The following is a 57,671-nucleotide window of genomic DNA, read 5'->3' on the forward strand; positions in this document are numbered from 1 at the left end:
ACGCCGTAGATGTCGGAGTCGGGGCGGGCGAAGTAGATGAACTCCATCGAGCAGATCGCCAGCTGCGTCTTGTTGGTGTACTGGACGATCTTGTAGCCGTGGTCGGAAACGACGATGATCTCGCCGGGGCGGATGTTGCGCACGAGCTCCGCGCCGACCACGTCGAGCGCGCAGGTCTCGGAGGCGAGCACGTACGCGCCGTTCTTCATGCGGCCGAGCGACAGCGGGCGGAAGCCGTTCGGGTCGAGCGCGCCGATCATCGCGTCCTCGGTCATGAGCAGGTACGCGAAGCCGCCGTGCACGGTGTTGAGCGCCTCCTTGAGCTTGTCCATGAAGGTCGGCTTGGAGGAGCGGCGGATGAGGTGCATGAGCACTTCGGTGTCGGAGTTCGAGTGGAAGATCGCGCCTTCGTCCTCGAGGCCGCGGCGCAGCGACGGGCAGTTGGTGAGGTTGCCGTTGTGGCACAGCGCCATGTCGCCGTCGTGGAAGCGGAAGATGAAGGGCTGGATGTTGTCGGTGGTGCCGGATCCGGCGGTGGCGTAGCGCACATGGCCGATGGCCTTGTCGCCCTTGAGCCGTTCGATCTCGCGCTCGTCGCCGAAGACCTGGGTTAAGAGACCCAGTCCGCGGTGGCCGATGAGGTGGCCGTTGTCGTTCGAGACGATGCCGGCGCCCTCCTGACCGCGGTGCTGGAGGGCGTGAAGCCCGAAATAGGTGAGACGGGCGGCGTCGGGATGACCCCACACGCCGAAAATGCCGCATTCTTCGTGGATATCTTCGAGTTCAGCCGACAAGCCAAAGCTCCTTCCGAACCAAGGGAGATGGGGATTTCACTAGCAATCCAGCTTATCAATTGCCGGCTACATCGCCGGTGTGCCGGTCGGGCGGCCTCTGCGCGCAAACCAACGCGAAAGCGGGTCCGGGCGTTGGTTCGCGCACGGCAGGAGCGTGATGAGGCTACTTGGCCGGGGCCACCGAGCCGCGCTCGACGAATTCGGGCGCGATCATCACGCGTCTCACCGGCCGTTCGGGTTGCATGTAGCGGGAGATGAGCAGGTCGACGCTGACCCGTCCGAGTTCCTTGTGCGCCGAGCGCAATGCGGTCAACGGCCGCGAGTTCGGCGTGATGTAGCCGTCCACCGAGATGATCGACATGTCGTCGGGTATGCGCACGCCGTGCCGTTCGAGCGTCTGCGCGAGCGACATGGCCAGCCAGTCGGAATGCACGAGCATCGCCGTCGTGCCGTCCTCGATGGCCTGTTCGGCGACCGCTTCGACCCCGACCGAATCGTACGGCGCGACGTTGGTGCGCACGAACGAACGCTCCACCGCGTCGAGGCGTCCGGTCACGGCGCGCCAGTTGTCCTCGATGTAATCGGACACCGGAGTGTGCGTGAGCGCCAGCCCGAGCCGGCGGTGTCCGAGCGCGACGAATCTGCTGACCACCTGGCGCACCCCGGTGCGGTAGTCGGTCGTCACCATGTCGAGTCCGTCCACGCCGAACGGCGGCTCGCGCTCGGCCAGCACCACCGGCACGGGGGAGTCGGCCAGCCACTGCCAGATCTCCGAGCCCTGCATGCGCACGCTCGGCGCGAGGATCAGGCCGATCACCGACGAATCGCCGAGCAGGTCCTCCACGATCGAGATCTCGTCGCCGTTGTCGTACGTGGTCGAACGCGTTTCGACGGACAGGTCGTGCGCGCCCGCCTCGCGTTCGATCGCCTGGATGGTGGACGGCCAGTTGAAGCTCGGCTCGGGGAACATCACGCCGATCGTCCCGGACATGGTGGGCGTCATGCCGTGCGATTCGTCCGCGAACCGTGCGTCGCGCGTGGCCTGCTGCTGCATGGGCGAGGCCGCGGCGATCGGGGACGGGGACAGTATCGGTGACGGAATGCTGCGCGTGCCGTTGATACCGATCTGCTGACGACGCTGGCCGACCGTCTGCTGGGACGATGCCAGCGCGGCGGGGGTCGCCTGCGGGCCGGGGGAGTAGGCGGCCTGCGCCGACTCGTCGCCGAGCGCGGTCGCGCCTCCGCGCACGCGGCGGATCAGCCCGGCGTCGGCCAGCGTGTTCAGGTCGCGGCGCACGGTGATCGGCGTGGTGTCGAGCGTGCGGGCGAGTTCGTCGACGCGCACGACGATGCCGCGCGACAACATGCCGAGGATGATGTCCTGCCGTTCTGCCGGCAGATACTTCCTGTCGCCCGGGGCCGCCGCGGTCCCGGCGGCGCCTGTGGCGGTTTCGGTGAGAACTGTCATCGCTTCTTCGCTTTCCTGCTGCACTGCGCATGACGCATGCCTTCGTCGGCATGCGGCCATGAATTACGGCACACCATAGCACAGTCATGTTCGTTTATGATCGTTGTTGCATTTTTTTGCATTAGACTTGAGAACACATATGATCGCAATGAAGCAAGGAGGATTCGTCATGGCACAAGGGCGTGTGACGATCAGCGACGTTGCGCTCGCGGCGGGCGTGTCCGTATCCACCGTGTCGCGAGCATTGTCCCGGCCCGGCAGGGTGAACGCCGAAACGGCCAAGCGCATCCGTCTGATCGCCGACGAGCTGGGCTACCGCAACGAGACGGTCGAACCGTTCTCGCGCGACCAGCCGAGCGGCCTGATCGCCGCGTTCGTGGCCGACCTGAGAAACCCCTTGTTCTCCGACATCGCGCACAGCATCCAACACGAATGCCTGCGCAACGGCTACGGGCTCATGATCGTGGACACCGAGGAGGGCAACGTCCTGGAACGCAAGCTCGCCAGCCTGACCCTGCCGCACGCCGACGGGTTCGCGTTCCTGTCCTCGCGAGTCTCCGACGCGACGATCCGCAAGGTGGCGCAGGCCAAGCCGGTGCTCATGGTCAACCGTACCGTCCGCGGCCTGCAATCCGTGATCGCCGACGGCACCAAGGGCATAGGCGAGGCGGTCGACCTGCTGGAGGGGCTGGGCCACCGCGAGATCACGTATCTGGCCGGCCCCGAGGCTTCGTGGAGCGAAAGCACGCGCTGGCAGGCGCTGTACGCCAAATGCTCGTCCTCGCGCATCAGGCTGCGGCGCATCGACGGTTCGGCGCCGACCGGCAAGGGCGGCGCGAACGCGGTCGACGCGTTCCTCGGCAATCCGACCACCGCCGTGTTCGCCTACAACGATCTCATGGCGATCGGTTTCATCAACGAACTGCGCGAACGGGGCGTGGACGTGCCCGGATCGGTGTCGGTGATCGGATTCGACGGCATCGAACTCGGCTCGCTGATCTCCCCGGCGCTCACCTCGGTGGCCACGCCGTGGCGCGAGATGGGCCGGCAGTCGGCCAAGCTGCTCATCGATCAGGTGCGGCACCGCAGCGTCGGCATCTCCCGTCCGGTCGTGCTGCCGACGCGTCTGCTGGTGCGTGAGACATGCGCTCCGGCGAAATGACGCGGCGGCCTTGCGGGCGCCGTGCGGACGGTTACGCGGACGGTCAAGTGACCGGTCACACGGCGGAAACGATCATCGCGACGGCTGGGATCGTAGCCGTTTTTGTATCGCTATAAGTAAAGATCCGCGGCGATGTGAACGATCACTACGTACCTGCGACCGTGTGATTGCGGTGATCGCATGGATGGAAAATTTTGGCAAAGGAATATCAGGAACGATCATTCGGTGAATAATCAAAACCAAGCGCACGGTGCAGCAGTGATCACTACGAGGTGATCACAACGAACGCTCGCCAACGCAGGTTTCGGCAAGGATGTCGAAATGGAAGGAAAGGAACACATACCATGAAGAAAGTCTCTTCGCTCTTCAAGGCAGCCGCCTTCGCGGGCGCCGCGGTAATGATGCTCGCGGGCTGCGGATCCAGCAACAACGCCGGCGGCAAGACCGAGACGCTCGACGAGAACGCCAAGACCGAGATCACCTTCGCCGGCTGGTCGCTCGACACCACCCCGGAGTTCAAGACCCTGGCCGACGGCTTCATGAAGGATCACCCGAACATCACCGTCAACATCAAGCAGTACTCCGCCGACGACTACGACACGCAGCTGACCTCCGACATCTCCGGCAAGAGCCAGCCCGACGTCTTCCCGATCAAGAACCTGCAGAAGTACTACGCGTACGCGGCCGAATCCGGCGGCCTCGCCGACCTGTCCGACATCGCGTCCGAGTACGAGGGTGACAAGAACATCGACGTCTCCCAGTACAAGCTCGAGGACGGCAAGTACTACGCGATGCCGTACCGCCAGGATTCCTGGGTGCTCTTCTACAACAAGGACATGTTCGAGAAGGCCGGCGTGGACGCCCCCGACGGCACCTGGACGTGGGACGACTACACCAAGGCCGCCGAGGAGCTCAAGGAGAAGCTGCCGGCCGCCGGCTACGACGCCAGCTCCGTCTACCCGATGTACCAGCACGGCTGGCAGTCCGTGGTCCAGGGTTTCGCGCTCGCGCAGACCGACGGCGCCTACGACGACTACTTCAAGGGCGACTACAGCTACCTCAAGCCCTACTACGAGCGCGCTCTCAAGTGGCAGAAGGAAGGCCTGACCATCGACTGGAACACCGTCAACTCCACCAAGGTCCAGTACCAGGCCCAGTTCGGCACCCAGAAGGCCGCCATGCTGCCGATGGGCACCTGGTACGCCGCCACGCTGGTGAGCCAGCAGAAGTCCGGCGACGCCGACACCTTCAACTGGGGCATGGCTCCGATCCCGCAGAACCCGGACGAGAAGACCGACGAAACCGTCACCTTCGCCGATCCGACCGGCCTGGCCGTCTCCTCCAACATCTCCGGCCAGAAGCTCGCCGCCGCCAAGGAATTCGTCAAGTGGTGCTCCGGTGAGAAGGGCTCCGAGGCCCTCGCCAAGATCGCCACGACCCCGGCCTACTTCTCCGACTCCGTCGCCGACACCTACTTCGGCACCGACGGCATGGCCAACGACGACCTGTCCAAGAAGGCCTGGACCGAGCACAAGACCAACCCGGAGAACCCGGTCGGCGCCGGCACCAACACCATCCAGGACGTGCTCAACACCGTGGTCCACTCGGGCATCATGTCCGGCACCAGCTCCGTGGACGACGCGATCGCCAAGGGCACCCAGGACATCAAGGACCAGGGAGTCCTCCAGCAGTGAGCCTTCGCTGAAGGTTCCCGCCCGAATCCCCATCCGCCGCTCGGCATGAAACGGGGACGGGCCGTGCCCCTTCGGGAAAACGGTCCCCGTCCCCGTTTCCTATGCCCGCACCAATCACCACATACCTTATATATATAAAGGAGAGTTGCAGCTATGACACAGGCTACTTCGGCTGCATCGTCGGTCCGCGTCGCACCGCCGGACCACAGCAAGGCCAACAAGGCCATCGGCCGCCGCAATCTGCGCAACGGTCTCATCTTCATCGCCCCGAACTTCATCGGCTTCTTCGTCCTCATCCTCATTCCGGTCGTCCAGCTGTTCTACATCGGCTTCTCCAAGTGGAGCGCCTTCGGCGATCCGAAGTTCAACGGACTGACCAACTGGGTGCGACTGACCCACGACTCGAACTTCAAGGCTGCATTCGTCAACACCATCGTCTACTCGGTCGTCCACATCTCGCTCACCCTCGCCATCGCCTTCGCGCTGGCCGTGCTGCTCAACACCAAGCTCAAGGGCCGCGCGTTCTTCCGCACCGTCGCCTTCTTCCCGTACATCACCTCGATCGTCGCCGCCGCGCAGGTGTGGAACATGCTGTTCGACGTCAAGTCCGGCGTGATCAACCAGATCATCAAGTTCTTCACCGGCGGCTGGGCCCCCGGCTGGATGGGCTCCACCAAGTGGGCCATGGTCGCGGTCATCATCGTCGCCACCTGGCGTGAGGTCGGCTACTACATGATCCTCATCCTCGCCGGCCTGCAGACCATTCCGGGCGAACTGTACGAGGCCGCGTCCATCGACGGCGCGAACAAGTGGCAGCAGTTCTGGAAGATCACCGTGCCGTGCATGCGTCCGACCCTGTTCTTCGTGCTCGTCACCCTGACCATCGGCTCGTTCAAGATCCTCGACCTGACGCTCGTCATGACCAACGGCGGCCCGGGCACCTCCACCCTCGTGCTCGCCCAGTACATCTACATGGTCGCGTTCAACCGTCAGGACTTCGGCTACTCCGGCACCGTCTCGCTCGTGCTGTTCGCGCTGTGCATGGTCGTGACCCTGGTCCAGTTCTGGTACAACAACAAGAAGGAGAAGTAAGATGACTGCCGCAAGCATCACCCCCGCCGCAGGAGTCAAGTCTTCCTCCGCGGACATCCCGTTCAACAAGAAGCCGGTCAGCCCGGCCAAGATCGTCGGCACCGTCATCGGCTACGCGGCCATGCTCGCCGTCTCCGCGTTCACGCTGCTGCCGTTCGTCTGGATGCTCCTCGCCTCGGTCAAGCCGAACAACGAAGTGTTCATGGTGCCGTTCAAGTGGCTGCCGAGCGTGTGGCACTTCGAGAACTATATCAACATCTGGACCAAGTCCGACATGCTGCTGTGGGTCGGCAACACCGTGTTCTTCGCGATCTGCGTGACCTTCCTGCAGGTGTTCACCGGCTCGTTCGCCGCCTACGGCTTCTCCCGCATCAAGTTCGCCGGCCGCAACACGCTGTTCCTTATCTACATCGCCACCATGGCCGTGCCGTGGCAGTCCTACATGATCCCGCAGTTCAAGATGCTCTCCAGCTGGGGTCTGGTCGACACCCGCTGGTCGATCATCCTGCTGCAGGCGTTCGGCGCGTTCGGCGTGTTCATGATGAAGCAGTTCTACGACACGATCCCCGAAGAGCTCGCCGAAGCCGCCCGACTCGACGGCCTGAGCGAATTCGGCATCTATGCGCGCATCGTCCTGCCGCTGTCCGGACCGTCCATCGCCGCGCTCGGCATCATCACGTTCACCAACACGTGGAACGACTACATGGGCCCGCTCATCTACCTGCGCGCCACGAACCTGCAGACCATCCAGCTTGGTCTCAAGACGTTCATCAGCCAGTTCAACGCGGACTACGCGATGATCATGACCGGCTCCGTGCTCTCCATCCTGCCGATCCTGGTCGTGTTCCTCCTCGGCCAGAAGCAGTTCATCGAGGGCATCGCCACCTCCGGCATGAAGGGCTGATCCTCCTTCCGATCGGCCCCTCGGCCCCGGTCGGCCGGGTCCTCCTTTCCCGGCCGGCCGAAACCCACACGGTCTGCATGGTGTGCCTGTAACCATGCAGACCTTTTCTTGTCTTTCCAGTCTTTCCCGTCTTTCTCTTGTTTTCCCGTCCTCGGACGTTCGCAGTAAGGTGGCACCATGAGCAACGAAGACCGCAGCAACAACAACGCCTCGCCCGACGCGACCAACAAATGGTTCCAGGCCGACGCGTTCATGCACATCGTCAATTCGATCACCGTGATGATCCTTGCGGGACTGTGCTGTCTGGTCACCGCGCTGCCGCTTGTGATCGTCATGTTCGCGGTCAACGACCTCGCCTACTGGCCGCTGTACTTCGCGGCCGCCGCGCTGTCGTCGCCGTCCGTCGCCGCGCTGTACGCCATGTTCCGCGACCATCCGGCGCTGCTGGCCCGCGGCTCGCGCGTGCGGGTCAAGCGCATGCTGGAGGCGGCGAGGGGCGGTGCGGATGATGCCGCCGGCGCCGTGTCCGGTATTTCCGGTGCGACCGGTGCGTTTCCTCCCGACTGGATCGCCGGCCTCTACGTGCGCCAGGACGTCTCCGTCGCCATGTTCCGCCCGTACTTCCGTGCGTACGCCCGCCTGTTTCCCCGCGCGCTCGCGGTCGGCGCCACGTTCGCACTCATCGGGTTCGCGTTCGTCTACAACATCCTGCTGTTCTCCCAGTTCCCGTGGGGCATCTGCGTGTCGGCCCCGCTGGCCGTATGTCTGGCGCTGATGTTCGCCGCGTTCTCGATCGCAATGGTGCTCGTCGTCGAATACCCCAAGGCGCGGTACCGGTCGGTGCTGAAGAACTCGGCGATCCTGTGCATCCGCCGGCCGTACATCCTGCTCATCACCGTGGTGGCGATCGTCGCCTACGGATACGGGCTGTTCCACTGGGCGCTGCTCATGATGGTGTTCGGCACCGGCGTGCTGTGGTACCTGATCTGGGGCGCGTCCCGGTGGCAGGCGCAGCGTCTGTTCGCGCAGATGGCCGCCGAATCCGGCGATCCGCGCATCATCGAGATGTATGAGGTCGTACCGGCTGCGGCGGGCTCGACCGGCGTCGGCTCCTTCCTGTCCGGCACCACCGATTGGCGCCAGTGATCGCACTGCTCTGGCGTTCGCCCAGGCGAAAGCGTGCCAGCCGGCGAGTTGTTTCCGGCATTCGCCTTATCGCGCGGTTGGGTTGATAGGGGTTGTCCCCGGTCCTGCCTTGTTGGGGTGCTCTCTGGCGGGGTCATTTGCCGATGCCTCCGGAATCTGCCGCGCGACCACTGCCCGTTGCGGGGTCATTCCCGGAAACACCCCGGTATCGCCGCGCCGAGATGCCCGCTCGCGGGGCCGAATCCGGATGCCGCGGGTGATCCGCCCCTTTAAGGCATCTGCTGGCAGGGCTGTTCCCGGGTGGTATCGGTGGATTGCCACGCTAAGGGCTTTGCCTGCGGGGCGATTCGCCGATGTGCTTTGGAAAATGCTTCGCTGACTAGGCGTGCCTGTAGGAAGTTATCCACAACACGCCCGAAAATCGAGTCTGCGTCCACATGCCCCTGTACGGCTTTACGTCCTGTCTGTTGCTCATATAGGGTCATGGCATGAGACGCCATGCACAAGTCGAGAGGATGCTTGCGGACGCCGAGCGGACGCGCCGTTGCGCCTTCGGCGGCAACAAAGCACTTCGATCCGCTTTCGAGCGCCGCGCCGCCGCCGGCGTCCTCGCCCGCGTATTCCCCAACATGTATGTCGATCCTCAGTACTGGGCTGCGCTCGACCCTCCTGACCGGACGCTTCATATCGTGCGCACGCTGCATGAGCGGCACCCGCAATGGGTGTTCGCCGGTCTGGTCGCCGCGACGGTTCATGGATTCGAGCATCAGTGGTCGTTGCACGACGGTGGCGTATCCATCGTTTCCTCCGACGAGAATACCGCGTCCTCCTTGGCGCGGGTCCGGCGACTGTACGCTCCTGGCTGCCCTGCCGAAATCGTTGACGGTCTGCCGGTCACCGGTAAGCCCCGTACGGTGGTGGATTGCTGTATGCTTTTCGATTTTCGTTTCGCGTTGCCGATTATGGACTCGGCCCTGAGGCAAGGCGTCACGAAGCGGGACATAATCGCCACGTGCGGCCGGTTGCGTGCCGATTGCACGGATGCGTTGCGGGCATTGCATTATGCCGATGTGAACAGCGAAAACGGAGGGGAGTCGCTGATGCGCGGCACCATCATCGAAGCCGGGTTGATGGTGCCGCAGACTCAGGTCGTGTTTGCGGACCCGGTATCCGGGAAGCGGTATCGTGCCGACTTTGCGTGGAGATTGGACGACGGCGAGATCGTCGTCGCCGAATTCGACGGTGCGCGCAAATATGTGGATCCGGCGATGACGGATGGCCGGAGCATCCACGGCGTGGTCCAGGAAGAGCGGGAGCGCGAGGCTGCGTTGATGCGTGCCGGAGTGACGCGGATCGTACGATGCACGTTCGATGATGTGATCCTCGTGGATGCGTTGATATGCAAGCTGCGTTCCGCTGGCGTGCCGATGAGATGACACGGTGTGTCGGGCCGGTCGGGCCGGTGGTCGATTCCCGTATTGTGGGTGACTCGTTGGCGGCACCTTCGCCGCCTCGAATGATCCGTAAAGGAAGAGGCGTTGGCGGGGTGGATGAGGATGCCGGCATCGCCGCTTCGGACATGCATGGCGGGGCTGATCCTGATGATTTCGGTGTTTCGCCTCGGAAGGGCTTGCCTTAACGGGGTGCATCGCCGGAATTGCCGAGAAACCGCCTTGCGAAGGTGGCCTTAGCGGGGCGAATCTCCGGAGGTGCCGGTTCTTGGCCCTGAAATGGGCTATTCTGGCGGGGCAATGCCCCGATGACGCCGGTGTTCTGCCTTGGAGCGACTTGCTGGACCGGGGCTCATTCCCGAAGTTGTCGGGAATGAGCCCTGCCGCATTACAGCGGGTGGGGTTGCGGAAGCTGTGCGGGAACGATCCCGCTTTGATCCCGACTGGGTATCACATGCCCAATGTCGAACATATGTTCGATAATGGTGGTATGGATGAACGAACGGACCGCACATATCTTGCCATCGACCTGAAGTCGTTCTACGCTTCGGCCGAATGCGCGTCGCGCGGCCTCGACCCGTTGACGACGAACCTGGTCGTGGCCGACGTGTCCCGCACCGAGAAGACGATCTGCCTCGCCGTCTCCCCGGCGCTCAAGGCATACGGCATCGGCGGGCGCGCACGCCTGTTCGAGGTCGTGGAGACGATGAAGCGCGTCAACGAGGAACGCCGCATGCGCGCGCCCGGCCGTCGGCTGACCGGCGAGGCGTTCGATTCCGGGGAACTGGCCGCGAATCCGAGCCTCAAGGCCGGCTATTACGCGGCGAAACCGCGCATGGCGTACTATCTCAAGGTCAGCGGCGACATCTATGGGATCTACCTGCGCTACGCCTCGCCCGACGACATCCACGTCTATTCGATCGACGAGGTGTTCATCGACGTGACGCATTACCTCGGCATGTACGGTGTGAACGCGCATGATCTCGCCCGCCGCATCGTACGCGACATTGTCGCCGAAACCGGCATCACCGCGACGGCCGGCATCGGGCCGAACATGTACCTTGCCAAGGTCGCGATGGACATCGTCGCCAAGCACATGCCCGCCGACCGCGACGGTGTGCGCGTGGCCGAACTCGACGAGGCCGGTTACCGCCGCATGCTGTGGGGGCATCGGCCGCTGACCGATTTCTGGCGGGTGGGCCGCGGTTACGCCCGTCGGCTCGAAGAGGTCGGACTGCATACGATGGGCGACATCGCGCGATGTTCGCTGGGCAGGGCGAGCGATTACTACAACGAGGACCTGCTGTACCGCATGTTCGGCGTGAACGCCGAAACGCTCATCGACCATGCGTGGGGCTGGGAGCCGTGCACGATCGCGGACATCAAGGCGTATCGGCCGGCCGAGAATTCACTGAGCTCCGGTCAGGTGCTGCACCGGCCGTACGCGTTCGCGTCCGCGCGGCTCGTCACGCGGGAGATGGCGGATACGATCTCGCTAGAACTCGTGGACAAAGGCATGGCGACCAATCAGATCGGACTGTACGTCGGCTATGAAGGCAGGGAGGGTTTCGAAGGGTCGATGCCCGTATCCACGAACCGGTACGGCAAGAAGGTGCCGCGCCCCGCCAACGGCATGCTGGACCTGGGGGAGTACACGTCGTCCACGACGGTGATCTCGGACGCGATGATGAGGCTGTATGACCGGATCGTCGACCGGACGCTGATGGTGCGGCGCATCAACGTGGTCGTCGGGCGATTGCGTCCGTATGCGGACGTCGTCGCCCGCGGCGATGCGGAGGATGCTGATGCGGCTGCGACGACGACGTCCGCAGGACAAGGAGAGCAGCTTGAACTGTTCGATGACCCCGAACAGGAGGAAATCCGGGAACGGCAGGCCGTCGACCGCAGTCGCGAACACGATGTGCAGCAGGCGCTGCTCGCGGTCAAACACCGATTCGGCAGGAACGCCGTGATCAAGGCCATGAACCTCGAACCCGACGCCACCGGGCGCGACCGCAACAACCAGATAGGAGGACATGCCGCATGACATTGCAGGAAACCCATCGGTACGACGACATCATCGACCTGCCGCACCATGTGTCGCGCACCCATCCGCCGATGTCGCGCCACAACCGTGCCGCACAGTTCATGCCGTTCGCCGCGCTCGCCGGGTACGACCAGGTCCTTGCCGATTCGCGGCGCGAGACGGAATCGCGCATCGCCGAGGAGGAATCCGCCGGCGACCGCGACTGGGGCGCGTGACTGAGATGCTTGATCGGGGCGCGTGACCGGGGCGACCGACTGAGACGGCCGCTCCAGTCGGTCGCTCAGCCCAGCGCGATCCTGTCGATGGCGGCGAGCTCCTCGTCGGAGAACTCGGTGTTCTTCAACGCGCCGATGTTATCGAGGATCTGCTGCGGCTTGGACGCACCGGCGAGCACGCTGGTCACCGTGTCGTCGCGCAGCAGCCACGCGAGGCTCATCTCGGCGAGCGTCTGACCGCGCTGATAGGCGATGTCATTGAGCGCCACGATCTTCGCATGCACGCTCTCGACGCGATCCTCGTGCAGGAAGCGCGGATCATGCGCCACGCGCGAATCGGCCGGAATGCCGTTGAGATAACGGTCGGTGAGCAGGCCCTGTTCGAGCGGGCAGAACGTGATCAGGCCCTTGCCAAGCTTCTTGGCCGTGTCCTTCAAGCCGTTGCGCTCGACGGTGCGGTCGAGGATGTTGTACTTGTTCTGGTTGATGATGAACGGCACATGCAGCTCATCGAGGATCGCGGAGGCCTTTGCCAGGCGCTCGCCGTCGTAGTTCGACAGGCCCACGTACAGCGCCTTGCCGCTCGCCACGATCTGCGCGAGCGCGCCCATCGTCTCCTCGAGCGGGGTGTCGTTATCCGGGCAGTGGTGGTAGAAGATGTCCACGTAGTCGAGGCCGAGCCGTTCGAGGCTCTGGTCGAGCGAGGAGATCAGGTACTTGCGCGAGCCGCCGAAGCCGTAAGGTCCGGACCACATTTCGTAGCCGGCCTTGGTGGAGACGATCAGTTCGTCGCGGTGCTTGGCGAAGTACTGGTGGATCAGACGGCCGGCGCTCTTCTCGGCCGCGCCCGGTTCGGGGCCGTAGTTGTTGGCGAGGTCGAAGTGCGTGATGCCGTGGTCGAACGCGGTGAAGACGAGCGACTTCATCTGCTCGTACGGCGTGATGTCGCCGAAGTTGTGCCAGAAACCGAGTGAGATCGCCGGCAGCTTCAATCCGCTGGTGCCGCAGCGGTTGTAGCGCATCGAATCGTACCGGGTGGCCGCCGGTGTGTAGTCGAAAGTGGGTTCGAACATATCATCCTCCCGTTGATGATGGTCGCGACGGTGATGTCGCGGTTGGTGTACGGTCGTCGGCTGCCGTTCGCATGGTTCGTGTCACGGTTGCGTATTGTCATACGAAACACGTGTCCGACAGCTGTTAGTACTATCATTACGCTTCAAGTGCACTTGAACGCAAGTTGCGGAGCGATGATATGCCGTCGGCGTGTCGCAACGTTGCGAGTAAAGTCATATCGGATGCATGAGGCAGACAGGAGAGGCGACGGAAGATGACCGATTGCGGCAAGGACGAAACGTACACGATCCGCCAGATGGCCGACCGGTTCCACATGGAGCCGTCGACGTTGCGCTATTACGAGGACCAGGGACTGTTGCCGAACGTCGGCCGCACCGCGACCGGCCAGCGCGTCTACCGCCGCGAGCACGTCGACCGGCTCGGCTCGATCTGCTGCTTCAAGGACGCCGGCATGACCATCGACGAGCTCAAACGCTTCTTCGTCTACGAGGCCGACGAGGCCGGACATATCGACGAGATGATGGACCTGCTCGAACATCGCCGGGAGGCCATCGAGGAACAGCGCCGCGCGCTCGATGCCGCCTACGACCATGTGCTGCGCAAACTCGACTTCTACGGCGACGTGCGCACCAGCATCCGCGAGCATGAGCCGCGTCCGGACTGGGGCATCTACGCGCGCCGCCGCTACGTGCAGTGAACGATGCGTGTCGCGCGGTGACGTCAAGGATGGTTCCGCTCGCTGCGTTCGGTCGGCATGACAAGGATCGCAGCGCTCGTCAGGGAGAAGTTTAAGAGGAAATGGGACAGTTCGGAATCGTGGTCGGCCAGCTGGTCGGCTTCTTTATCATGCTGATGGTCGGCTATGCCTGCGTGCGGCTGCGACTGTACGGGCAGACCGCGCTCAACGGCATGTGCTCGCTGCTGTTGAGCGTGCTCATCCCGCTGCTCGTGTTCTCGAACGCGGTCGACGGCACGACGCGCGCGCAGCTCATCGACAACCGCGGCGACATCGTGCTCACGATCATCATGTACGCGCTGCTGATCGCCGTGTTCTTTCTCGTCGCGCACGTATTGCGCTTGCGCGGCAACCGTTCGCACATCTTCCAATGCTCGATGATCTTCGGCAACGCCGGCTTCATCGGCATCCCGATCCTGCTGTCGCTGTTCGGCAAGGAAGCCGCGCTGTTCGTCGCGTTGATGTCATTCGTGGACCAGACGATCCTGTGGACGTACGGTGTATGGCTGTGCGAACCGGTCAGGGACGGTGGCGCGACGGAGACGACATCCGATGGGGGAGCGGCGGCCGGCGCGGCTGAAGGGGGATCTGCTGCCGAACGCGATACGAACGCAGGAGTCGGCGGCGCGAACGATGCCCGTGATGCCGCGTCGTCGGTGCGCCCGTCATTCGGCAGGCGCGTGCTCGCATTGCTGCGACGGTTCGTCAACCCCGCGTTCATCGGCAACATGACCGCGCTCGCGCTGATCCTCGTCGGCGTGCGGATCCCGCAGATCGTGCTCGCGCCGCTGCAGAAGATCGGCGCGATGGCGACCCCGATGTCGCTCATCTATCTCGGCGGCCTGTTCGCGCTCACGCGCTGGTGGACGGTGCTCAAACGGTATGAACTGTATGTGGGCATGCTGGTCAAGATGGTCGCGTTCCCGCTCGGCTTCTATGCTCTGCTGAACGCGATCGCCGGATTCCTGCCCATGCCGATCACCCACGACATGATCCTCATGATCACGCTCGTCTCCGCACTGCCGACCATGACCACGATCGCCATGTTCACCGGGCGCACCAACAACATGCCCGAATACGGCGTCGGCTTCGTGCTCGTGACCACCCTGTGCTCGCTGCTCACGCTGACCCTCGTCTCCGCGATCATTCTGTAGATACGGCACCGCGCCTTGCGCGATACGGTGTTGTTGGCGGTTGCGCTGCGAGTACCCCACCCGACGCTTCGCGCCACCCTCCCCTGAAAGGGGAGGAAAGGACGATTCTCTCCCCTTTCAGGGGAGGGTGGCCGGCGCAGGCCGGGCGGGTGGGGTGCTTGCGGCCGTTAGGTCGCCAACACGTATCGCGCAAAGCGCGATGCCGTTGTCATGGTTTGAGATGACCGGTCAGGATTCGATCGAATCGGAGTCGGTGCCGGAGTAGCTGCTCGAATTATTGGAGCTGCTGCCGGACTGGCCGTTGGAGCTGCCGGAATCGCTGCCGGAACCGGACTGGCCGGATTCGCCGGAGGAGCCGTTCGAATCGCTGCCGGGCATGCTCGGCGGTTCGCCCATCTGCCCGTTGGAGTTGCCGGACTGTCCGCCGTTCGACTGGCCGCCCATGCCGCCGCCGGGCATCTGCATCTGCTGGCTTGAACCGTTGCCGTCATTGCCGCCGCTGACCGCGTTCACGATCGCCGCGCCGGCCGCGCCGCCGATCAGGCCGCACACCAGTGATACGCCGGCCACGATCGCCCAGAACCTGGTCTTCGGATTGCCTTTCTTTGAGGCCGGCACCTGACCCTGCGCCGGCTGGCCGTACTGTTGGCCGTACTGTTGGCCGTACTGTTGGCCGTACTGTTGGCCGTTCGGCGTGAACGGGTTGCCGGAGTTCTGCTGGCCGGGCTGGTACTGGCCGGGCTGCGCGTACGGCTGACCGTAGGCATTGCCGTATGCCTGGCCCTGCGCGCCATGCTGTGCGGACGATCCGGTCTCGGCCTGCGTTCCGGCGGTATTTTCGGCGGTGCTTCCCGCGGTGGCGGTCTGCACTGCCGGCTGCTGGAACTTCGTCTCCTCCTGCTGCCACTTCCAGTCGGTGCGCTTGGCGGATTCGATCGGGGTGGTGGCCTCGGCGTCCGCGGTGGTGTCGGTGATCTTGGTGGTGTTGTCGTTGCTCATGATGGTTCCTTTGTTGGTGAAGCGTTGTGCTGATTGACTGATGTGAATTTGTATGGGAATCACGCCATCGTCCAGCTGGTGCTGGTGCCGAACTGGCTGTCGAAGTCGGAGCGGTCGATCGTCTCGTCCGCGAGTTCCGTATCGGAGCCGGCATCCACGGTCGTGGAATACGAGCCGGTCACGGTCACGGTGATGTCGCTGTCGCCGGACACCACGGTCTTGCCGTTCGCGACGATCGTCACCGTGTCGCCGTTCTCGTCGACGATCTTGCCTCCGGACGCGACGTTCAGCGCGGAGATCGTCGTATCCTCGGTGACCACCCACGTGGACGTGCCGTCGACGTTCACGGTGATCGGCGCGTCACTGGTCGAACCGTTCGCGGCCGACGCGTTTTCGGTGATCGAGGCCGCCCCCGTCCACGTCGAACCTTCCAGCAGATACAGGTCGACCGACGAGATCGTGTCAGCCGTCACGTCGCCCTCCAACGTCTGCGAACGTCCGGTGAACGTGACCGTCGCGCCGTTCGAACCGGCCGAACCCCAGTTGTTGGAGTCGTTGCCGGACGCGTTGATCAGCGTCGCCTTGCTTGTGTCAAAGTCGAGCGTCGTGTTGGAGAGCACCACGTCGGCCGTCGTGTTCGTGAAGTAGAACATCGAGCCGGATTCGATCGCGGACTTCAGCGTGGAATCCTTCGCTTGGAACGTCGCATGCTCGCCGGTGGAGGACTCGGCGTCGCCGGACGTGGACTGGTAAATGATCACGCCGTTGGCGATCGGATCGGAGCCGGTCTTGCCGGTATTCGTGCTTTCCAGCGTGGAGTTGCTGATGAGGATCGTGTTGTAGCCCTCCATGCCGGCGATCTGACTGCCGGACGCGGTGCCGGTCACGTTGTTGACCTGCACGTCGCCGGTCGAATACAGCAGAGGCGAACCGGAACCGGCCGTGGACAGTTCCGAATCGGTGACGGACACGTTGCCGCCGCCGCGATCGGTTGCCACGGTCGCGCTGTGGTCGCCGGCCGTGTCGGCCGTGATCTTGCCGGCCAGGATCGTGCCGGAGTAGGTCGCGTCGAGCGCTCGCGAATTGTCGGACGTGGTGCTGATCGTCGTGTCGTAGACGAGCGCGGTGCCCGAGTCGGTGGCGAACACGCCGTTCGAACCGGAGCTGGACGCGGTGAGCGTGCTGCCGGAGATGACGGTTTTCGAGTCGTCGCCGACGGTCAGCGAGATCGAATTGGTGCCGTAGAAGTTGTTGTTGTCGGCGTTGTCGGAGTTGCCGGATTTGGTGAGCGTGGCGTCGGTGATCGTGAGCGTGCCGCCGTTCTGGGCGAGCGTCGCGTTCTGGTCGGCGTCCGTGGCGGTGGTGTCGTCGGAGGAGGTGACCTCCTTGCCGTCCGCGGTGAGCGCGGCCGTGTAGGAGCCGGAGTAGTCGTAGCTCATGGTGTCGGCGCCGCCGCCCATGCCGCCCATCATCATGGAGGTGTTGGCGTTGGCCGTGGTGCCGGTGCGGCGGGCGACGTAGGCGGTGCCGGCGCCTGCGGCCATGCCGCCGGCGAGCGAGACGGCCGCGGCGATGGCGATGAGCTTGGTCGAGGCGAGCGTCGGTCGTGCGGCAAGTGCGGAACGGGTCGCGGTATGGCCGTTGCGACGGGCTGCCGTGCGCTTGTTCTTGTTCATGATCGCATCCTTTCGCTTGGATGACTCCAGTAAACGGCGCTTCCTGTGGAGGGCGCTGGAGTGTCGCGAAAGGACGGCTGGCCGGTTCGGCAAGGCCTTCTGGAAGTTTTCTGGACGCTTTCTGAATGTGATGGGGTGTGTACGTGGGGTGTGTCGATGTGGTGATGGCGATGGTTGCGGTGGTTAGATATAGACGATATTTCGGCCCGAATGCATGGAGGCAGTCGAATGAAAGAACTGCAGGGATGCGGCTCGATCGCGATCGTGGACAACGATAAGACGGTGCTGTGGGCGTTGGGCAATGCGTTGCGTTCGATTCTCCCGGATTGCCCGGTGATATGGACGGCGGATTCGGGATTCACCGCCATCGCCCGTGCCCGATCGGTCGGAAGTTGCCCCGATCTGCTGCTGTTGGATATGTCATTGGGGGATATCAATGGTCCTATGGTATGTCGTGAGATCCGCAAGCAGGCCGATCGTCCGGCGATACTGGCGATGACGTCGTTCCCGCTTGCCGATTACGCTCAGGATGCTGCGAATGCGGGAGCGCAGGGCATAGTCGCCAAGCAGGGTGATTTCGGCGAATTGGAACGGGCCGTTCGTTCCATTTTGGATGAGCGCAGAGGATGCTACCGCACTGCCGGGGTCAATGTCGATTTTCAGACATCGCATGAGGCATTCATGCGGGTGCGGTCGGAGAAGGAATCGGGCGTTGAGGCGTTGTCCGTGCGGGAAAGCGAAGTCATCCGGCTTTCTACGGAGGGATGTACTTCGGAGCAGATCGCGAAGCGGCTCGATATCGCCAAGGCGACCGTGGATACGTTGTTCCAGCGCGCGTGCAGAAAGACCGGAGCCTCGAATCGTGTGGAACTCGCCATTCTCTGGTATAAGCAGTATGGAAGAAATCGGTGATCACATGTTCCTCCGGTGCAAAGAAGGACTGCATGCATGGGTTTCCCGCTGCGCTCGGGTGATTCCGCATCCATGGATATTGCTGATATCGAGTGTCGTCGGAGCGCTCGATGTAATTTCCAGTTTGGCGACGAATCAATATAACGTCATAAGTGACATTGCATTAATTGCACATCTTGTCGCCCTAATCGGCATAAGTAGATACTGTATTCCCTGTTCTTATGCCGTCGTTATTATATATGTGATTTCACTATTTGTGCCTGATATACCGGCAAACGATCAGATTGTTGGAGTGTGCTTCGCGATTGGCGTATTCTTTGCCATGAATAGAAAGGTTCCAGGTATCGTTTCTGTCGTATCCCTAACCGCGATTACTTTCTATAACGGTTTCTCTTCAGGAATGTCGAATATGCCTTTGCTGTATGCCATGGGCACCTCTCTGTTCTTTGTTATAGCGGCTTCAGGAGGAATAGCTGCCGCCGGCTATTCTCGCGCTAACGAAATGGAGAAAAAGAATGCGTACCTATCACAGCAATTAGAGCATATGAAATATCTGGAACGAGATGTTCGATTATCAAGGGACCTGCATGATTCGTTGACCAATGATCTGTCATTCATTGCGATCATCGCGCAAGCACGGCAACGCAATGCTATTAAATTCGGAGATGCCGAGGCGGCACAAGCTTGGAGACAGGTTGGTCAACGCGTGCAAACCGCTTTTGATCACACACATATGATTCTTGACCAATTGCAAGGAGAAGAGGTCCGGCATGACAAGTCATGCTCCGATTCCCTGCGCGAAGAACTTACCGACGTCAAAAGGACTCTTGCGACCTCCGGATTTCACGGCGAATGCATATTCGCCGGTTCGAACGCTGACTTGCCAAATGATGTATACGAAGAGCTAAGAAGCCTGATTCTCGAATGCTCAACGAATATCATGCGCCATTGCGTTCCGAACAAGGATTCTTTTCTGATGTCCTTGGAGATCAATGGCGGAAGCATTCATCTTGCACAAATGAATACGATACATGACAGCCAGTCCTCCTTTGTACGCTCTCAAAGAGGATTGAACTATCATTGTCATATCATCCAATCGTTGCATGGCGAAATGCATTATGCCATCGATGGCGACACCTGGGTTCTTTCCGCAAGCATTCCCTTGTCGTCAGCAAATTCCCAACCGGCTTGTTCATGATGTTCTCCTTGTTAGTTGGTTGGCGATGGTTTCTTTTATGGTGAGGGCATTGGCGGTGCTCTCAAAGGTGATTCGGTCGGAATCGGACAGTCCGGAACGGAACAATCCGGTATCGGTGGCCATCGCGTTGACGTCGTCGTTGACGAGCTTGAGCATTGCGCTGGGAATCAGTATGCCGTTTTCCTGCAACGCGGTCACGGTCATGGCGTCGAGCGCCATGCGCGACTCGGTGTCATCGGATTGGTGGTAGTCGTAGAAACGGTTGATCGTCCGTCTGGAGATTCGTTGGATATCCGACGCTGGAAGCCGGAGCACGGGCGCCGCTCCAAGCTGCCATACGGTGGACAGCAGGTCAAAACGAGGGGTTCCGGTCGCCCATGTTCTCATGATCACTCTATGGAGTTTCGATTGGTCCCTGAGATCGACTCCGAATTTGTCATACAGTTTCCGTGCCTGCCAGATCTGCCACAAGGGTTCGGCGTTGTTGCCGCTGTCAATGGCGTCTGTCACCAGATTGCGCAGTTGACTGGCGATTGCCTCACGCTGACCGGCCACGATATCAAGCTCGTCGCGGTTCTCGAGCAGGTTGAGATAATCCAGGAACGACGATGATTGCGTATCGAAACGTTCCTGATAATACTGCCGGATGAACTGGTCGATATCGAGATAATCCTTCAGATCCAGCGCGTTGATGAGCTGGTTCGCACTGACGGTATCGGACACCCCGGGATCGTTCTGCGCGAGTATCGCGCCGTAGATCTCGTCGTCGTACAGGTAATGGTCGTTATCGTCGATCACATCCCGCACTCCCGGAATATCGGCACAATCCCGGTCGACCGTGCATAGCGCGTTGTATGTGTAATACATGCGTTCCGTGCTGTACTCCGGGAACAGATCCGCGCGCAATGCACCATGGTCGTCAAGCAGCGCTCGACGTACCAGATCATGGTATGGCGTGGAATCCACCCCGAAACGTTGCATGAGGGTGAGCATGTCATATGCCATCACGCCGATCAGCATGGACTCGTCGTCCTGAATCCGTCCGGCCACCTTCTGCAATTGCGCGACATATGTGTCGAATACGGGGCGGAACTGGTCATATGTGGGATGCATGCCGAGCTGATCCATAAGCGTGTACAGGAGCATGTACGCATGGGGGTCGTTGGGATCGGGATTCGCCAGCATCGAATGGGCGTATGCGCTCAGCCATGCATCGATCGGCTGATATGGCAGGTCCAGCAGGGTGCTGGCCTCGACGATCGTATAGGTGGCAAGCAGATCCGGAGCCTGCATGTCGGCATCGTCATCCGCCTGATCGGCATCGTCGTCCGCGGTGTTTTCGGACTCGGCGACGGTGGTGAAATTCGCGCTGCGCATGTATGCGCCGGATTGCCGGTCGTATTGGGAATCGAAGTATTTCCTGAGCCGTGATACCGTATCCTCTCCCAGCGTGCTTCGGGGATCCGGTATAAGCCGCAGCGTATAGAACACCCTGCTGGCCGGCTGATCGGGAAGCACTGTGATCAGCGGCGTCGGATCGACGAGATCGACCGTATCGATCAGTCCGAGCATGCGTTTGGTGATACGCATGAAATATGTCGTGGCGCCGTTCACTTCATTCGGCCGTTCCGGATTCGCATAGCGGTATCCGGGACCGGGGTACGCGCTGCGCCGCAGCTGTTCCTCGATCTTGGCACCGTCCATTGCGGGAATCTGCAAGGCGATGGGGCCGGTGTCGTAGTCATACCGTTTGAATACGTCGCATCCCGAAAGGCATGACAGGCACAGGCATACTATGGCGAGGATCGCCGCGGATTGCATCAGCGCGGTGGACCGATACTTGTGATGCCGATACGTCATGGCTACCGCTTCCGTTCTGGTCTCTTCTCGAAGGAGGACGTTCCCGACTGCAATGTCGGAATACTTTGACGATAACGGATTGCGGAATATCGGTAGTCGTGGAAGTCTGACAATTCGGTATGGCGTACTGATTTATCAGTACGCCATACCAGACAGACGCCGACACGGTGTTCGTGACGATTGCGTCTCGCCGGAGACATGAAGGAAGAACGGCGATTGAACGACAACGCGTCGGTTCGATGGGCGCGGCGGACGAGCACGTTGGGTCATCAGACCGAGTCGTTTTCCGTCAGAGCCCATCGTGCCTGAGGATTGTCTACTGAGCCACGTCGATCGCCTATTCGTCCAGTTTTTTGCAAAAATCGTCTTTCTTTCGTCGTGTTTTTTGCAAAAATCCGCGTTTGGTCGTCATGTTTTTTGCACGAGGCGTGTATTTGCCGGGGTCAGCGGTCGAGCGAGGAGTGGATGCGGGCGGTGACGTTGGCGACGGTCAGGCCGTAGCGGTCGTTGAGTTCGGCGAGCGGGACGCGGTCGGTGAACTCCTTGGCGGCGCCGAAATTGAGCACGCGCATGGGGGCGGTATCGGGGGAGCTGGCGCGGTTTGCGTACCATGCGGTGATCTTCTCGCCCCATCCGCCTTCGAGCTGACCGTCCTCAAGCGTGACGGCGAGACGGTGATTCGCAGCCAGCGCGGCGAGCGTCTCGTCATCGATCACGGAGAACTGCTGCGGGTCGATCAGCGTCGCGTCGATCGGGGCATCGTGATCGGCGGCCAACGCCGCGACGATGCGCTCGCCCAGCGGATACTCGTTGCCGAGCGCGAGGATCGCCACATCGGAGCCGGCATGCGTGATGTGGTACCGGTTCCACGGATTGGGGGAGACGGTACCGTCAACGGACGTGTTGCCGGTTGCGATGACGCCGGTCGCGGTGCCGGTGACGGCAACGACCGTCTTCTCGTCATCCTGCCGGTACCGCGGGAATCCGCCGGCGCGTTCGGCGTTGAGGATCGTATCGCCGGGCACGCGGATGACGACCGGGCCGTCGTTGCCCGCGCCGGTCGACCATGCGAGCATGTCGAGGAACGCGTGCTCCGACGTCGGTGCCAGACAGGTCAGTCCCGGAACGTTGCCGAACATCGCAATATCGAACGCGCCCGAATGCGTGTTGTCCGCGCCGGACAGGCCTCCGCCGAAGTCGAGCAGCGTCGCCGGCGTATGGTTGAGCGACAGTTCCTGCTGCAGTTGGTCGAACGTGCGCTGGAAGAACGTGGCCGATGTGGCCAGCACCGGACGTCCTCCCGCACGGGCGATGCCGGACGCGAACGCGACCGCATGCTCCTCGGTGATGCCGGTATCCACGTAATGCTTGCCGGCGCGGGCACGGAACGCCCGCGTGATGCCGTTCGATCCGGGAGTCGCGGGGGAGATGACCACCAGTCCCGGCTCCGTTTCGAACCGGGATTCAAGCGCGGCCATCGCCAACTGCCCGTAATGTTTGCGCGCGCCGAGCGGGCGGCCGGCGGCGCTGTCGGGATTCTGCCAGTGGTTCGCCTCGCAGCGGCCTTCCGTGATCGCCAGATCCTCGGCGGCCACGACGGCATCGCCATCGGCAAGGTCGCCGGTACGGTCGTCGGGAAGATCGTCATTGTCGACGTCAATCGACGCCGACGTATCCGTCGCGTCTGCTGCGTCGTCGGCGACCGGCAATCCCAGTCCCTTGCGCGTATGGATATGCACGACGACCGGATGATCGAGATCGCGCACCTCGGCGAACGCGTCGACCAGCGCGGCAACGTCGTTGCCGTCCTCGACGTACCGGTAATCCAGTCCGAACGCCTTGAAGATATTCGGTTCCGCGATGCCGCCGGACTCGCGCAGACGGGCGAGCGGACCGTACATGCCGCCCTGATCCTCCGCGATCGACATCTCATTGTCGTTGAACACGATGATGAGATTGCCGCCCTGCGCGGCCGCATTGTTCAGCCCTTCGAACGCGATGGCCGAGCTGAGCGAACCGTCGCCGATCACCGCGATCACATGCTCGTTGCCGCCGTTCATGTCACGGGTCTTCGCCAGGCCGCATGCCAGCGAAATCGACGTGCCCGTATGGCCCAGCACGAACTGGTCGTGCTCCGACTCGTCCGGATTCGTGAACCCGGTCACCTCGTCATTGCGGTCCGGATCAAGATACGCGTCCGCGCGGCCGGTCAGCATCTTGTGCACGTAGCTCTGGTGCGACACGTCGAACACGATCCTGTCGCGCGGCGAATCGAACACGCGATGCAGAGCCACCGTGGCCTCCACCATTCCCAGATTCGAACCGATGTGGCCGCCATGATGATGGCCGTAGGCGATCAGCGCGCGGCGGATTTCGGCGCACAGCTCAGGCAGACGTGCGGCGTCGAGGGCATGCAGGTCGGCGGGTCCGTGAATCGTATGCAAAATCCCTCCGCTCATGCGCTGCCGCCGTCCTTTCCTCGCTGTTCCAAAAGCGACATCCTAACGCATACCCCCTCACCAGACACGGATTTCGCGGCAATGCCCTCAACATCTCCGTATATGAGGCGTGCGTGAGACGCATGCGGTGCGGGATGCGTCGCGCGCAATCCCCGCGATCCCCGGTCCCGGCCACTAAAATGAGCCGTGAGCAACATGTCGAACAAGCATGAAGGAGTGCCGATGAAGGCCGTATACGCCGCAGGAATCAACGCCGAACACCCGCTGGACGTACTCAAAGTGGGCGAACGCCCCGCACCCGAACCGCGCCCGTTCTGGTCGACCATCTCCGTCAAAGCCGCCACCGTCAACCATCATGACATCTGGAGCCTCAAAGGCGTGGGACTCGCCGCCGAATCGACCCCGATGATCCTCGGCACCGACGCGGCCGGCATCCTCGACGAGGACATCCCCGTACGCAAAGGCCTCAAAGCCGGCAGCGAAGTCGTGCTGTACACGTTCGTTGGCACCGACAACGCCGGTGTCATGCCCGGCGAACGCCGCACCATCCTGTCCGAACACTATCAGGGAACGATGGCCGAACGCACGCAGGTCCCCAGCGCCAACGTGTTCGCCAAACCCGCCAACCTCAGCCTTGACGAGGCCGCCGCGCTCGGCACCAGCTGGCTGACCGCCTATTCGCTCGTGTTCACGAGCGCGAACGTCAAACCCGGCGATACGATTCTCATCCAGGGCGCGGGCGGCGGCGTATCCACTGCGGCCATCCAGCTTGCGCACGCGGCCGGGCTCGAAGTGTTCGTCACCTCGCGCGACGCCGGCAAACGCGAACGTGCGCTCGCCATCGGCGCGGACGCCGCGTTCGAGGCCGGCGCAAGACTGCCCCGCAAGGTCGACGCGGTCATCGAATCGGTCGGTGCGGCCACCTGGGGCCACTCGGTCAAATCGGTGCGCCCCGGCGGCACGATCGCGATCTGCGGCGCCACCACCGGCGACCAGCCCGGCGCCGAACTCACCCGCATCTTCTTCCAGGACATCCGCGTGCAGGGCAACACCATGGGATCGCGCGAGGACTTCGCCCGTCTGCTGCGATTCGTCGAACACGCCGACCTGCATCCGGTCATCGACTCGACGTACGCGCTCGCCGACGCTCCGGCCGCGTTCGCCAAGGTGATCGACGGCGACGTGTTCGGCAAGGTCGTGCTGCGCGTGTGAGCGGCGGTCGATGTACGGTCGACGAGCGGCGGTCGATGTGCGACGACCGCCGAGCGGCCGTTCGTCGCGTGCGTATATGACAGGTCCCCCGAACCGATATCCGATTCGGTGGACCTGACGGTATGCGCGGGCTATTGACGCCGTGTGTGATACGTGTACGCGGCGAGGCTAGCGGTCCAGACGGAAGCCCTGCGCGGCGACCGGCTTGGCCATCGCATGTCCGGCCATGTCGGCGGTCGCGTTCTTCGCGATCTGATCGCTGAACGCGTCCACCGGACGGTCCGCGTGGCGCAGATCGTAATATTCGTGCACGGCTTCGTCGAACTCGGCGAGCGGTTCGAGCGTCGCCTCGTCGTCCGACGGGTACGCGTTCTCGAAGAACTGCATCGAACGCGGCATGCGCGGCTTCAACGCCGGCTCCTGATCCGGCTTGCCGATGGCCAGACCCAGCACCGGATACGTGTATTCGGGCAGATTCAGCGAATCGATCAGGCCGTCCACGTCGTTGAGCAGCGAGCCGAGGATCACGCAGCCCAGACCGAGCGAGAACGCGGCCGTCTCCATCGCGTGCAGGGCGAGCACGGCGTCGTTCTGCGCCTGCGCGAACCGGTAGCTGGTCTTGAGCGTGAACTCGTCGGAATCCGTGTCGATGCCCTTCGCCTTGGCGATGGCGGCGTTGGGGTGCTCGTCGAGCACGAACACGTACAGCAGGGGAGCGGTGGCGATGTACGGCTGATGACCGTATTCGGCCATCTTCTGCTTGAGCGCGGGGTCGGTGATGCGGATCGCGGACCAGTCGTTGAGGAACTGGCTGGACGCGGCGTGCTGCGCGACGGTCTCGAGCGTGGCGACGGTCCGCTCGTCGATCGGCTCCGGCTTGAACGCGCGGATCGAACGACGGTTGAGCAGGGTGTCGATGGTGTCGTTGTGAATCAGATCTGTGGATGCTGTAGTCATGACTGTATTGTCACGCCGGAGCTGGGCGACACGCCATAGGTATGCTGTGAGTGATCTTCCTGCCGAGTATTTCGCATCGTTGCGAGTTGGGTTAGACTGATATTTGTTGGGCTTGACGGGATGTTGTGCCGTGCCTTTGCCTATTTTGCCGGATTGCGGAATTGGGCGGGATGAACGGCTGCCGTTGAAGTTCGATCGCGTACTGGTGTCGCGGATGATCGCATGGATGAAGGGGATGCGAGATGACAGAGACGTCTGATGATAATGGGATGAGGGGTGCCGGTGCCGACGCTGGGGTGAAGCGTGGCGATTGGTTGTTGCCCGATCCGTTCAAGGGTCCGGGCGGCGAGCGGATTCGCGCGCGGGAGCAGTGGCCGGCGCAACGCGAGTATCTGGTCGGCTTGGTATTGCGCGGATTGTATGGCACCATGCCGCCCGCGCCGAAGACCGGTCAGGTTGCGGTCGAGTTCCTGGACCGTTCGCCGGTGCTGGACGGCAAGGCCGTGTTCGAATTGGTGCGGCTGACGATTGCCGACACGCCGGGCGGGGTGTCGATCGCGTTCAACGTGCGCGTGTGCCGACCTGCCAATGACGGTGAGCCGGGTGGCGTGTTGGTGTTGCCGAACTACAGCGCTCCCGATCATTGCTGCGGACTGTGCATCGAGGAGGGCATGCTGCGCGAGGCAGTGCGCCGCGGGTATGCGGTCGCCGGATTCGAGATCGACGAGGCCGCGCCCGACGACGCGGAACGATTCTTCGTGAGTCCGTGCATCCGCGCGTATCCGGGATATACGTGGCATGCGTTCGCCGTGTGGGCGTGGCTGCAAAGCCGTGTGATCGACTGGCTGGCGACACGCGATTGCATCGATGCGAATCGGATCGTCGCCACAGGGCACTCACGGTTCGGCAAAACCGCGTTGTGCTGCGGCCTGACCGACACGCGCGTGGCCGTGACCGCGCCGGCCGGTTCCGGATGCGGCGGCATGGGATCGATGCGCTTGCAAGGCAACCGGTTCGGCGAGGGACATGGCCATTTCGAACGCATCGGGCGCATGGCGAACTGGTTCCCGCACTGGGTCGTGCCCGAAGCGGCTGCGTACGGTTCCGCGGATGGCGAGCGACCGTATCGTGAGTGCGAGATGCCGTTCGATGCGAACACGCTCGCCGCATGCACCGCGCCGCGAGGACTGATCGTGGTGGAGGGGCTGGATGATGGCGCGGCCAACCAGTTCGGCACGCAGACGGCGTGGCTGGCGGCCAGCGAGGTATACCGGTTCCTCGGCGTGCCCGAGCGCTGCGGCATCCATTACCGCGAAGGCGGCCACGCCTACACGCCCGAGGACTGGTCCGTGGTGCTCGACTTCTGCGACGCGGTGCTCGGCGGCAAGCCGGTCCACGCCACCTACAAAACCCGCTCCGACGGCGACACCCCCGTCGGTTACGCCTGGACCGCCCCAACGGTCGAGTAGCCGTTTGGTGGGGCGGTTCGTCGGTTTCTTCCATGACTTGCCCCGCTAGCGAGGTACTCGGCGGGGCAAATCATGGGATTCTTCCGTGTTCCGCCCCGCTATAGGCGTGCTGAGTGAGGCAATTCAAGGATGCCTTCCGTGACATGCTTCACGGGAGAACCGCTCAGCGGGGCGATTTGCGAGACGTTCCGTGTTCCGCCCCGCTGCGGGTATGCAAGGCAATCCGTAAGATTCTCAGTGACTTGCCCCGCTGGGGACGCGTTCAGCGGGGCGGAATGTCGGACTTTTCCATGATTTGCCCCGCTGAAGAGGCTCCAACAGGGCGGAAGGTGAAATTCTTCCGTGTTCCGCCCCGCTGAATAGGTGCTCAGCGGGGCAAATGTGGGATTTTTCCGTGATTCACCCCGATAATGGGGCTGCTTGCGAGGCGCAACGCGGAAATATCAGATAAGTGGCAGCGCAACCAACACGGCGATGTAGATCACGGTAATCGTGGCGAATGCGAGGTCGGCAGGACGAATGCGCAGTTCATGCCAGTGGGTGCGGCGCACGCCCTCCTCATAGCAGCGTGCGTCGAGCGCGAGGCTGAGATTGTCGGCGTGGCGGATCGCGCCGGCGAACATCGGCACGCACAGGGCGGTCATGGCCTTGAGCCGGGCGGTGGGCGAGCCGGTTTCGATGCTGCCGCTGCGGGCCGCCTGCGCATCGGCGATCGCCTTCGCCTCCGCACCGAGCGTGGGCAGGAACCGCAACGCGAGGCTCATCACCAATGCGATCTCCTGCGTGTGCACGCCGAGTTTCGACAATGGGGACAGCAAGGAGCCGAACCCGTCGGTCAGTTCGGTCGGCGTGGTCGTCTCCAGCATGACCGCGCCAAGGATGATCACCAGCGCGAATCGCAGCGCGTACAGGATGGCGATCGTCACGCCGTCGTCGGTGATCGGAATCGGACCGAGCTGCGCGAGCGTGGTGCCGGTGCGCACGAAGAAGATATTGAGCGCGCCCATGACGACGAACATCGTCAGGAACATGTGCACGGAGGCAAGCAATCGCAGCGGATTGATGCGTGAGGCCGTGACGATGCCCGCGACCAGCGCCGCGCCGAGCGCGAGCTGTGCCGGCGTGTTGATGGCGAACGCGGTGAACATCATCGCGAGGAATGCGACCATCTTCACACGCGGATCGAGCTTGGCGATGAACGATGATGCCGCACGCGCGGGATGCGCGGACGTTGAAGTGATATCGCGTTGTACGGAATCGGTAGGGATATCGGGGGATGAAAGATTGCTCCGCTCGCGGCGCTCGGTCGAAATGACGGAGGATGATCGTTCGACCGGGACGATAGAGGGGGACTGAGTGACTGGACCCGCGGAAGGGTATTGTTCCGGTGCCACGCTAGAAGAACCGTGTTCCCGATGACCTCGGTTTTCCTGTGCGGCAAACTTGTTGGAGGTGCTTGCCGCACGGGCGACTGACGGCACGCTTGAACCGCGATCGCTTGCATTCGCGGGCAGCATGACGATGCGATAGGCCACGGCCTGCGCCTCATCGAACGAATGGGTGATGATGAGCACGGTCACGCCTTGCGCGCGCAACGTGCGGATCAGCTCGTGAATACGCGCGGTCGCGGCGGCGTCGAGACTCGCGGTCGGCTCGTCCATGACGAGCACCTTCGGCCGGCAGGCGATCACGCCGGCGATCGCCGCAAGCCGCTGCTGGCCGCCAGACAGGCTGAACGGCGACCGGTCGGCCAGATCTTCGATATGCAGCAGACGCATCGCCTCATCCACCCGTGCGGAAACCTCGGATTCACTCAACCGCTGGTTGCGCGGCCCATAGGCGACATCCTCGGCCACCGTATCCGCGAACAGCTGCCGTTCGGGATGCTGCATCACGAATCCAACCGTACGGCGCAACGTCTCGCGCTGCTTGCGGCCGAGCGTGCGAGGCGAACGACGTGTATGGATATGGTGAGACTGGCTGCCGTCAGGGTTTTCCGCAGTGATTGTTCGTGAATCGGCCGGAACCGACGGATCGGTTGCCACGGGAATCCCGGCGACGCTGATCGACCCGTGTTGCGGCTTCTCGAGCGCGCAGATCAGCCGCGCCAGCGTGGACTTGCCGGCGCCGTTTTCGCCCATGATCGCCACGACCTCACCGGCTTTCACCGTCAGCGACAGGTCATCCAGCGCGAGGATGTCGGCCCCCGGATATTGGTAAGTCACATGACTGACAACGATGGCATCATCGGCCGTCGTATTGTTGCCCGATGCCATATCATCGTCATTTCGAGCGGAGCGCAGCGAAGTCGAGAAATCTTCCGGCGTGGTTGCTTGTGGAAGATTTCTCCGCTCGCTTCGCTCGGTCGAAATGACAGGGGAGCGATGTTCGGTCGAAATGATATGACCGGATTGCTTGGTTGATATTGCGGAGGGGACTTGTCCGGCCGAAACGACAGGGGCGGAAGGCGACGAAGCCGCATCGGCAACAATCCGGCCGTGCTCCAGTCGCACCACGCGGGTCGCGCGCGACACCTCGTCATCGTGATGCGTCACATGCACGATCGTCGTGCCTTGGGCATGCAGATCGTCGAGAATCCGCATCACCTCGGCCCTCGCGGCCGGGTCGAGCATCGCGGTCGGCTCATCCAATACCAGCATGGACGGGTGCATCGCCAGCATGCCGGCAATCGCCACACGCTGCTGTTGCCCGCCGCTCATACGGGTCGGATCATCGAACCGATGCGCGGCCATATCGACCGCGTTCAGCGATTCGTCGATCCGCGAGCCGATCGACGAACGGTCCAATCCCAGGTTTTCCGGGCCGAACGCCACGTCGTCCTCGCTGATCGTGGTAACGAGCTGATCCTCCGGATTCTGGAACACCGCGCCGATGCCGCGCCGGGCCGCCCGGTATTCCGCAGGATTCGCGCCGAAGCCGGACTCGGCCGTCGAGCCGGCTGTGGCATCGTCTGGCGAGTCGTCCTCGTCGGTAGCCGAACCGTTCTTGTCCGCCGAATCGGTCGATGCCACGGAACCGTCAGACGTTCCGAGCGAGAACACATGATGGCCGAGCAACGTGATGTCGCCGGCATCCGGCGCGGCAAGCCCGGCGATCAGACGGGCCAGCGTGGATTTGCCCGAACCGTTCGTGCCGGTCAGACACAGGTATTCGCCGGCCTGGACGGTGAGATCCACGCCGTCCAGCGCCCAGCTCACGCCGCCGTCGTAGCTGTAGCGGATGCCGGTGAGATCGGCCGCGTCATTCATGTCTGATATTCCCCACATTCCTTGATGATCGAGGTCGACAATCTCGAAAGTGGGGATTTACCTACCATGAACGGGCCGAAAACAGCCGTTTCGTGGTGGGTAAATCCCCACTTTCGGTTTTCAGTGTCCGGTTATCCCCATGTTTGGTCATAGTCGGGGTCGGACTGGTTCGGTTTATTTGTCGAGCAGGGTGGTGATCGGCTTGTAGATCAGGAACGTGACCACGCCGTGGATCACGAACTTGAGCAGGTTGAACGGCAACAGGGCCGGCACGATGAGCGCGGCCACCTGCGCGACGGTCATATGCGCGTAGATCGGGGTGACGATGAGGTTGCCGACGATCGCGACGGCCAGCGCGCACACGGCGCCGACGATCAGACCGATGATCGCACCGTTACGAGTGCGGTTCCTGCGGTAGATGATCGCGGCCGGGACCGAGAGGAACAGCGCGACAAGCACGGCCATGAGCGTGCCCCACGGATCCATGAACAGGTGCGGCACGAAGCCGAGCACGCTCACGATCGCGGCGGCGGCCGGGCCGAACGCGAAGCCGGCGATCAGCGCCACGATGCCGGACGGGTCGTACTTGAGCCACTGGATGCCCGGAATGATCGGGAATTCCACGAAACTGGTGGCCATCGCAAGCGCGACGAACAGCGCGTACATGGCGATGCGGCGGGTGGACCAGCGGCCGGAATCGGCCACGCCGGTCGAATGAGCGTTGTCCGGGCGCGACGACGTTGCGCTGGTGGTGTTGGTGGTATGCGAAGAGACACTCATGATGAGCTCCGTTTCTTCCATCCGGACTATGACCGTTGGCCCCGGATTCTCACCGGATCAGCCGCTTGCGCGGGTCGCGGGCTTGCGCGTGACGGCCGTTATGAAGTCGGCCGCGCGTTTACCGCCAGTAAGGAATTGCACCTTCCCTGAAACTTACGTCTGACATATATACGCGGGCGGGTGGATTTTGCTTCAGGGCATGTTCGCTATGCGAAATATCGTTTATGGTTTGCTACGGGGGTGGATGGGGGCAGCGTGTCGCGGTTTGGAGGGGTGGAAAGCATTTGCAATCCAGGAAATTGACATATTGTCATATTTTGTAAGGATGTCTTACAATTTCGGCAATACCAATGATTCGACGGGTTGTGTGATGTGATGCCAATTAGGAAAGCGTTTTCCTGACGGTGTGGCCGACGTGACGCTTGTTGGATGATTTTGCCTTCGATGTCTGGTTTCTTGTCTTGGGGGGGGTATCTATTGCCCCGAAATCCGTAATCAAACGGGTTTGATGCAGGGGTATGCGAACCGAAAGGCGCGAAGGATGGACAGGAAGCATCGGAGTGCAAGTCTGCGGGGCGGCGACCGTGGGCATGACGTGCACGGCCTTGCTTCGTCTCGTCTGCATCGCGGCATCGCCGTCGCGATTTCCCTGGCCATGACGCTCGTGTGCGCGATCCCGTCCGCATACGCCCAGAACGGCACGGCCATCGGCGATGCCGACGATGCGAACGTGACCGTCGTTTCGAACGGCCATATCGTGACCGACAACACCATCGTCGCCGCGGCGCAGGATGCGGTGAAGACCGGCACGGATGCGAGCACGACGACCGACGGCAACCAGCAGACCGACGCGGGCGAAACGTTCGGCAACAATACGGTATTCGCGAACGATGCCACCTTCGATGCCGGCAACGGCCTGACTGACAATGACGCGAATGATGCGACGGCCGCACGGAACGACGGTTCCGCCGATGCTTCCTCCGAAGCCCAGAACAACACCGCTGATTCCAAGTCCTCCGACAAGACGACCGCCGACCAGAACGCGGACCCGCAGTTCTCGTTCGAAGCGACCGGTCAGGCTGACCGGACCGACAGCTCCGATGTCGAAGCCCAGGCCGAGACCGCCGATTCCCTCGGCGGCCGCGATTTCGCCGGTCAGGTCACCAAGAAGATCAACGGAAAGACCTACATCCTCATCGGCAACGAACAGCAGCTGCGCGCCATCGGCACGGGCAAGAAGGTCATCAAGCCGATCTGGAAAATCGAGACCGAGGAATACCAGAAGAACGGCTGCAAAACCGCATTGACCGGAATTCCATATGACTGCTGGGTCGACATCCCCGATGTCACCACGCAAACATACGCAGGCGATGCCGATCTCGATGAGACCGCGACATTGCGGGACAAGGACGCTGACGCCAACCACAACATCGACCTGATCCCGTCGATCGGCGAGCGTAAATACCATTACGTCACGATTGACGACGACGGGAAGCAGGTATCCGCCCAAAAGAACGCGGATACGGGCTTGACTTATTCCTCCACGGCCAACTACATCATCTTCCGCGACATCGACCTGTCCAAGAACGCGGCCGACAAGGACAACACCAACTGGACGCCGCTCATGTTCTCCGCGATCATGCTCGGCGCCAAATCCAAGGAACCGCAGACCGCGGCATCCCTGTGGAACGGCATCGACCAGAACGGCGACGCCGTCACCGATCAGGCCGTCCGACCCACGATCTCGAACGTCACCGTCCGTCAGACCGGCGAACTGGACTATTCGAAGACCTCGGGCATCGGCTTCTTCGGCACGATCAGCAACCAGATCACCCTGCTGGACGGCGGTAAGAAACTGACCAGCTTGGGCGAAACCGTCGTCTCCAACATCCGGCTCGAACACGTCGACGTGGCGAACGAATCCACCACGCCCAAGGACAGCACGACCCTCGTGAGCATCGTGTTCGGCGTGCTCAAGGGACTGCTGTCCGGTCTGGGCTGGCTGCTCGACAAGATCACCGGCGTCATCCCCGGTCTTGGTCTGGATCTGGAAGGCGTACTGGGCGGCCTGCTCACGCTCAAGGAACAGGATCCCTCGATCTTCGCCACCGGCGGCTTCGCGGGCCGCCTCGACGGTGAAGTGACGGTCAGCGGTTGCGAAGTCGCCGACGTGGCCGTCTCCAACGTGAAAGGCATGACCGGCGGCTTCGCCGGCTATTCGACCGGTCAGACCGAATACGAACTGCTGTCCACGGTGCTGGGCGGCTTGGTCGATTCCCTGAGTTCCATCCTCAACGCCATCCCCGGTCTCGGTCTGGGCGACCTGATCCACTGGCTGCTCAACGGCAACCTCATCACGGCCGGCAACCTGATCCCGATCGGCTACGTCAACCCGACCCTCACGAACAACGCGGTGACGAATTTCCGAAAGGGCACGGTCATCGGCTCGGATACGCAGGGTTACGCCGGCGGCTTCATCGGCAACCAGATCGGCACGATCATCGAAAACTCGACCGTGACCAGCACGAACCCGTACGCGGTGAAAGCCCGCTATTATGCGGGCGGATTCTCCGGCGTGACCCGCAACGACACGATGGAAGGCGCGCTGAGCAACCTCGGCGTCGACCTGATCAAGGTCGCCCAGCCGCAGAGCCTTATCGAAGGTTCGACGGTAAGTGCGGACGTCACCGTGAACGCGGGCAGCTACGCGGGCGGTTTCGCCGGCGCGATGGCGAACAGCTTCGCCGTCAATGATTCCCTGACCGGCGTCTGCGTCGTGAAGGCCACCGGCGTGACGTCCACGTCCTCCGAAGGTACCGAAGAGCGCAGCCAAGGATTCGCCGGAGGCTTCACCGGCGCCGCGACGCTCGGCTGGGTGACCGATCTCGGCAAGCAGGACGCCGGCTCGACCAACCTGCTCAAAGGTGTGAACAAGATCCTCGTGGAAGCGTTGACCGCCGGCAAGGACTCCACAGCGCTGCTGAGCCTGGTCGGCGTCGAACCGTCCGCGATCCTCGGCGTATCCATGAACGGCACGATCGCCGTATCGTCCGACAACGATTATGCGGGCGGCATCGTGGGCCGTGGCGACGGTCTGATGCTCGCCGCGTCCGACGAACAGCATCTCGACGACTTCCCGTTCTGGAAGTACGGACGCCGAACGGTGCCGTCCGCCCGTAACAACACGGTGACCGGCCTGAAATCCGTGGCAGCGCAGGGCGATTATGCGGGCGGCATCGCCGGCCGGCTCGGCACCGCGTCCATCGGCGGCGTCGTCAACGACACGATCGGTCTCGGCGGCTATCTTCCGTTCGAAGTGAGCGCGCTGAGCGTCACAGGCGCCGCGAATGACGGCCTTACGGTCACGGCGAGCGGCGACTACGCGTCCGCCGGCATCGGCAAGGCCACCGGCGGCCGCATCGGCAAGGCCACGACCGCATACAAGACAAAGGACGCGAACGGCAACGAAATCAACCCCGTTCCCGACACGGCTGCCGTGACGCTCGACAACGTCGCCGCCGTGACCGCGAACAATTACGCAGGCGGTTTCATCGGCGTATCCGGTCCCGGCGATCTCGTCGGATCGGACGGTCTCGACCTGCTCGGCTTGGGCGCCTTGAAGATCAGCGGCCTGCTGTCCGTGGCCCAGGGCGTTATGGTCGAAATCGAAGCGGCGCGCGTCAACGGCATCGCCTCCGGCATGACCGTCACGGCCAAGGGCGCGTATAAAAAGGACGATCCAACCAAGTACTACGCCGGCGGCTTCCTCGCGCAGTCGAACAGCACGCAGGTCACGGACGCGCACGTCGCCAACCTGCATACGGTCACGGCGGACGGTACGGCCGGTGTCGCGGGCGGTTTCGTCGCATTGTCCGAAACCGGCGGTCTGGCCGATGTGGCCGACAAGGATTCGATTCTCGAACTCGTGAAGATCGACGGCGGACTGCTCAAGGCGGTGTCGTACCTGATCCCGAAGTACGACAACGTCGACGTCCGCTATGTCAACGGCGGTTCCGTGACCGCCGACATCGCCGGCGGATTCACCGGCGATTTCCAGAGCGGCACGGTCGACAACACCGCAAAGGGCGAGAAGGACGCGTGGGCCGTCTACAATCTGGACACCGTGACCGGCGGCGCCTATGCCGGCGGCTTCGGCGGCAAGGTGCATTCCGGCGCCCTTGCCAGCTCCGATGGCGGCATCAGCGTGCTCGGCAATATCGGCAACGGCGCGCTGACCATCGGCGCCGAAGACCTGGCCTCCATCGCCAACGCGTATGTGCCCGTCATCACCAACGCGGGCGTGCACACGGACGCCGCCACGCAGGAAAACACGAGCGGCCGAACCATCACCGATCCCGACGATCCGGGCCTGACCGTGACCGCGACGACGATCGCGTCCACCGACTCGAATTCGGGCTCGGCCGGCGGCTTCATCGGCTACGGTTCCGGCGTGCAGGTGTCGAACTGCGACCTGACCCAGCTGCGTCATACGGACGTGAAGGCTCCGCAGAACCTCGAAACGACTGGTTCGATCGATGACACGTACCTGTCCGAAAGCAGCAAGTACGCGGTGACCGGCGCCCGGTATGCGGGCGGTTTCATCGGCAAGATGGACATCGGCTCAGCGGCGTCCGTCGGCGGCGGCCTGAAGATCCTCGGCAAGAGCATCGGCATTCAGAACGTGCTGACCGTCCTGTCGGCCGTCGTCTCCACGATCGAGCACTCCGACGTGACCGGCGGCATCGGCGGCTACTCCGTACTCGCCTCCAACGCGGACAATAAGGACAACGCGCTCGGCATGGCCGGCGGTTTCGCCGGTCAGATCAAAGGCGGCCACATCCAGGATTCCAGTTCGCACGAGTTCGTCTACATCATCGGCCAGATCTCCGCGGGCGGTTACGTCGGCACGATGCAGCCGGGCGCCGTGGCGGACATCCTCGGCAACGCGACCATTCTCGACAACATCGTCGACGTCAGCAACGCCGCCAGTCTCGTGCAGGACTTCGTGCCCACGATCCGCAACTCGTCTACCGACGCGGCGATCTGCGGCGGCGCGGTGCGTGCCCAGGGAACCTCCAACGGCACGACCCGCCGCGGCATGGCCGGCGGCTACGTCGGCCACGACAACGGCGGCCACATCTGGGGTCTGAACGACGCCTCGTGGAAGAACGAGAACTATAAGGACGGCGCGAACAAGGGCAAATACAGCGGACCGCAGAAGGTCGCGTACGCGGCCCGCATCCGCAGCGTCTACGGCCAGGAGATCGCCGGCGGCTACACCGGACTCATGGAACCGGGCAGCACGGCGGAAGCCGGATCCATCGGCCTGCTGAAGGGCCTGATCAGGATCGACAACCTTGCGGGCGTGCTCGCCGTCGTCTATCCGACCGAACAGCACACCAAGGTCACCGGCCCGCTGCGCAACGCGAGCATCGACCAGTGGAATACGTGGGTGAACAACATCGGCAAGTACAGTGCGTACGGCAAGGAATTCACCGACATCGCCAAGAACGTCAAGAACAACACGATCACGACGCAGGAACAGTTGGACGCGTACCTCAACGGTTACGTGTTCGGTTTCAACGTCGTCGCCGGACGCTCCTCGTACGATTCCGGCGCGAACCTGCGCGATTCCGGCGTGGCCGGAGGCCATGTGGGAATCATGATCACCGGCGTGATCACCGACGGACAGTCCGAAGACGTGAAGACCGTGAGCGCCATGCGAGCCGCCGGCGGGTACGCCGGCACGATGGAAGCCGGCCAGGCCGCGAAATTCGGCAGCCTCGACCTGCTGGGTCTTAACGTCGATCTGGGCAAGCTGGTCGGCGTGGCGAAGGTGTTCGTGCCCGTCGTCAAATCGTCCAGCGTGATCGGCTACCGCAAGGGCATGAAGGTCACCGCCACCGGCAGCAGCGTCACGAACGGCACCGGCAACGCCGGCGGCTACGTCGGCATGGGCGTGGGCGCGCAGCTGTGGGGCGACCTCGACTCCAATGGCGCCGATCTGCCGTCCGGCAGCACCGCCGCCGATGCGGCGGGCGTGAACGTGACCAACCTGCGCAAGGTGTCCGGCCGCAACAACGTGGGCGGCTACATCGGTCTGGCCACGAGCGGCGCGACCGCGGACGCGGACCTGAACTCGTCCGGGTTCCTGCAGCAGTTGCTGAGCAAGCTGATCTCGAACCCGACCGAACTGGTGCAGGTCTTGCAGGCCACGATCGTCACGATCCGCGGCGCGCATGTGAGAGCGGACAGCAACGAATGGGGCTACACCGTCGAAGGCGCCTATCAGGACGAGGACGGCGCGACCAAGTACGCGTTGAACGCGGGCGGTTTCGCCGGCAGCCTGCAGGCCGCGATCCTCGGAGACAAGGATTCCGCGAAGTCCAACGACTCCGCGCAGGACGTGGACGTGTCGAAGGATCCCGCCGAGCTTGTCGTCACCGGATTGCGTGCCGTGGAAGGCGGCCAGTACGCGGGCGGCTTCTTCGGACTCGCGGACGTGTCGTCCGTCACCTCCGTCGGCGGCAACAAAGTCGAACCGAATCAGGACACGAATCTCCTGCTCGGTCTGCTCAAGACCAACGAGATCGGCGTGCTCGAAGCGTTCCGCACGTTCGTCTATGACGCACGCGTGACCGGCGTGGCCGACGGCATCCAGGTCAAGGCGCACGATTCGACCACGAGCGGCGTGATGGATTCGACCCGGTTCACCGGTGCGGCCGGCGGCTTCGGCGGCGGACTCATCAACGGTTCGGTCAAGCAGTCCAGCGTCGCGAACCTCAACAGCGTGACGGGCGTCAACTATGTCGGCGGTTTCATCGGCCACTTGGGCAAGTCCGGCACCGTCAGCGCCGAAAAGGTCAACGCGCTCGGCCAGATCCTCAACGTGACCGCCGGCGTGCTCAATATCTGGGGCTCGCACGTCGAGAACTCGAACGTTTCGGGCATCGGCGCCGGATACACGGTCACGGCTACGCACGGCAGCGTCGAATACGGCCGCGGCGAAACCAATGCAACGGGTCGCGAAGTGGCCGGCGGCTTCGTCGGATACGCCGATCTCGCCCGCATCAAGAGCTCGCAGGTGACCGGACTGAAGAAGGTCACGAGCGGGGAACTGGCCGGCGGTTTCGTCGGCGAGACCAAGCGCGCGTACCTGGTCGATCTGGAAGCGAACTCGGTGCTGCTGAACGTCCTGTTCACCATCGTCAACGAACTGGTCAAGGCGCTCTATCTGCCGCAGGCCGAGCGTCTCGGCGTGATCAATCTGAGCGGTTGGTTCCCGGACATCTTCGGCAAGGTGTTCGATCTGAAGGTGCTGTCGGATGGCGATCTGCTGTACGTGAACCTGCTCGGACTGAAGATCAGCGTCGCGCTGTCCAAAGCCGACGCGGAGAACCAGCAGCAGACCGACGTGGCGATCATCACGATCGGCGATTCGACCATCAAACTGCCCTGTTCCAAGGATGGCATCAATGACACCGAGGAGAACCGCGCGAACCTCAAGGTGACGCTCATCAAGGCGAACCGTACGGAGGTCAGCAAATCCAGCGTGCAAGGCATCGCCGACGGCTATGACGTGTTCGGCGGCGGCGCGACCCAAGGCGCGGACGGTTCCGGCGTGACCGGTTACGCAGGTGGTTTCGTCGCGCTGAACGACGAGGGCCTGTTCGAGAACAACGACATGACCTATGCCGACACGATCCGAGGCGCGAGCGGTCTGGTCGGCCCGTTCAGCGGCACGACGCTGCTGAAAAGCGTGTACAGCTTCAACACCGTCCGCGGCATCGAAGGCACCGGCAACACGTACCACATCTACCGCGACGTGGACCCGAGCCTCTCCCACGCGCTGGCCGTCAAAACGGTCGACCAGAACGGCAAGCCGACCGAGTTCAAGGGAGATTTCACCTACGGCTCCCACATGGACGACCAGACCGGCGACAATGGCGAGACCCTTGACGTGACCGGCAAGCTGAAACTGCACCTCAACCGGTACGACGTCGCCCACCTCGCCGAGAACGCGTTCATCGAGAAATACGCGGACCTGCAGTATGCGGTCATCGCGAACAACCTCGGCGGTTCCAATACCGGCGAGAACGCGGCCAAGCCCATGAACGTCTACGTGTCCGCGGCGAAGGCCGTGCTCATGCTGGACAAGGCCGTGACCGACAACAACGGCGGGCTCACGCCCGAGCCGGACGACGGCCAGGACCCGTGCGGTTTGAACGGCTGCCAGACCGTGGACCTCACGCTGCAGAAGGTGTGGATCGACGGCCAGCTGACGCGCCCGGACTCGATCACCGTGCAGGTGACCGCCACATATACGGACGCCGACGGCAACCAGGTCGTGAAGGACCCGCTGCCGTGCTACACGGACGAGTGTACCCCCGAAGACTGGGACAACCCGTTCACGGTGACGCTCACCGCCAAGGCCAACGGCTCCGCATGGAGCGACACCTGGCGCACGAAGATCACCGGACTGCCGGTCGCCTTCGTGGACACGAGCTCCGGCGAGAACGTGGTGCGCTACTACACGTACACCGTCAAGGAACTCACCATGACCTACGGCGAGTCCACGAAGACCCCGTCCGAAGCCGGCTACTCGGTATCCGTGGACTACGGCAAGGACGCGGACGGCAGGTACGTGGCCAAGATCACGAACTCCGCGCCGCTGCCGAACACCGGCGGGTCCGGCACGCAGTGGATCGCGATGCTCGCCGTGATCATCCTCGGCCTCGGCACCGCATGGTACCTGCGTGAAAACCGCGTGAAACCGGCCTCAACCGGGGGAGCGGGAACCGCATCGCCGTTCGGCGGACGACGCGGGCGGCACGCCCGATAACAGATTTCCCGCAGTCCGGCGGGCTGCGGGCCAACCAATGTCAACCAACGTCATCTCCCGGCACAACACCCGGAAGGTAACATTAGGAAGAAAGGAACCAGTGATGAACTCACTGACCAAGAAGCTGGCGGCGGGCGCAATCGCCGCGGCCACGATGCTCGGCATCGCCGGCCTCGGAGCCACCACCGCGAGTGCGGATCAGGCAGCCGATGGCAAGCTGACTGTGTCGACCACCGACGTGAACTTCGCGTCGACCGACTCGAAGACGGTGAAGGTGAACGCCTACCGCATCTTCTCCGCTACGGTGGGTGAGGACGGAACGGCCTCCTACACGTTCGATGCCACGGCAAATGGCGGTTGGGATCAGTTCTTTGCTGACAAGAGCATCAGCGGTCTGAGCGAGAATTACACCACCGCTGCTGATGCCGCGAAGGCCATCTCCCAGCTGACTGATAAGAGCACTCCGACCATTGATGCGTTCGCGAAGAAGGCATCCAATTGGGCGCAGACGAAGAAGGCTGGTTCCAGCCCCGCCGAGTCGAATGCCAAGCTCATCGAATCCAAGGATATGCCGAAGGTCGCCACCGAAGGCAAGTATTCCGTCACTTTCGATAACCTGACGTACGGTTACTACCTTGTTGCGGTGCCCGGCGTCGGCAACACCAATGCTTCCGGGAAGTACGCCACGCTGGCTCCGGTCCTGAATGGCACTGAAGTCACTGCGGATATCAAGGGTACTCTGCCCACCGTCGACAAGAAGGTCCAGACTGGCACCGATGAGGATAACAATCCCATCTACGGCGATGTCAAGGACTCCAAGGTAGGCGACACCCTCACGTTCACCCTGACATCCAAGGTCCCGGACATGAGCGCCTACGACACGTATGAATTCGCGTTCAAGGATACCCTTAGTAAGGGTCTCACCTTCGGAAATATCTCTTCTATCACGATCGCGGACTCTTCGCTGACGTTCACGGAGAATACGAACTATGTCCAGAGCCTTGAAGAGGTCAAGAATGATAAGCAGGAAGTCACCGGTCACAAGCTGGTCGTGAATCTCGGTACCAAGGTTACGGATTCCGATCCGGTCAAGTACGACTTCAAGCAGATTGCTTCTGATCTGGTTGGCAAGACGATCACGCTGACCTACACCGCCACCATCAATGAGAACGCCGTCGTTGGCAGCACCGGCAACACCAACAGCGCCACCGTCGAATACTCCAACGACCCGACCACTGGTGGCAAGGGCGAATCCGTCCCGGATATCGTGCGCGTGTACACCTATAAGTTCGGCATTGACAAGTACACCATCAAGAATGGTTCGACCGAGCACACTCAGCTGGCTGGCGCGCAGTTCCAGCTCAAGGTCAAGGGCGGCAAGGACGCCATCAAGTTCGTCCGTACAAATGATGGTGATGCTGAGAACAACACCAACAAGATCAGCGTTTACCGTGTCGCCAAGACTGCTGATGAGGCCAACGCTACCGAAACCATCGTCACCCCGAAGAGCGGTCGCGTCGACCTGACCGGTCTCGCCAAGGGCGCCTACGTCCTTACCGAGACCAAGGCCCCGCAGGGCTACAACCTGCCGGCCCATTCGTTCGCCGTGAACGTGGACGGCACCGAGCCGACCGATGGCACGAATGCTTCGACCACCATCAAGTACACCAACAACTCGGACGATGAGAACGCCACTCAGAGTGAAGCTACGGATGGCATCATCGGCATCGAGAACACCTCCGGTCCGACCCTGCCGTCCACCGGTGGCATGGGTACCGCGCTGTTCACCGTGTTCGGCGTGCTGATTGTGGCGCTGGGCTCGGCCTGGTACGTCAAGTCCAACCGCAAGTCGACCAAGTGAGGCAATAGCCGCCTTGGCTCGCCTGCAAAAGTAATAGGGGAGCCAAGGGCGGTTGCTTCGTGTGGTGATACAGCGGCGCCTGTGTATTGGTATCGGCCGCATTGGCGTGCGGCCGATGCTGTGTTGTTGCGGCGCGATAGCGCCGCAGTACCCCACCCGTCAGCTTCGCTGACACCCTCCCCTGAAAGGGGAGGGAAAGGTTGAGGCACTTCCCTCCCCTTTCAGGGGAGGGTGGCGCGAAGCGCCGGGTTGGGGTACGCGGCGAAGCCGCCAACACAACTTCCCTCCCCTGGGAAGGGGAGGGTGTCCGGCGAAGGCCGGGCGGGTGGGGTACCGTGCGGCGAAAGCCGCCAGCAGCAACGCGGCCGTCAGGCCATCCGCTCTCGCTGCGGAACGTAAAAAGGAGATTCATGATCAGGAAGTTGCGCGGGCTCATGCCGCTGGTGATCATCACGATAGGGCTGCTCGTGCTGTTCTATCCGACGATCAGCAACTTTCTCGTCATGAAGAACGCGTCCCGCGCGGTCACCAACTACGACGCGAAAGTCGAAGCGCTTTCCGACGAACAGTACCGGCAGATACTCGACGTCGTCCACCGATACAACGAGCGTCTCGCCGCCGAAAGCTCCGGCGCGACCGGCGCCCTCGCCGGTGCGGTCGACACCGAGGCGACGGACGCCGAATACATGAAACTCCTCAACGTGAACGGCGACGGCATGATGGGCTACCTCACCATTCCGCGACTCAAGGAAACCATGCCGATCTACCACGGCACCTCCGAGGAAGTGCTGCAGGTCGGCGTCGGACACCTCGAACAGACCTCGCTGCCGGTCGGCGGCGCATCCACGCATGCGGCGCTTTCCGGACACCGCGGACTGCCCACGGCGAAACTGTTCACCGACCTGAATCTGATGAAAAAGGGCGACAAGTTCTACATCAAGATTCTCAAGGACACCTACGCCTACCAGGTCGACAAGATCGCCACGGTCCTGCCGACCGACACCAAGGAACTCGCCATCGAGAACGGCAAGGACCTGGTCACGCTCATCACCTGTACGCCGTACGCGGTCAACACGCACCGACTGCTCGTGCGCGCGCACCGCATCCCGTACACGCCCGAACAGGAATCCGACGCGAAACCGACGTTCCACGTCGATATCCCGTTGCAATACCTGTTGCCGTCCGTCGGACTGATCGCGCTGCTCATCGGCTGGCGCGTCTACCGGTGGAGCCGCGAACGGCATGTGCGCTCGCAGCACAGCGCGCAGTGAATCGCCCCCGACAAGGGGAGACGAGACCTACCAAGACCTATATGAGAGGAGAAGCCACACATGGCTCATATGCATAACGGGCAACGAGGCATCGCCGTGCGCCTGTGCGGCGTGCTCCCCGCCCTCGCCGCGGCACTGTCCTCGCTCGCATTCGCACTTATCGCGGCCGTCGTCGCGACGCCGCCGCTCACCGCGCAGGCCGCGACCTATGGCAGCATCACCATCGATGCGCAGTGGAACCGCGATTCCGACGACCGCACCGCGCTCGCCGGCGACACGTACGCCATCGTACGCATCGCATCCGCCGATCTCGACGCCGAAACCGGCACGGTCCGCGCGTTCCGCACGCTCGAATCATTCTCGCAATTCGACCGGGATTGGGCCGGTCTCACGTCGTCCGAACTCAACGCGGCCGCCAAACAGCTCGACGCATACGCGACCAAAAACCGTCTGTACGCCATCAGCGACACCACCAACGCCGCCGGCCGCGCGACCTTCACCGATCTCGAGCCCGGCATCTACCTGATCGCACGCACCGCGGCCGCCTCCGCCAACCGGCGTTACGACTGCGATCCGTTCCTCGTCTCCGTGCCCGAAACCAACGGCGGCGCAACGGAATTCGCCGTCACCGCCGAACCCAAGTTCTCCGACAACGGCACCGTCACCCCGCCGAATCCGACGCCCGAGCCGGAACCCGAGCCGGAACCCGAGCCGAACAAGCCCGCCAAACCGGGCAGCACCGCCAACACCGGCGCCGCCGTCAGCGTCGTCGCCCTCGCCGCCATCGCCCTGACCGTCGCCGCCCTCATCATCCGCGACCTGCGCCGCGAGCGACGCGATTCATCGGTTCTTCAGTAAGCAGCGGGTACCTTGTCAGTCGAACTCAATATCTCCGTCGTTGGCGAGAAATTCCATGAGATTATGGTGGCGAACACCATCTCGTTGCAACGGCAGTTGGTCGAGTGTGAACAGGTATCGAGGATATGATTCGCGGATCATCGTAAACGGTCGATATTCCCGTTCTTCGACTTGCGGGTCAAGTACGCTCAGCGATACCTGAATATATGCGTATTGGCTACGTTTGCGCACGATGAAATCACATTCAAGCTTGCCGATTTTACCTACGCTGACTTCATACCCCTTGGCTCGAAGATGCAGGTACAGGGCGTTCTCCAGTGATGGCCCATAGCTCAGTCTGGTATCGGTGTTGCGAGCGAAGTATACGCCGGGGTCCGCGAGATAGTATTTTTCTCCGCCGCGCAGTGATTTGCGCGACCTCAGATCGAAACGAGGGCACTTATATAGGACCTTGGCATTTTCGAGCATGCGCACGTATTTGGCGAGTGTTTCCCTTTTGATTGATACGTGTTCGCTGTGCTGCAGATACTGCACGATGCGCGTCAAATTCGTGGGGGATGCATAATTGTTGATCAGATATGATTGCACGCGTTCAAACGTGTCCCGATTCGTGATTCGACTGTGTGCGGTGATGTCTTTTTCAAAGATCTGTCGGATGACATCCTGAATATACATGGCCTTGGCATCAGGGTCGGAATACTCCAACGCCTTCGGAAATCCGCCGTATGTCAGATATTCGGTGAATGACGCCATGTCGCTTTTGGTCGGCGTTCCAAAGAAGTGCAGCATGCCTAAATATTCGCAGTAGGAAAGCGTATACATCTCCAATTCCACATACCGGCCAGTGAGCTTGGTCGCCAATTCTCCGGATAACAGATATGAATTCGAACCGGTAATGAAGATGGAAAATCGTCCGTCTTCGCGGTATGCGTTGATCACTGTTTCGAAATCTTTGACGTTTTGCACTTCGTCGATGAACAGGTACGTAAGGCCATCGTCGGGGACGCGTTCTTCGATGACGTGATCAAGATCATCCGGAGTGGTTACTGAGCGGAGTCCCCGGCTATCCAGGTTCAGGAATACGAGGTTTTGTTCGGCAGTGCCTCTCTGGCGAAGTTCGTCGGCGATGCATGCCATCAGAGAAGATTTGCCGCACCTTCGAATGCCGGTGATTACCTTGATCAATCCGGTGTCGTCGAAGAAAGGCCGAAGTCGCTTCAGATAGCGTTCTCGAGGGTACAGTGACACGGCATGATCCTTCTTCCGGGGGGCAAAGTTGCATTTTAATCAATTTTGCCCCCCGGAAAGGACTTTTTGCTTGTTGTGGAGATAGTGCGCGTTGATATGCTGTGCTCTGATCTGAGACAAATTCATCTTCATTCGTATTCGATGAAGATTGGTATGAATCTTCATTTGCGGTGAATGAAGATAGATGTGTTGTTGTGTTTGTACAGGTTGACTGGCATGGCGATGTGGCCGCGCCGTATTGTGAGACGGCACGTCGCGTGGACATGGATTCTTCGTGTTGCCCGGTTATGCATTCCTTCCTGACCGTCATATGCATACAATGGAACGCATGAGCGAAAAGCATGCCGCAAAGAAAAGTATCGAGAAACTGGCGATCGTCGTCGTCACGTACAAGCGCCAGCAGCTGCTGACCAAGCTGTTCGATTCGATCGAACGGCTGACCGTCGCGCCGTGGCGCATCGTCATCGTCGACAACGAGCACTCCGACGAGACGCGCGGCATGGTCGAGGACTTCTCCGGGCGCATCACCCGCCAGTGGGGCACGACCGTGGCGGATGCGAGCGGCAACGAGACGCGCGTCGTCTACGCTCCGCAGACCGATAATCTCGGCGGCGCGGGCGGCTTCTCTGCAGGTGTGAAGAAAGCGTACGAGCTCGGCGCCGAATGGTTCTGGGTGATGGACGACGACGTGGCCGTCGAACCCGACGGCATCGAAAAGCTCGCCAAGTGGACGCCGCGTCACGACGTGATCCAGGGCAGCCGCTACGACTTCGACGGCGGTCCGTTCTACTGGCAGTACGATTTCATCGTGCCGCTCGGCATCCCCAACCCGATCGCGCCCGCCGCGTTCGGCCGCGCCGGCTACCGCGTCATGGACACGCTGTGCTTCGAAGGCGGCCTGTTCCGCCGCCGCGTGGTCGAGAAGATCGGCTTCCCGGACCCGCGCTTCTTCATCTACTGGGACGACACGATGTACGGCTACCTCGCCAGCAAGGTCACCAACCCGATCGTCGTGCCCGACGTGGTGCTGCGCCGCACGCGCGAAATCGGCAACTGGGACATCGCCGGCCTGCGCCAGCTCAACTCCACGTCCGACATGAACCGCTACCACATCATGCGCAACCGCGGCTACATGGCGCGCTATTTCATGGCGCACGGCGATTTCCGCCCGTTCCTGTTCGCGCTCGGCACGGCGGCGACCGCCGCGAAGGAGGTCATCCGCCTGGTGATGGTCGACCGCGAGCATGTGAAGACCGGTCTCGTGCAGATCGCCAAGGGCTGGTGGGATTCCCGCAAGCTCATGCACGATCCGAACTGGAAGCCGATGCCGCCGCTCAAGTAGTCCGGGTAGTCTGGCCGGGGTCGGCACATGACGCGCTCCCGCGTGGCACGACTGCCTATGTGCGGCAGAAAACGCTCACCGATCGAGGGATCAGTGAGCGTTTTCTGCCACGAGGCGCGCGGAACGGCGCAACGCGACGTCACCTAGTCACTTGTGGATGAACAGGCCGCCGTCGCCCCACGCCCATTCGCCCGAACCGGCGCCGATCTGGAAATGCAGCTTCGCGATGCCCAGATCGTTGAGGGCCTGACCGTCCCCTGCACTCTGGTCGATATGTGCTGCGGCCGTGTCCGCGGACGCGTCGTACGTGAACGTGATCGGCTGACGGTTCATCGCGCTCGGCGCCTTCATCGCGGCCTCCACGCCGGCCTTGAACCAGTCAGGCGCGGCCGTGCGCTCGGCGTCGGACATGCCGGCCGTGAACTGCTCGAACGACTTCGTCGGCCGGTGCGAACGCTGGAACTCGACCAGCTCGTCATACGACTTCGCCCGATACGACAGGTGATGTTCCGGATGCCCGATCACCACGCCCAGATACGGTTCCTCGTTCTTCGTGACGCGCACATGCTTCGCGGCCTCCTCACGATCCCAGCTGCCGCCAACCCACAGCGTGCCGAGCCCTCGCAGGGTCGCGGCCAACGCCACGCGCTCCGCATAGAAACCGGCGCGCTCGCGGGCCTGCGGATCGTCCTTCGGACCGACGATGACGATGAGGTTCGCCGCGTTCTTCAGATGCCCCGAAGCGTTCGCCTCGGCGAACACCTCCGGACGGTTCAGGACGAGCTGCATGTTGAGGTCGGCGAGCATGTTCACCGCGTCGATCGTCATGGACAGCTGCCGGGCCGTATCGTCGTCGATCGGCTCCTTGTCGTATGCGCGCACCGAAGTGCGGATGTTGATCGCGTCAATCAATTGCGTATGTTCTGCCATACCTCCCGATTATCCCACCTATCCCGCCTGCGTGGCGGATATGCGGCCGATCCGGGGCGTGGAATCGGCGACGCATGTTGGCGCTCGGGCGTTATACAATGCCGATACCGGTTCGATAACGTTTCCGCAGGGCGGAACATGCACGGAAAGAGAGGTCAATGATGATTGAGACAGCACAGGCGTTTGGCGTGGACATCGGTGGTTCCGGCATCAAGGCCGCGCCGGTCGACCTCGAGAAGGGCGAGTTCGCCGAGCCGCGTCTGAAGATCCTCACCCCCGAGGTGTCCACCCCGCAGGCGGTGGCCGCGATCGTGCGCCAGCAGCTCGATCATTTCGAGGTTCCGGCCTCCGCTCCGGTCGGCATCGCGTTCCCGGCGCCGATCAAGCCCGGCCAGAAGCTCGACTTCATGGCCAACCTCGACCAGTCGTGGATCGGCGTGGACGTGACCGAGGTCTTCTCCGAGGCGTGCGGCCGTCCGGTCGTCGTCGTCAACGACGCGGACGCCGCGGGTCTGGCCGAACAGCAGTACGGCGCCGCCAAGGGCCAGAACGGCCTGGTCATCGCGACCACGCTGGGTACCGGCATCGGCACCGCGCTCATCATGAACGGCACGCTGGTGCCGAACACCGAGCTCGGCCACATCATGCTCGACGCGAAGCACCCCGACGCCGAGAAGTGGGCGTCGTCCGGCGTGCGCGAACAGAAGGAACTCGGCTACAAGAAGTGGGCCAAGCGCCTGACCAAGTACTACGGCCTGATGGAGAAGTACTTCAACCCGGACCTGTTCGTGGTCGGCGGCGGCGTGAGCCGTCAGAGCGACAAGTTCCTGCCGTACGTCGACATCAAGACGCCGATCGTGCCCGCCAAGCTGCGCAACGAGGCCGGCATCGTCGGCGCCGCCTACTACGCCAGCACCAAGCAGTGATCGCGGCCGTTCGCCCGTAGACCTGTGAGGCTCCCTCCCTGCCGAGGGAGCCTTTTTGCTGCGCCGTGTGAGCCGTGCGCGCCGTGGCGGAAAACGCTCGCTGACGGTACGCTCAGCGAGCGTTTCCCGCCACGAATGATTGATGGGTTTTCGTGATGCGTGGCTAGACTGACAGCCATGCGTTTTTCCTCACGAGTCGACATCAGCGCGCCCAATCCGATCGCCGCGGCCGAGGCGGCCGCAAAAAGGGCCGGCGTAACGCTCGGCAAGCTCAACGATTCCAACCCCACCCGGCACGGACTGGCTCCGGCATTGGTGCCGGAGGTCTATACCGCCGATCCGCGCGGGCAGCGCGCGGCGCGTGAGGCGTTGGCCGAGTTCCTGACCCGGACTTACGGCGGCGGGGCGCCCGTCGACCCGGACCGTCTGTACATCTTGAGCTCCACGTCCGAAGCATACTCGTGGCTCATCAAACTCCTGTGCGACGCGGGCGACGCGGTGCTCGCGCCGAAACCCGGCTATCCGCTCATCGAATCGATCGCGCGCCTCGAATGCGTCGACACGGTCGAATACCAGCAGCGATTCGACGGCTCCTGGTACATCGACGTCGCCGAACTGGAGGAACTGCTGAACGGCGAACACGGCGCCCGCATCCGTGCGCTGGTGCTCATCAACCCGAACAATCCGACCGGCTCGTACGTGAAACCCTCCGAACGCGAACGCATCGTATCGCTGTGCCGCGAGCATGGCATCGCGATCATCGCCGACGAGGTGTTCTATGACTATTCGCTCGAACCGTTCGACGGCAACGCGCGCCTCGCGGGGGAGCCCGGCGTGCTCACGTTCGCATTGGACGGATTCTCGAAAATGCTCGCCGCACCGCACGCCAAGGTCGGCTGGATCCAAGTATCCGGACCGGACGGGGACGTGGCCGAAGCGCAGCACCGGCTCGACGTGATCGCGGACGACTACCTGCCGATGAGCGACATCATCGCACGGCAGATCCCCGCATTGCTGGATGCGGCCGCGGCCCAGACGGACCGCGTGCGTGACCGGGTGCGCGGCAACCTCGCATTGCTGCACCGTCTGCTCGACGCGGACGAGCATGGGCTCGTGAGCGTGCTGCGCGCCGAAGGCGGATGGAACGTGCTGCTGCGCGTACCGAGCGTGATCGACGAAAACGAGCTGGTGCTCGCGATGATCGACCGGCACGGCCTGAGCGGCCAGCCCGGCTATTTCTTCGACATGACCTCCAACGGGTACCTGGCGATCTCGCTGCTGCCCGAGCCGGACGAGTTCGCACGCAACGTGCGCGCCGTGCTCGACACGGTCAACGGGATGTTGGAATAAGGGATCTCACTGCCGTGCAGCCTTGGCGGCCTCGTATTTTTGGCGGATGAGATCGTTGTAGAACGCGGCGGCGTCACTCGGCACACCGTCGAAGACCAGCTCGTGGTCGTCCAGCACCAGCGTGCGGTCGATCGCATATTCCGGGCGCTGGATCAGCTCCACGTCATGCGTGGCGAACACGACCTGCTTGTCGTAGCTGAACAGCGCGCGTGCCACGTGCGCCGAACCGATCTCGTCCAACCCCTTGGTCGGCTCGTCGGCCACGATCGCGGCGGGGGAGAAGCTCAACGCGGACGCGATCGCCAGCAGATGCCGCTTCTCGCTGTCCAACGCGCTCGCCGGTTCGCGCGCCACCGACGTCAGATCGAAATGGGCGAACAGGTCGCCGACGATCTGCTCGCGTTCCGACTCGGGCACTTTGTGCTTCTTCAACGGCTGGTCGATCGCCTCGCGGATGTCCTTCGCCTGATAGTAGCTGTTCGGGATCTCCTCGCGCCGCACGCGGCCGACCAGGTCCTCGATGCGCTTCAGATCGCGCTTGACCGCAGGATCGAACGCGGCATCCGCGGTCCGTCCGTCGTTGTGATGCGCCGTGACCGTCACCGTGCCCGCGCTTGCGGTCAGCGCGCCGTCGAGCAACTTGAGCAGCGTCGTCTTGCCGGACCCGTTCAGGCCGATCACCGCCACGCGCCGCGTGTCCGGGCCGATCGTGAGCGTCGTCGGCAGCAGTCCCACGTTGCCGTCCTCGTACCGGTGTCCGACGCCGTCCATCGCGAACGTCACCGCGGACGGGCGATCGGCCGCCGCGCGTCCCCCAAACAACGAATCAAACAGTCCCATGCCACCCAAGTGTAGTGCGTCACGGGTCGTCAGGCGAAGTAGAAGCCCTTGAAGTCGTACTGGTACACGCGGTAGATGTACGCCGTGTTGAGTTCCATCCTGTACTGCGCGAGCAGCTCGCCGTCGGCCGTATACGTGCCGAACAGGCCCTGCATGCCCGTGTCGATGAGGATGTTGCCGTTGCTCAGCTCCTGCGCCGAGCTCACGTACGGCGAATACGGCACGTCGAACGAGGCGACCTCCGTGTACGTGCCCGCGTTCTCGTCGACCAGATAGCGGCGGTACTGGGAGCGCGAATCCTTGTCCTTGGACGATCCGGCGGTGCTGATCCCGTCGATCACGGTCCAGTCGTAGTCGGGGCGGGTCATCGCGTAGCCGTAGTTGTTGTCGAACATGTACAGGTAGTACTGGCCGTCCGCCAGCGAGTCGTCGGCCACGTACGTGATCGAATGCTGGCCGCCGGTGTCGCCGAAGTCGCCGGATTTCGTGAGGAACAGGTCGGCGTATTCGGTGCCGTCCCACACGCTCGGCTCGCCGATCATGTACGCGACGCTCGGCGTGCCTTCGAGATCGTTCACCTTGATGATCGTGGACGTTTCGCGCGCGGAGAACAGGGCGGATCCGTCGGGCAGGATCTGGATGGTGTTGCAGTGCAGCCAGTCCCAGCGGTTGGTGGCGGTCGGGTCGGATTCGTCGATGCCGGAATGGTCGGTGGTGGACTTGTAGTCGGCGAACAGCGTGCCGAAGTCGACGAGCAGCGTGGTTTCGCCGGTGGTCGTGTCGAGTTTGACGACCTGGTCCTGCACGGCGTGGTCGGAGCGGCTCAGGTCGGTGGCGAGCAGCACGATGTTGCCGTCCGCGTCGAGCGCGTAGTCGTGGTGGAGGATGAAGTCGTCGCCGAGATCGTAGATCTTTTCGAGCTTGCCGAGACGGTTCATGCCGACCATCGTGTGCGTGGACGCGGAGAACCACATGAGGCCGTCGTCGTCGAACAGCAGGCGGTGCGAACGGTAGTACTTGACGGGCACTTCGCCGCGCAGCACGCCGTACGCGTCGTAGTAGTACATGAAGTCCTGTTCGTCGCTGTCGTTGCCGAGGATCGCGTACAGGCCGCTGCCGAGCTGCTGCGTGACCGTGGTCGTGCCGGACGACGTGGCGGTGGTGTTCTCGGCGGCCGTCGTGTCGAGGCTGCCGTCGGTCTGTTCGAGGCGGACGGCTTCGGTGCCGAGCAGCGACGGGCCGTTGTGGGTGATCGTGTAGGTGGTGGTCAGTCCGCCCGAGTCGGTCAGGTTGAACGTGATGGTGTTCTCGACGTCGGGGATCAGGCCGAGCACGAGGAACTCGTGTTCGGTGGTGTAGTTCTCGCCCTGGTTGGCGGTGGCGGTGAAGTCCGGGTAGCCGTCGGCGGAGACGGTGTAGGTGACGGCCGTTTCGTAGCGCGAGTTGAAGTACACGTACAGCGAGGTGGTGTTGGTGCCGTACGGGTCGTCCTTGACGAAGATGTTGTCGACGCCGTGGGATTCGGCGTCGCGTTCCTTGATGAGGTTCTTCTCGGCCGTCTGCTGGTAGTCGGCCGTATACACTTCGGCGATCTGCGCGTTGAGGCGTTCGATGCGCGCCTGTTGGGTGGCGGCGCCGGCGTCGTCCTGCGTGAGCAGGCACAGGCCGACGGCGATGGCGGCGGCGACGGTCGCGGCGGTGCCGCGGATGATGAGCGGGAGGACGTTGGATTTCGATCGGATCGCTGGTTTCATGGAGTCGGTGTCGTTTCGTGTAACGGATGATCGGATGATGCGCTATCGTCCATTAGTATGACCCGACTCTTGGAGCAAGGTCAATGAACTGTGGGGAAACCGCCGGTGGTTTGCTGACAGTTCGCTGGATGATGGTGCCGAGCGCGGGCGTGCGGCACCATCATCCAGCAAATGCGGGCGGACGGTCAGTTCAGGCCGAGCAGCGTGAACCAGGAGCGCACGTCGTAGAAGAACCCGGGATTGTTGTGGTCGAGGGAGTCGTCGCGGCCCGGCACCAGGCAGGAGAACACCGTCACGGCGAGCATCGCGACCATGAGCGCCATGACCAGCAGCCGGATCGCATGACGACGCAGCGGCGTGCGGCTGTACGGAGAATCGTCCATGTCCTCATGCGGCCACGGATCGAACACGCTCGGACCTTCCAGCACGCGCAGCAGCATCGGCATCGCAGCCAATGCGATCAGCCAGCCGAAATCGCACATGTACCGCCAGCCCATGCCGCCTTCCATGATGTCGATCACGACGAGCAGCAGACCGAGTACCAGCGCGCACGTCAGCATCGACCAGTACGCGGCGGGGATCCTGCGGCGCAGCCGGGGCAGCAGGAACGCAAGCAGCGCCAGCGGACAGGTGACGAACAGGCCGCCGACCATCGCCTCGGTGAACCCCCATTCGGGCAGCGGCGTGGGCTGGATCGCCAGATACGGGAACGATCCGGTGAACCGCAACGGCAGGAACAGATAGTAGACGATCATGTAGGGGACGTCCGCGGCCGGCAGCCGGAAGTTCGTCATGTCGGTGACGGTCATCTGATACGCGCTGCCGAAGTCGAGAAAACCGCTGAACCGCACGCGGTTGTATGCCATGAGCGGCAGCACGACGACGATCGCGGGCAGGAGGACCGCCAGCGGGGCGGCCAGCAGACGGCCGACCGCATGACGTCCGGCGGTTGCGTCATGACCGGTGGCTGCAGGATCGGTCGCGCGACGGCCGAGCTCGCGACGATCGGACGCACGACGATCGGACGTACGGCGGCTGCGAACGGCCTCGACGACTGCCTCGCCCAGCGCGCGCACCTGCGGCCAGAACAGGGGGATGCCCAGCAATGCGGCCAGCGAGAACGGCGGACGGCATCCGAAATTCAACGCGATGCACAGCGCGCCGCCGGCCAGATGGGGCAGCGAGACCGGATCGGCATCCCCGACCGACCACAGCATGCGCGTTCGTTTCCGTCCGGCCATCCGCGAGGGCCGGACGGCGCCCATCCACAGCCACAGTCCCAGACAGGTGAACATCATCGACGCGGCGATCGGCACCGAATAGAAATTCGTGCGGAACCACAGATAACAGGCGTTCGAACACACCAGAAACAGCGCGATCGCCATCGACGCGCCCGCAACGGACGTGCGCGGCGCGATCCGCTGCGTCAGCCGCACGACCATCAGGCATGCGAACACGAGGAACCCGTACATGAGCAGCAGATCGGCCGCGCCGGTCGGCAGCATCATCCCGTCGCCGCCGACGATCCACGACGTGACCAACTGGTACGGCATGAACAGCAATACGGCCGGAACCACCCCGAAATACGAATACCAATGGCCGTCGTAGAACGCGTAATCCCAATAGATCGGGGTCACGCCGTTGGCCATGAGCCGGTCCCGCGTCGCGATGCTGTGCGGCGCGTCGGCGGCGGCCAGCGCGTCCGGCACCGGCAGGTCGAGCCATGCGTGGCCATGCAGCAGCGCGTCGGCCACATGCGCGTACTGGTCGTAATCGTAGGTGTACCCGTTTTCGTTGTGGAACAGCAACGGTCCCATCACCGTGACCATCCAGACCACGGCGCTCATCGTCGGAATCGCGACCAACGCCAGCAACACCGCCAGACCGGCCCGCTGCCGGCGGTCCGACGGGTCGAGCGGCGTGCGCCACAGGCGCGAACCCGGCCGCCACAGCAGCAACAGCAGCACCGCCACGGCCAGCACGCTCACGCGCGTCCAGCTCCATTGGAACGGCACGCGGGCGTTCGCGCGCACCGCCTCGATCGGCACGAGCGTGCCCTTCGGCTCTTCGACCCAGGCGCGGATCGTGCCGGTGGCGCCGTCCGTATGCAGGTAGAGCGAACGCGGCGACCACAACGACATCGGCTGCGCACGACCCGTCTTGCCGCCCGAATCGAGCCGCAGATGGAAGACCGCGGTCGGCTTGTTGTTATCCGACAGCATGCTGTCGTTCATCAGGGCCAACGTCCGGTCGGCCAGTTCGACGCGCGCGTACTGCGACGTGCCGTCCGCCTTGACCTCCATCCACGCGGCCGTGGGATCGGTGACGCGCAGCAGACCGTCGGCGTCGCGTTCGAGGCCCGGTCCGATCGTGTTGCTCGCGGCGGACGTGTCGGTGCTGGCCGACAGGGTCGTCCAGAACGGCAGGTTGAACGCGAAGCATTCGAGCAGCGTGATCAGCAGCATCGCCACGGCGGCGACGAGCAGCGTGCGCGGGCGTACCGCGGGATGACGGAATGTTGAAGGCACTCCATTATTCTATAGGCTTCATGTCTGGCTGGATTGGAAGAATGTGGGTCATGTTCCATCGCACACCACACCACAGTCATGGCCGCGGCGTGCCGGCCGCGATCGGCAGGCTGGTGCGCTCGCTCGGCGGCGGCGCGCTGTCCGAGCCGTCGCTTGATCCGTTCGCGGCGACGCATACGGCGGACGCGGGCAAGGACATGCCCAAGGTCCTGGCCGGTCACGCCGTCGTGCTCGGCCCGCTCGTCAAGCGTCACATCTTCGACGAACTGGTCTGGCAGCAGGACGATTCGTTGCGGTTCGGCTGGGCGCAGCTGCCCGGCCGGCAGGGCAACGTGCTCGCGCTCGGCGCGTTCACCGACCGCGACCATTTCTCGCAGGTCGCCATCGCCGACGACAAAGGACGCGTGTTCGCCGGCGAGGATCCGCAGATGGATACGTACGGCATGCAGGCGCGGTTCCTGTTCGGCAAGGAAGGCACGGTCCGTCTGCCTGATGGACCGCGTTTCGGACATCGTTCCGCCGGTGCGGCGACCGACGCCGGCACGGCGGGCACGGCGGTCCGTGGCGTGCGCGACCTGACCGGCTGGGCGGCCCGTGCGTTCGCGGGGCGTGCCGACGGCCGCGACGGCGGCAAAAGCGCCAAGGACGAGGCTCCCCGCATGCTCGAATGCGTGCAGGGCGGCATCGTCGGCCGCGACGCGTCCGGTCGCATGAGCTGGCTCGCCTCGTGGCTCAAAACCGGCAACCGCTACACGCTCGAACAGGTACGCGCCAACCTGCCCGCCTCGATGCGATACGATCTGGAATACCGCGACGCGATCGCCATCGCGTTCTTCGCCGCCTATTTCATCCCCTCGATGAACGGCCTGCTCATCGGCTTCGGTTCCGGCAACATCTTCCGCAGGCTCAACCGCGAGGCCCCGATCGGCGCGATCCGCCGCTGCCTGCGCGACACGCTCGACGCGCGCGCCCACGGCATGCGCGCCTCGGGTCTGGAGGATCATTTCTCCGACCTCATGCACGAGGCCGGCGCACTCGACCCGGCCACCGGGCTCGATGCGGTCCACGGCGCCGAACCGCTGCGCCTGTACACGTCCACGTATTCGGGCAGCTACATCCTCACGTGGAACGCGAACCTGCAGTTCCCGGCCGTCCTGCAGGCGCTGCGCATCGAAGGCAACCTCAACCGGTTCGCGAACGTGAGCGCGTGGCTCGAACGCAACGCGCGGCTCGGCCTGACGCCCATCGAGGACACGGTCACGCGCGCGCAGGCCGCGCAGATCGACCGGATGCTGCTTGAGGATCCGGCGCTTGGTGCGTTGCAGACCGACCCGGCCTTCCTGTATGCGGATTCCGGCAGCGGTGCCGGCGCGATCGCCGGGGAGAGTCGGGCGGACGATGCGGACGGCGACGGTCAGGACGGCCGTCACGCCGTGCTGCGTCTGGCCGACGAGGCGCGTGCGGTCGCCGCGCGTCTCGCCGAACAGCACCCCGACCCGCTCGGCATCGACACGACGTCAAGCGAATGGCTGTACCGGCAGACCGTGTCGACCCTGCTGCGCCGGCTTCGCCTGCCGTTCCGCTTCGACGTGGAATTCCGTTCGAACCTTGCCGACGGCGAGGCCGCGATCGGATTCACCACGTCCGGCCCGTCGATGATGCCGACCAGCCGGTACGACGACGACCGGCACATGTGGGTGCCGCTGGACGAGCGCGACCGCGCGGCCATGAGCACCGACTACAACCTGCGCGTCGGCCTGATGATGGCCACGCTGCTGTTCGGCGCCGACGAGCGGATCCGCCGTGTCTCGGTGCACATCGATTCGATCGGGCTGGAAGAGGCGATCGCCGAACAGGATTCCGCGATCTCCGGCCTCGTCGGTCAGGTGCTGCGCACGTTCGAACGCGTCAAGCGCGGCGACGTCGGCTTGGGCGGCACGAAGGCCGATCCGAAGGACGGCGACTTCCACGGCGATCCGTCGCGTTCCCTGCCGCATCCGGTCGAGGACCACGGCGACGCGCACGCCACCGGCCCGGCCCTCACCCCCGCCGACGACGCGAACGCGGCCGCAGGCGCCGACGATCAGGCCGGACAATCAGGACAGGCCGCGGCATCCGTGACGGACGCGGCGGCCTCGGCCTCGACGTCGGGCGCCGCGGATGCGGTCTCTTCCGACGTGCAAGGCACGGACG

36 protein-coding genes, 1 pseudogene and 1 riboswitch (2 of these 38 cut by a window edge) are annotated in these 57,671 nt (G+C 63.0%); of the genes and pseudogenes, 22 read left to right on the plus strand and 15 right to left on the minus strand.

The annotated features are described in order from the left end of the window. Positions 1–794 carry the 5' portion of an amidophosphoribosyltransferase gene (gene purF, locus GFD25_RS01175; RefSeq protein ID WP_163229133.1) on the minus strand. The gene continues 715 nt to the left of window position 1, outside the view, so only the first 794 of its 1,509 coding nucleotides appear in the window; it begins with the start codon at positions 792–794; its stop codon lies off the left edge, out of view. A gap of 163 nt (positions 795–957) precedes the next feature. After that, a complete protein-coding gene (locus GFD25_RS01180; protein WP_163229135.1) occupies positions 958–2,262 on the minus strand; it encodes a LacI family DNA-binding transcriptional regulator in 1,305 nt (434 codons plus the stop codon). A gap of 169 nt (positions 2,263–2,431) precedes the next feature. Here GFD25_RS01180 and GFD25_RS01185 point away from each other — a divergent pair, with 169 nt between their 5' ends. The 8 genes from GFD25_RS01185 (at position 2,432) to GFD25_RS01220 (ending at position 11,973) form a co-directional block, all read left to right on the plus strand. Continuing rightward, complete coding sequence (locus GFD25_RS01185) at positions 2,432–3,424, plus strand: LacI family DNA-binding transcriptional regulator (RefSeq protein ID WP_163229138.1); 993 nt, start codon at positions 2,432–2,434, stop codon at positions 3,422–3,424. 344 nt (positions 3,425–3,768) lie between these two features. After that, positions 3,769–5,118 carry an ABC transporter substrate-binding protein gene (locus GFD25_RS01190; RefSeq protein WP_163229140.1) on the plus strand — a complete coding sequence of 450 codons (1,350 nt, stop codon included), beginning with the start codon at positions 3,769–3,771 and terminating at the stop codon, positions 5,116–5,118. 153 nt (positions 5,119–5,271) lie between these two features. Next, positions 5,272–6,210: a carbohydrate ABC transporter permease gene (locus tag GFD25_RS01195; RefSeq protein ID WP_163229142.1), complete on the plus strand. Its 939-nt coding sequence runs from the start codon at positions 5,272–5,274 to the stop codon at positions 6,208–6,210. Position 6,211: 1 nt separating this feature from the next. Continuing rightward, the gene (locus GFD25_RS01200; protein WP_163229144.1) at positions 6,212–7,114 is read left to right on the plus strand and encodes a carbohydrate ABC transporter permease; all 903 of its coding nucleotides are present in this window, start codon (positions 6,212–6,214) and stop codon (positions 7,112–7,114) included. Positions 7,115–7,291: 177 nt separating this feature from the next. Continuing rightward, positions 7,292–8,260: a hypothetical protein gene (locus tag GFD25_RS01205; protein WP_163229146.1), complete on the plus strand. Its 969-nt coding sequence runs from the start codon at positions 7,292–7,294 to the stop codon at positions 8,258–8,260. Positions 8,261–8,748: 488 nt separating this feature from the next. Further along, complete coding sequence (locus GFD25_RS01210) at positions 8,749–9,696, plus strand: LLM class oxidoreductase (RefSeq protein ID WP_163229148.1); 948 nt, start codon at positions 8,749–8,751, stop codon at positions 9,694–9,696. A 505-nt stretch (positions 9,697–10,201) separates the two neighbouring features. Continuing rightward, positions 10,202–11,758: a Y-family DNA polymerase gene (locus GFD25_RS01215; protein ID WP_163229150.1), complete on the plus strand. Its 1,557-nt coding sequence runs from the start codon at positions 10,202–10,204 to the stop codon at positions 11,756–11,758. After that, positions 11,755–11,973, plus strand: coding sequence for a hypothetical protein (locus GFD25_RS01220; protein ID WP_163229152.1), 219 nt, complete (start codon positions 11,755–11,757; stop codon positions 11,971–11,973). Before GFD25_RS01215 ends, GFD25_RS01220 begins: the two co-directional genes overlap by 4 nt. A 65-nt stretch (positions 11,974–12,038) precedes the next feature. Here the strand turns inward: GFD25_RS01220 and GFD25_RS01225 are convergent, their stop codons facing one another. Further along, positions 12,039–13,046, minus strand: a complete 1,008-nt coding sequence (locus GFD25_RS01225; protein WP_163229154.1) for an aldo/keto reductase — start codon at positions 13,044–13,046, stop codon at positions 12,039–12,041. 254 nt (positions 13,047–13,300) lie between these two features. On the opposite strand from GFD25_RS01225, the gene GFD25_RS01230 reads away from it, so the two are divergent. Both GFD25_RS01230 and GFD25_RS01235 read left to right on the plus strand, forming a co-directional pair. After that, positions 13,301–13,744 carry a MerR family transcriptional regulator gene (locus GFD25_RS01230; RefSeq protein ID WP_163229156.1) on the plus strand — a complete coding sequence of 148 codons (444 nt, stop codon included), beginning with the start codon at positions 13,301–13,303 and terminating at the stop codon, positions 13,742–13,744. 101 nt (positions 13,745–13,845) lie between these two features. Next, positions 13,846–14,937: an AEC family transporter gene (locus GFD25_RS01235; RefSeq protein WP_163229158.1), complete on the plus strand. Its 1,092-nt coding sequence runs from the start codon at positions 13,846–13,848 to the stop codon at positions 14,935–14,937. 228 nt (positions 14,938–15,165) lie between these two features. Here GFD25_RS01235 and GFD25_RS01240 read toward each other — a convergent pair whose 3' ends face one another. Next, positions 15,166–15,936 carry a hypothetical protein gene (locus GFD25_RS01240; RefSeq protein WP_163229160.1) on the minus strand — a complete coding sequence of 257 codons (771 nt, stop codon included), beginning with the start codon at positions 15,934–15,936 and terminating at the stop codon, positions 15,166–15,168. A gap of 59 nt (positions 15,937–15,995) precedes the next feature. After that, positions 15,996–17,612, minus strand: a complete 1,617-nt coding sequence (locus tag GFD25_RS01245; RefSeq protein ID WP_239512332.1) for a beta strand repeat-containing protein — start codon at positions 17,610–17,612, stop codon at positions 15,996–15,998. Between the two features lie 228 nt (positions 17,613–17,840). On the opposite strand from GFD25_RS01245, the gene GFD25_RS01250 reads away from it, so the two are divergent. Together GFD25_RS01250 and GFD25_RS01255 are read left to right on the plus strand one after the other, a co-directional pair. Continuing rightward, positions 17,841–18,524, plus strand: coding sequence for a response regulator transcription factor (locus GFD25_RS01250; protein WP_163229161.1), 684 nt, complete (start codon positions 17,841–17,843; stop codon positions 18,522–18,524). Beyond that, positions 18,508–19,722, plus strand: a complete 1,215-nt coding sequence (locus GFD25_RS01255) for a histidine kinase (RefSeq protein WP_163229164.1) — start codon at positions 18,508–18,510, stop codon at positions 19,720–19,722. Before GFD25_RS01250 ends, GFD25_RS01255 begins: the two co-directional genes overlap by 17 nt. Here GFD25_RS01255 and GFD25_RS01260 read toward each other — a convergent pair. After that, positions 19,717–21,582 (minus strand): hypothetical protein, encoded by a 1,866-nt coding sequence (locus GFD25_RS01260; protein WP_163229166.1) that lies wholly within the window; start codon positions 21,580–21,582, stop codon positions 19,717–19,719. The two genes, GFD25_RS01255 and GFD25_RS01260, sit on opposite strands and share 6 nt — an antisense overlap. A 443-nt stretch (positions 21,583–22,025) precedes the next feature. Next, entirely contained in the window at positions 22,026–24,041 is a 2,016-nt protein-coding gene (locus GFD25_RS01265) for a 1-deoxy-D-xylulose-5-phosphate synthase (RefSeq protein ID WP_163229168.1), read from the minus strand. A gap of 222 nt (positions 24,042–24,263) precedes the next feature. Here GFD25_RS01265 and GFD25_RS01270 point away from each other — a divergent pair, with 222 nt between their 5' ends. Beyond that, entirely contained in the window at positions 24,264–25,253 is a 990-nt protein-coding gene (locus GFD25_RS01270; RefSeq protein WP_163229301.1) for a zinc-binding dehydrogenase, read from the plus strand. Positions 25,254–25,421: 168 nt separating this feature from the next. Here GFD25_RS01270 and GFD25_RS01275 read toward each other — a convergent pair whose 3' ends face one another. After that, a complete protein-coding gene (locus tag GFD25_RS01275; RefSeq protein ID WP_204314728.1) occupies positions 25,422–26,189 on the minus strand; it encodes a nitroreductase family protein in 768 nt (255 codons plus the stop codon). Positions 26,190–26,479: 290 nt separating this feature from the next. Here GFD25_RS01275 and GFD25_RS01280 point away from each other — a divergent pair, with 290 nt between their 5' ends. Further along, complete coding sequence (locus tag GFD25_RS01280) at positions 26,480–27,679, plus strand: glucuronyl esterase domain-containing protein (protein WP_163229172.1); 1,200 nt, start codon at positions 26,480–26,482, stop codon at positions 27,677–27,679. A 443-nt stretch (positions 27,680–28,122) separates the two neighbouring features. Here GFD25_RS01280 and GFD25_RS01285 read toward each other — a convergent pair whose 3' ends face one another. Continuing rightward, entirely contained in the window at positions 28,123–30,948 is a 2,826-nt protein-coding gene (locus tag GFD25_RS01285) for an energy-coupling factor transporter ATPase (protein ID WP_163229174.1), read from the minus strand. Positions 30,949–31,122: 174 nt separating this feature from the next. Next, positions 31,123–31,728, minus strand: a complete 606-nt coding sequence (locus GFD25_RS01290) for an ECF transporter S component (RefSeq protein WP_204314725.1) — start codon at positions 31,726–31,728, stop codon at positions 31,123–31,125. A 5-nt stretch (positions 31,729–31,733) separates the two neighbouring features. After that, a riboswitch (FMN riboswitch) is annotated at positions 31,734–31,886 on the minus strand. Positions 31,887–32,269: 383 nt separating this feature from the next. On the opposite strand from GFD25_RS01290, the gene GFD25_RS01295 reads away from it, so the two are divergent. From GFD25_RS01295 to GFD25_RS01310, 4 genes and pseudogenes are all read left to right on the plus strand, one after another. Then, entirely contained in the window at positions 32,270–40,570 is an 8,301-nt protein-coding gene (locus tag GFD25_RS01295; RefSeq protein WP_239512333.1) for an LPXTG cell wall anchor domain-containing protein, read from the plus strand. Between the two features lie 103 nt (positions 40,571–40,673). Next, complete coding sequence (locus tag GFD25_RS01300) at positions 40,674–42,431, plus strand: SpaH/EbpB family LPXTG-anchored major pilin (protein ID WP_163229179.1); 1,758 nt, start codon at positions 40,674–40,676, stop codon at positions 42,429–42,431. A 410-nt stretch (positions 42,432–42,841) separates the two neighbouring features. Further along, positions 42,842–43,699: pseudogene (locus GFD25_RS01305) on the plus strand (class C sortase); the annotation flags it as partial. A gap of 63 nt (positions 43,700–43,762) precedes the next feature. Then, a complete protein-coding gene (locus GFD25_RS01310; RefSeq protein WP_163229181.1) occupies positions 43,763–44,560 on the plus strand; it encodes an isopeptide-forming domain-containing protein in 798 nt (265 codons plus the stop codon). Positions 44,561–44,575: 15 nt separating this feature from the next. Here GFD25_RS01310 and GFD25_RS01315 read toward each other — a convergent pair whose 3' ends face one another. Further along, positions 44,576–45,808, minus strand: a complete 1,233-nt coding sequence (locus GFD25_RS01315; protein ID WP_163229183.1) for an AAA family ATPase — start codon at positions 45,806–45,808, stop codon at positions 44,576–44,578. 328 nt (positions 45,809–46,136) lie between these two features. On the opposite strand from GFD25_RS01315, the gene GFD25_RS01320 reads away from it, so the two are divergent. After that, complete coding sequence (locus GFD25_RS01320) at positions 46,137–47,150, plus strand: glycosyltransferase family 2 protein (protein ID WP_163229185.1); 1,014 nt, start codon at positions 46,137–46,139, stop codon at positions 47,148–47,150. A 147-nt stretch (positions 47,151–47,297) separates the two neighbouring features. On the opposite strand, the gene GFD25_RS01325 is transcribed toward GFD25_RS01320, so the two are convergent. Continuing rightward, entirely contained in the window at positions 47,298–48,080 is a 783-nt protein-coding gene (locus GFD25_RS01325) for a nitroreductase family protein (protein WP_163229187.1), read from the minus strand. A 161-nt stretch (positions 48,081–48,241) separates the two neighbouring features. On the opposite strand from GFD25_RS01325, the gene ppgK reads away from it, so the two are divergent. Together ppgK and GFD25_RS01335 are read left to right on the plus strand one after the other, a co-directional pair. Next, entirely contained in the window at positions 48,242–49,006 is a 765-nt protein-coding gene (ppgK, locus tag GFD25_RS01330; protein ID WP_163229307.1) for a polyphosphate--glucose phosphotransferase, read from the plus strand. A 177-nt stretch (positions 49,007–49,183) separates the two neighbouring features. Next, positions 49,184–50,356, plus strand: coding sequence for a pyridoxal phosphate-dependent aminotransferase (locus GFD25_RS01335; protein ID WP_163229189.1), 1,173 nt, complete (start codon positions 49,184–49,186; stop codon positions 50,354–50,356). 6 nt (positions 50,357–50,362) lie between these two features. On the opposite strand, the gene GFD25_RS01340 is transcribed toward GFD25_RS01335, so the two are convergent. The 3 genes from GFD25_RS01340 to GFD25_RS01350 all read right to left on the minus strand — a co-directional run bounded on the left by GFD25_RS01340 (position 50,363) and on the right by GFD25_RS01350 (position 55,415). After that, positions 50,363–51,196, minus strand: coding sequence for an ATP-binding cassette domain-containing protein (locus tag GFD25_RS01340; protein ID WP_163229191.1), 834 nt, complete (start codon positions 51,194–51,196; stop codon positions 50,363–50,365). Between the two features lie 29 nt (positions 51,197–51,225). Then, the gene (locus GFD25_RS01345; protein ID WP_163229193.1) at positions 51,226–52,950 is read right to left on the minus strand and encodes an aryl-sulfate sulfotransferase; all 1,725 of its coding nucleotides are present in this window, start codon (positions 52,948–52,950) and stop codon (positions 51,226–51,228) included. A 185-nt stretch (positions 52,951–53,135) separates the two neighbouring features. Then, on the minus strand, positions 53,136–55,415 hold the full coding sequence (locus GFD25_RS01350; RefSeq protein WP_163229309.1) for a glycosyltransferase: 2,280 nt from the start codon (positions 55,413–55,415) through the stop codon (positions 53,136–53,138). A gap of 113 nt (positions 55,416–55,528) precedes the next feature. Here GFD25_RS01350 and GFD25_RS01355 point away from each other — a divergent pair, with 113 nt between their 5' ends. Further along, a protein-coding gene (locus tag GFD25_RS01355) for a tetratricopeptide repeat protein (protein ID WP_163229195.1) crosses the window boundary here: on the plus strand, positions 55,529–57,671 show its 5' portion. Its footprint extends 1,547 nt past the window's final position; 2,143 of the gene's 3,690 nt are visible here — the first part of the coding sequence; the start codon lies at positions 55,529–55,531; its stop codon lies off the right edge, out of view.

The organism is Bifidobacterium aerophilum, from assembly GCF_010667685.1.
Classification (GTDB): Bacteria; Actinomycetota; Actinomycetes; order Actinomycetales; family Bifidobacteriaceae; genus Bifidobacterium; species Bifidobacterium aerophilum.

What these genes read in the sequence shown, in the direction of transcription:
- GFD25_RS01320 (WP_163229185.1), top strand. Translation starts at nt 46,137, where the DNA reads ATGAGCGAAAAGCATGCCGCAAAGAAAAGTATCGAGAAACTGGCGATC.
- GFD25_RS01325 (WP_163229187.1), bottom strand. Translation starts at nt 48,080, where the DNA reads ATGGCAGAACATACGCAATTGATTGACGCGATCAACATCCGCACTTCG.
- GFD25_RS01205 (WP_163229146.1), top strand. Translation starts at nt 7,292, where the DNA reads ATGAGCAACGAAGACCGCAGCAACAACAACGCCTCGCCCGACGCGACC.
- GFD25_RS01190 (WP_163229140.1), top strand. Translation starts at nt 3,769, where the DNA reads ATGAAGAAAGTCTCTTCGCTCTTCAAGGCAGCCGCCTTCGCGGGCGCC.
- GFD25_RS01185 (WP_163229138.1), top strand. Translation starts at nt 2,432, where the DNA reads ATGGCACAAGGGCGTGTGACGATCAGCGACGTTGCGCTCGCGGCGGGC.
- GFD25_RS01335 (WP_163229189.1), top strand. Translation starts at nt 49,184, where the DNA reads ATGCGTTTTTCCTCACGAGTCGACATCAGCGCGCCCAATCCGATCGCC.
- GFD25_RS01195 (WP_163229142.1), top strand. Translation starts at nt 5,272, where the DNA reads ATGACACAGGCTACTTCGGCTGCATCGTCGGTCCGCGTCGCACCGCCG.
- GFD25_RS01300 (WP_163229179.1), top strand. Translation starts at nt 40,674, where the DNA reads ATGAACTCACTGACCAAGAAGCTGGCGGCGGGCGCAATCGCCGCGGCC.
- GFD25_RS01310 (WP_163229181.1), top strand. Translation starts at nt 43,763, where the DNA reads ATGGCTCATATGCATAACGGGCAACGAGGCATCGCCGTGCGCCTGTGC.
- GFD25_RS01285 (WP_163229174.1), bottom strand. Translation starts at nt 30,948, where the DNA reads ATGAATGACGCGGCCGATCTCACCGGCATCCGCTACAGCTACGACGGC.
- GFD25_RS01255 (WP_163229164.1), top strand. Translation starts at nt 18,508, where the DNA reads ATGGAAGAAATCGGTGATCACATGTTCCTCCGGTGCAAAGAAGGACTG.
- GFD25_RS01250 (WP_163229161.1), top strand. Translation starts at nt 17,841, where the DNA reads ATGAAAGAACTGCAGGGATGCGGCTCGATCGCGATCGTGGACAACGAT.
- GFD25_RS01215 (WP_163229150.1), top strand. Translation starts at nt 10,202, where the DNA reads ATGGATGAACGAACGGACCGCACATATCTTGCCATCGACCTGAAGTCG.
- GFD25_RS01280 (WP_163229172.1), top strand. Translation starts at nt 26,480, where the DNA reads ATGAGGGGTGCCGGTGCCGACGCTGGGGTGAAGCGTGGCGATTGGTTG.
- GFD25_RS01235 (WP_163229158.1), top strand. Translation starts at nt 13,846, where the DNA reads ATGGGACAGTTCGGAATCGTGGTCGGCCAGCTGGTCGGCTTCTTTATC.
- GFD25_RS01210 (WP_163229148.1), top strand. Translation starts at nt 8,749, where the DNA reads ATGAGACGCCATGCACAAGTCGAGAGGATGCTTGCGGACGCCGAGCGG.
- GFD25_RS01345 (WP_163229193.1), bottom strand. Translation starts at nt 52,950, where the DNA reads ATGAAACCAGCGATCCGATCGAAATCCAACGTCCTCCCGCTCATCATC.
- GFD25_RS01225 (WP_163229154.1), bottom strand. Translation starts at nt 13,046, where the DNA reads ATGTTCGAACCCACTTTCGACTACACACCGGCGGCCACCCGGTACGAT.
- GFD25_RS01245 (WP_239512332.1), bottom strand. Translation starts at nt 17,612, where the DNA reads ATGAACAAGAACAAGCGCACGGCAGCCCGTCGCAACGGCCATACCGCG.
- GFD25_RS01290 (WP_204314725.1), bottom strand. Translation starts at nt 31,728, where the DNA reads ATGAGTGTCTCTTCGCATACCACCAACACCACCAGCGCAACGTCGTCG.
- GFD25_RS01340 (WP_163229191.1), bottom strand. Translation starts at nt 51,196, where the DNA reads ATGGGACTGTTTGATTCGTTGTTTGGGGGACGCGCGGCGGCCGATCGC.
- GFD25_RS01260 (WP_163229166.1), bottom strand. Translation starts at nt 21,582, where the DNA reads ATGACGTATCGGCATCACAAGTATCGGTCCACCGCGCTGATGCAATCC.
- GFD25_RS01180 (WP_163229135.1), bottom strand. Translation starts at nt 2,262, where the DNA reads ATGACAGTTCTCACCGAAACCGCCACAGGCGCCGCCGGGACCGCGGCG.
- GFD25_RS01230 (WP_163229156.1), top strand. Translation starts at nt 13,301, where the DNA reads ATGACCGATTGCGGCAAGGACGAAACGTACACGATCCGCCAGATGGCC.
- ppgK (WP_163229307.1), top strand. Translation starts at nt 48,242, where the DNA reads ATGATTGAGACAGCACAGGCGTTTGGCGTGGACATCGGTGGTTCCGGC.
- GFD25_RS01350 (WP_163229309.1), bottom strand. Translation starts at nt 55,415, where the DNA reads ATGCTGCTGATCACGCTGCTCGAATGCTTCGCGTTCAACCTGCCGTTC.
- GFD25_RS01295 (WP_239512333.1), top strand. Translation starts at nt 32,270, where the DNA reads ATGGACAGGAAGCATCGGAGTGCAAGTCTGCGGGGCGGCGACCGTGGG.
- GFD25_RS01220 (WP_163229152.1), top strand. Translation starts at nt 11,755, where the DNA reads ATGACATTGCAGGAAACCCATCGGTACGACGACATCATCGACCTGCCG.
- GFD25_RS01270 (WP_163229301.1), top strand. Translation starts at nt 24,264, where the DNA reads ATGAAGGCCGTATACGCCGCAGGAATCAACGCCGAACACCCGCTGGAC.
- GFD25_RS01200 (WP_163229144.1), top strand. Translation starts at nt 6,212, where the DNA reads ATGACTGCCGCAAGCATCACCCCCGCCGCAGGAGTCAAGTCTTCCTCC.
- GFD25_RS01240 (WP_163229160.1), bottom strand. Translation starts at nt 15,936, where the DNA reads ATGAGCAACGACAACACCACCAAGATCACCGACACCACCGCGGACGCC.
- GFD25_RS01265 (WP_163229168.1), bottom strand. Translation starts at nt 24,041, where the DNA reads ATGAGCGGAGGGATTTTGCATACGATTCACGGACCCGCCGACCTGCAT.